This window comes from Erythrobacter sp. SN021 (assembly GCF_021864455.1).
Genome location: NZ_JAKKUW010000007.1, coordinates 1 through 54,904, shown reverse-complemented (window position 1 = coordinate 54,904; position 54,904 = coordinate 1). Strand labels below are relative to the sequence as shown.

The 54,904-nt window shown below is 63.4% G+C and carries 61 protein-coding genes (1 of these 61 cut by a window edge); 20 read left to right on the top strand and 41 right to left on the bottom strand.

Features of this window, described 5'->3' with window-relative positions; genetic code table 11:
* A protein-coding gene (locus tag L5849_RS14275; RefSeq protein WP_236926111.1) for a nitronate monooxygenase family protein crosses the window boundary here: on the bottom strand, positions 1-152 show its 5' portion. The gene continues 853 nt to the left of window position 1, outside the view; the window shows 152 of its 1,005 coding nt (coding positions 1-152); it begins with the start codon at positions 150-152; its stop codon lies off the left edge, out of view.
* A gap of 58 nt (positions 153-210) precedes the next feature.
* A complete protein-coding gene (locus L5849_RS14270) occupies positions 211-801 on the bottom strand; it encodes a flavin reductase family protein (RefSeq protein ID WP_236926110.1) in 591 nt (196 codons plus the stop codon).
* A gap of 214 nt (positions 802-1,015) precedes the next feature.
* On the opposite strand from L5849_RS14270, the gene L5849_RS14265 reads away from it, so the two are divergent.
* Positions 1,016-1,744 (top strand): 3'(2'),5'-bisphosphate nucleotidase CysQ, encoded by a 729-nt coding sequence (locus tag L5849_RS14265; protein WP_236926109.1) that lies wholly within the window; start codon positions 1,016-1,018, stop codon positions 1,742-1,744.
* Positions 1,745-1,746: 2 nt separating this feature from the next.
* On the opposite strand, the gene L5849_RS14260 is transcribed toward L5849_RS14265, so the two are convergent.
* Positions 1,747-2,640, bottom strand: coding sequence for a CoA ester lyase (locus L5849_RS14260; RefSeq protein ID WP_236926108.1), 894 nt, complete (start codon positions 2,638-2,640; stop codon positions 1,747-1,749).
* 106 nt (positions 2,641-2,746) lie between these two features.
* Here L5849_RS14260 and L5849_RS14255 point away from each other — a divergent pair, with 106 nt between their 5' ends.
* Genes L5849_RS14255 through L5849_RS14245 form a run of 3 tightly spaced genes read left to right on the top strand, consistent with a single transcriptional unit; the run spans position 2,747 to position 6,349 of the window.
* Positions 2,747-3,958, top strand: a complete 1,212-nt coding sequence (locus tag L5849_RS14255; protein WP_236926107.1) for an acyl-CoA dehydrogenase family protein — start codon at positions 2,747-2,749, stop codon at positions 3,956-3,958.
* 19 nt (positions 3,959-3,977) lie between these two features.
* On the top strand, positions 3,978-5,048 hold the full coding sequence (locus tag L5849_RS14250; RefSeq protein ID WP_236926106.1) for an acyl-CoA dehydrogenase family protein: 1,071 nt from the start codon (positions 3,978-3,980) through the stop codon (positions 5,046-5,048).
* Positions 5,045-6,349, top strand: coding sequence for an MFS transporter (locus L5849_RS14245; RefSeq protein WP_236926105.1), 1,305 nt, complete (start codon positions 5,045-5,047; stop codon positions 6,347-6,349). The genes L5849_RS14250 and L5849_RS14245 overlap by 4 nt, the downstream gene beginning before the upstream one ends.
* Here L5849_RS14245 and L5849_RS16175 read toward each other — a convergent pair.
* Both L5849_RS16175 and L5849_RS14235 read right to left on the bottom strand, forming a co-directional pair.
* On the bottom strand, positions 6,338-7,564 hold the full coding sequence (locus tag L5849_RS16175) for a TetR/AcrR family transcriptional regulator (protein ID WP_115417456.1): 1,227 nt from the start codon (positions 7,562-7,564) through the stop codon (positions 6,338-6,340). The two genes, L5849_RS14245 and L5849_RS16175, sit on opposite strands and share 12 nt — an antisense overlap.
* Positions 7,561-9,297 (bottom strand): class I adenylate-forming enzyme family protein, encoded by a 1,737-nt coding sequence (locus tag L5849_RS14235; RefSeq protein WP_370459235.1) that lies wholly within the window; start codon positions 9,295-9,297, stop codon positions 7,561-7,563. The genes L5849_RS16175 and L5849_RS14235 overlap by 4 nt, the downstream gene beginning before the upstream one ends.
* Positions 9,298-9,473: 176 nt before the next feature.
* Between L5849_RS14235 and L5849_RS14230 the strand changes: the two genes are divergently transcribed.
* The 4 genes from L5849_RS14230 (at position 9,474) to L5849_RS14215 (ending at position 16,581) form a co-directional block, all read left to right on the top strand.
* The gene (locus L5849_RS14230) at positions 9,474-10,709 is read left to right on the top strand and encodes a serine hydrolase (protein ID WP_236926104.1); all 1,236 of its coding nucleotides are present in this window, start codon (positions 9,474-9,476) and stop codon (positions 10,707-10,709) included.
* Positions 10,710-10,719: 10 nt separating this feature from the next.
* Complete coding sequence (locus L5849_RS14225) at positions 10,720-12,759, top strand: 3-hydroxyacyl-CoA dehydrogenase NAD-binding domain-containing protein (protein ID WP_236926103.1); 2,040 nt, start codon at positions 10,720-10,722, stop codon at positions 12,757-12,759.
* Between the two features lie 157 nt (positions 12,760-12,916).
* Positions 12,917-15,739 (top strand): TonB-dependent receptor, encoded by a 2,823-nt coding sequence (locus L5849_RS14220; protein WP_236926102.1) that lies wholly within the window; start codon positions 12,917-12,919, stop codon positions 15,737-15,739.
* 77 nt (positions 15,740-15,816) lie between these two features.
* Positions 15,817-16,581 carry an SDR family NAD(P)-dependent oxidoreductase gene (locus tag L5849_RS14215; protein ID WP_115417461.1) on the top strand — a complete coding sequence of 255 codons (765 nt, stop codon included), beginning with the start codon at positions 15,817-15,819 and terminating at the stop codon, positions 16,579-16,581.
* Here the strand turns inward: L5849_RS14215 and L5849_RS14210 are convergent.
* Genes L5849_RS14210 through L5849_RS14195 form a run of 4 tightly spaced genes read right to left on the bottom strand, consistent with a single transcriptional unit; the run spans position 16,578 to position 20,845 of the window.
* Positions 16,578-17,987 carry an efflux transporter outer membrane subunit gene (locus tag L5849_RS14210; protein WP_236926101.1) on the bottom strand — a complete coding sequence of 470 codons (1,410 nt, stop codon included), beginning with the start codon at positions 17,985-17,987 and terminating at the stop codon, positions 16,578-16,580. The genes L5849_RS14215 and L5849_RS14210 overlap by 4 nt on opposite strands.
* The gene (locus L5849_RS14205) at positions 17,984-18,967 is read right to left on the bottom strand and encodes an efflux RND transporter periplasmic adaptor subunit (protein ID WP_236926100.1); all 984 of its coding nucleotides are present in this window, start codon (positions 18,965-18,967) and stop codon (positions 17,984-17,986) included. The genes L5849_RS14210 and L5849_RS14205 overlap by 4 nt, the downstream gene beginning before the upstream one ends.
* A gap of 1 nt (position 18,968) precedes the next feature.
* Positions 18,969-19,712, bottom strand: a complete 744-nt coding sequence (locus L5849_RS14200) for an ABC transporter ATP-binding protein (protein WP_174223755.1) — start codon at positions 19,710-19,712, stop codon at positions 18,969-18,971.
* Entirely contained in the window at positions 19,712-20,845 is a 1,134-nt protein-coding gene (locus L5849_RS14195; RefSeq protein ID WP_236926099.1) for an ABC transporter permease, read from the bottom strand. Before L5849_RS14195 ends, L5849_RS14200 begins: the two co-directional genes overlap by 1 nt.
* Positions 20,846-20,916: 71 nt before the next feature.
* Here L5849_RS14195 and L5849_RS14190 point away from each other — a divergent pair, with 71 nt between their 5' ends.
* Positions 20,917-21,543, top strand: coding sequence for a TetR/AcrR family transcriptional regulator (locus L5849_RS14190; RefSeq protein ID WP_236926098.1), 627 nt, complete (start codon positions 20,917-20,919; stop codon positions 21,541-21,543).
* A gap of 27 nt (positions 21,544-21,570) precedes the next feature.
* Here L5849_RS14190 and L5849_RS14185 read toward each other — a convergent pair whose 3' ends face one another.
* Genes L5849_RS14185 through flgB form a run of 13 tightly spaced genes read right to left on the bottom strand, consistent with a single transcriptional unit; the run spans position 21,571 to position 31,033 of the window.
* A complete protein-coding gene (locus L5849_RS14185; protein ID WP_236926097.1) occupies positions 21,571-22,398 on the bottom strand; it encodes a flagellar motor protein MotB in 828 nt (275 codons plus the stop codon).
* A gap of 1 nt (position 22,399) precedes the next feature.
* Complete coding sequence (motA, locus tag L5849_RS14180) at positions 22,400-23,263, bottom strand: flagellar motor stator protein MotA (protein ID WP_115417470.1); 864 nt, start codon at positions 23,261-23,263, stop codon at positions 22,400-22,402.
* A 28-nt stretch (positions 23,264-23,291) separates the two neighbouring features.
* Positions 23,292-24,203: a flagellin gene (locus tag L5849_RS14175; RefSeq protein WP_115417471.1), complete on the bottom strand. Its 912-nt coding sequence runs from the start codon at positions 24,201-24,203 to the stop codon at positions 23,292-23,294.
* Entirely contained in the window at positions 24,200-25,540 is a 1,341-nt protein-coding gene (gene flgK / locus L5849_RS14170; protein WP_115417473.1) for a flagellar hook-associated protein FlgK, read from the bottom strand. Before flgK ends, L5849_RS14175 begins: the two co-directional genes overlap by 4 nt.
* Positions 25,540-25,845, bottom strand: a complete 306-nt coding sequence (locus L5849_RS14165) for a rod-binding protein (RefSeq protein ID WP_115417474.1) — start codon at positions 25,843-25,845, stop codon at positions 25,540-25,542. The genes flgK and L5849_RS14165 overlap by 1 nt, the downstream gene beginning before the upstream one ends.
* Positions 25,842-26,939, bottom strand: a complete 1,098-nt coding sequence (locus tag L5849_RS14160) for a flagellar basal body P-ring protein FlgI (protein WP_115417476.1) — start codon at positions 26,937-26,939, stop codon at positions 25,842-25,844. The genes L5849_RS14165 and L5849_RS14160 overlap by 4 nt, the downstream gene beginning before the upstream one ends.
* An 11-nt stretch (positions 26,940-26,950) precedes the next feature.
* Positions 26,951-27,604, bottom strand: coding sequence for a flagellar basal body L-ring protein FlgH (locus tag L5849_RS14155; RefSeq protein ID WP_115417478.1), 654 nt, complete (start codon positions 27,602-27,604; stop codon positions 26,951-26,953).
* Between the two features lie 11 nt (positions 27,605-27,615).
* Positions 27,616-28,404: a flagellar basal-body rod protein FlgG gene (gene flgG, locus L5849_RS14150; RefSeq protein ID WP_115417480.1), complete on the bottom strand. Its 789-nt coding sequence runs from the start codon at positions 28,402-28,404 to the stop codon at positions 27,616-27,618.
* A gap of 19 nt (positions 28,405-28,423) precedes the next feature.
* Positions 28,424-29,164, bottom strand: coding sequence for a flagellar basal body rod protein FlgF (locus L5849_RS14145; protein ID WP_115417481.1), 741 nt, complete (start codon positions 29,162-29,164; stop codon positions 28,424-28,426).
* Between the two features lie 5 nt (positions 29,165-29,169).
* Positions 29,170-29,982, bottom strand: coding sequence for a flagellar hook-basal body complex protein (locus L5849_RS14140; protein ID WP_236926096.1), 813 nt, complete (start codon positions 29,980-29,982; stop codon positions 29,170-29,172).
* A 15-nt stretch (positions 29,983-29,997) separates the two neighbouring features.
* On the bottom strand, positions 29,998-30,282 hold the full coding sequence (locus L5849_RS14135; protein ID WP_115417484.1) for a flagellar hook assembly protein FlgD: 285 nt from the start codon (positions 30,280-30,282) through the stop codon (positions 29,998-30,000).
* Positions 30,279-30,683: a flagellar basal body rod protein FlgC gene (flgC, locus tag L5849_RS14130; RefSeq protein ID WP_115417486.1), complete on the bottom strand. Its 405-nt coding sequence runs from the start codon at positions 30,681-30,683 to the stop codon at positions 30,279-30,281. Before flgC ends, L5849_RS14135 begins: the two co-directional genes overlap by 4 nt.
* 2 nt (positions 30,684-30,685) lie before the next feature.
* A complete protein-coding gene (gene flgB, locus L5849_RS14125; protein WP_115417487.1) occupies positions 30,686-31,033 on the bottom strand; it encodes a flagellar basal body rod protein FlgB in 348 nt (115 codons plus the stop codon).
* Positions 31,034-31,215: 182 nt separating this feature from the next.
* Here flgB and L5849_RS14120 point away from each other — a divergent pair, with 182 nt between their 5' ends.
* The 9 genes from L5849_RS14120 to L5849_RS14080 all read left to right on the top strand — a co-directional run bounded on the left by L5849_RS14120 (position 31,216) and on the right by L5849_RS14080 (position 37,854).
* Complete coding sequence (locus L5849_RS14120; RefSeq protein ID WP_236926095.1) at positions 31,216-31,872, top strand: MotA/TolQ/ExbB proton channel family protein; 657 nt, start codon at positions 31,216-31,218, stop codon at positions 31,870-31,872.
* A complete protein-coding gene (locus L5849_RS14115; protein ID WP_236926094.1) occupies positions 31,869-32,288 on the top strand; it encodes a hypothetical protein in 420 nt (139 codons plus the stop codon). Before L5849_RS14120 ends, L5849_RS14115 begins: the two co-directional genes overlap by 4 nt.
* 126 nt (positions 32,289-32,414) lie before the next feature.
* A complete protein-coding gene (locus tag L5849_RS14110) occupies positions 32,415-32,858 on the top strand; it encodes a flagella basal body P-ring formation protein FlgA (RefSeq protein ID WP_234041462.1) in 444 nt (147 codons plus the stop codon).
* A gap of 80 nt (positions 32,859-32,938) precedes the next feature.
* On the top strand, positions 32,939-33,226 hold the full coding sequence (locus L5849_RS14105) for a flagellar biosynthesis anti-sigma factor FlgM (protein ID WP_234041463.1): 288 nt from the start codon (positions 32,939-32,941) through the stop codon (positions 33,224-33,226).
* Positions 33,223-33,558 (top strand): hypothetical protein, encoded by a 336-nt coding sequence (locus L5849_RS14100; RefSeq protein ID WP_115417494.1) that lies wholly within the window; start codon positions 33,223-33,225, stop codon positions 33,556-33,558. The genes L5849_RS14105 and L5849_RS14100 overlap by 4 nt, the downstream gene beginning before the upstream one ends.
* 76 nt (positions 33,559-33,634) lie before the next feature.
* Positions 33,635-34,489 (top strand): transglycosylase SLT domain-containing protein, encoded by an 855-nt coding sequence (locus L5849_RS14095; RefSeq protein ID WP_236926093.1) that lies wholly within the window; start codon positions 33,635-33,637, stop codon positions 34,487-34,489.
* A gap of 65 nt (positions 34,490-34,554) precedes the next feature.
* Positions 34,555-36,588, top strand: coding sequence for a flagellar biosynthesis protein FlhA (locus L5849_RS14090; RefSeq protein ID WP_234041623.1), 2,034 nt, complete (start codon positions 34,555-34,557; stop codon positions 36,586-36,588).
* A complete protein-coding gene (locus L5849_RS14085; protein ID WP_236926092.1) occupies positions 36,585-37,310 on the top strand; it encodes a sigma-70 family RNA polymerase sigma factor in 726 nt (241 codons plus the stop codon). The genes L5849_RS14090 and L5849_RS14085 overlap by 4 nt, the downstream gene beginning before the upstream one ends.
* 139 nt (positions 37,311-37,449) lie before the next feature.
* Entirely contained in the window at positions 37,450-37,854 is a 405-nt protein-coding gene (locus L5849_RS14080; RefSeq protein WP_236926091.1) for a hypothetical protein, read from the top strand.
* On the opposite strand, the gene L5849_RS14075 is transcribed toward L5849_RS14080, so the two are convergent.
* Genes L5849_RS14075 through L5849_RS13985 form a run of 19 tightly spaced genes read right to left on the bottom strand, consistent with a single transcriptional unit; the run spans position 37,849 to position 52,999 of the window.
* On the bottom strand, positions 37,849-37,995 hold the full coding sequence (locus L5849_RS14075; RefSeq protein WP_236926090.1) for a LuxR C-terminal-related transcriptional regulator: 147 nt from the start codon (positions 37,993-37,995) through the stop codon (positions 37,849-37,851). The two genes, L5849_RS14080 and L5849_RS14075, sit on opposite strands and share 6 nt — an antisense overlap.
* Positions 37,992-38,372 (bottom strand): flagellar export chaperone FliS, encoded by a 381-nt coding sequence (gene fliS, locus L5849_RS14070; protein ID WP_236926089.1) that lies wholly within the window; start codon positions 38,370-38,372, stop codon positions 37,992-37,994. The genes L5849_RS14075 and fliS overlap by 4 nt, the downstream gene beginning before the upstream one ends.
* 1 nt (position 38,373) lies before the next feature.
* On the bottom strand, positions 38,374-39,792 hold the full coding sequence (gene fliD, locus L5849_RS14065) for a flagellar filament capping protein FliD (protein WP_236926088.1): 1,419 nt from the start codon (positions 39,790-39,792) through the stop codon (positions 38,374-38,376).
* A gap of 2 nt (positions 39,793-39,794) precedes the next feature.
* Positions 39,795-40,952: a flagellar biosynthesis protein FlhB gene (locus tag L5849_RS14060; RefSeq protein WP_236926087.1), complete on the bottom strand. Its 1,158-nt coding sequence runs from the start codon at positions 40,950-40,952 to the stop codon at positions 39,795-39,797.
* A complete protein-coding gene (fliR, locus tag L5849_RS14055; RefSeq protein ID WP_115417508.1) occupies positions 40,949-41,734 on the bottom strand; it encodes a flagellar biosynthetic protein FliR in 786 nt (261 codons plus the stop codon). The genes L5849_RS14060 and fliR overlap by 4 nt, the downstream gene beginning before the upstream one ends.
* Positions 41,735-41,744: 10 nt before the next feature.
* Positions 41,745-42,017, bottom strand: coding sequence for a flagellar biosynthetic protein FliQ (locus tag L5849_RS14050; protein WP_115417510.1), 273 nt, complete (start codon positions 42,015-42,017; stop codon positions 41,745-41,747).
* A gap of 5 nt (positions 42,018-42,022) precedes the next feature.
* Positions 42,023-42,790: a flagellar type III secretion system pore protein FliP gene (gene fliP / locus L5849_RS14045; protein ID WP_236926086.1), complete on the bottom strand. Its 768-nt coding sequence runs from the start codon at positions 42,788-42,790 to the stop codon at positions 42,023-42,025.
* Positions 42,787-43,068, bottom strand: coding sequence for a flagellar biosynthetic protein FliO (locus tag L5849_RS14040; RefSeq protein WP_115417513.1), 282 nt, complete (start codon positions 43,066-43,068; stop codon positions 42,787-42,789). Before L5849_RS14040 ends, fliP begins: the two co-directional genes overlap by 4 nt.
* Positions 43,068-43,358, bottom strand: a complete 291-nt coding sequence (gene fliN, locus L5849_RS14035; RefSeq protein WP_115417514.1) for a flagellar motor switch protein FliN — start codon at positions 43,356-43,358, stop codon at positions 43,068-43,070. The genes L5849_RS14040 and fliN overlap by 1 nt, the downstream gene beginning before the upstream one ends.
* 5 nt (positions 43,359-43,363) lie before the next feature.
* Positions 43,364-44,260, bottom strand: a complete 897-nt coding sequence (locus tag L5849_RS14030) for a FliM/FliN family flagellar motor C-terminal domain-containing protein (protein WP_236926085.1) — start codon at positions 44,258-44,260, stop codon at positions 43,364-43,366.
* Entirely contained in the window at positions 44,257-44,844 is a 588-nt protein-coding gene (fliL, locus tag L5849_RS14025; RefSeq protein WP_115417518.1) for a flagellar basal body-associated protein FliL, read from the bottom strand. The genes L5849_RS14030 and fliL overlap by 4 nt, the downstream gene beginning before the upstream one ends.
* Before the next feature lie 32 nt (positions 44,845-44,876).
* Positions 44,877-46,427, bottom strand: a complete 1,551-nt coding sequence (locus tag L5849_RS14020; RefSeq protein WP_236926084.1) for a hypothetical protein — start codon at positions 46,425-46,427, stop codon at positions 44,877-44,879.
* 60 nt (positions 46,428-46,487) lie between these two features.
* The gene (locus tag L5849_RS14015; protein WP_115417522.1) at positions 46,488-46,874 is read right to left on the bottom strand and encodes a hypothetical protein; all 387 of its coding nucleotides are present in this window, start codon (positions 46,872-46,874) and stop codon (positions 46,488-46,490) included.
* Positions 46,864-48,195 carry a FliI/YscN family ATPase gene (locus L5849_RS14010; RefSeq protein ID WP_236926083.1) on the bottom strand — a complete coding sequence of 444 codons (1,332 nt, stop codon included), beginning with the start codon at positions 48,193-48,195 and terminating at the stop codon, positions 46,864-46,866. Before L5849_RS14010 ends, L5849_RS14015 begins: the two co-directional genes overlap by 11 nt.
* Entirely contained in the window at positions 48,183-48,764 is a 582-nt protein-coding gene (locus L5849_RS14005; RefSeq protein WP_236926082.1) for a FliH/SctL family protein, read from the bottom strand. The genes L5849_RS14010 and L5849_RS14005 overlap by 13 nt, the downstream gene beginning before the upstream one ends.
* Complete coding sequence (fliG, locus tag L5849_RS14000) at positions 48,757-49,776, bottom strand: flagellar motor switch protein FliG (RefSeq protein ID WP_115417527.1); 1,020 nt, start codon at positions 49,774-49,776, stop codon at positions 48,757-48,759. Before fliG ends, L5849_RS14005 begins: the two co-directional genes overlap by 8 nt.
* Complete coding sequence (gene fliF, locus L5849_RS13995) at positions 49,773-51,380, bottom strand: flagellar basal-body MS-ring/collar protein FliF (RefSeq protein ID WP_236926081.1); 1,608 nt, start codon at positions 51,378-51,380, stop codon at positions 49,773-49,775. Before fliF ends, fliG begins: the two co-directional genes overlap by 4 nt.
* Positions 51,381-51,383: 3 nt before the next feature.
* Entirely contained in the window at positions 51,384-51,746 is a 363-nt protein-coding gene (gene fliE, locus L5849_RS13990) for a flagellar hook-basal body complex protein FliE (protein WP_236926080.1), read from the bottom strand.
* A complete protein-coding gene (locus tag L5849_RS13985) occupies positions 51,743-52,999 on the bottom strand; it encodes a sigma-54-dependent Fis family transcriptional regulator (RefSeq protein ID WP_236926079.1) in 1,257 nt (418 codons plus the stop codon). The genes fliE and L5849_RS13985 overlap by 4 nt, the downstream gene beginning before the upstream one ends.
* A gap of 221 nt (positions 53,000-53,220) precedes the next feature.
* Here L5849_RS13985 and L5849_RS13980 point away from each other — a divergent pair, with 221 nt between their 5' ends.
* Both L5849_RS13980 and L5849_RS13975 read left to right on the top strand, forming a co-directional pair.
* On the top strand, positions 53,221-54,045 hold the full coding sequence (locus L5849_RS13980; RefSeq protein WP_115417532.1) for a flagellin: 825 nt from the start codon (positions 53,221-53,223) through the stop codon (positions 54,043-54,045).
* Between the two features lie 183 nt (positions 54,046-54,228).
* The gene (locus L5849_RS13975; RefSeq protein ID WP_236926078.1) at positions 54,229-54,792 is read left to right on the top strand and encodes a PilZ domain-containing protein; all 564 of its coding nucleotides are present in this window, start codon (positions 54,229-54,231) and stop codon (positions 54,790-54,792) included.
* Positions 54,793-54,904 lie beyond the last annotated feature (112 nt).

Here is a 54,904-nt window from a genome sequence, read left to right as displayed (position 1 = left end):
TTTTCGGGCGTGCCCTGCGTGAGGCCGGTGATGATGCCGAGACCGCCCGCATTGGACACCGCCGCCGCCATTTCCGCAAAGCCGACATAGTGCATGCCGCCCTGGATGATCGGGTGCTCGATGCCGAACATTTCGGTGATGCGGGTCTTCATAATGCTGCTCTTCCCTTGGTTGCTTTTCGCAACGGGTATCGGCGCGGAGGCCCGGTGTCTAGCGCTTCGCCAAACTCTCGAGCGCCGCCAGCAGCTCGGCACCGCTCGCCGTAAGGGAAAGCTCTCCGCCAACCGTTTCGGCAAGGCCTTCGCGCTCCAGGTCCTCGCCCGTGGGCGCGCGCATGACCCGCCCGTATCGGCCGCCGTGATAGATCAGCGGCGCAGCTTCGCGACGGTCGAAATCGACCACCTCGCCGAGGAAAATCGCATGATCGCCGCCTTCGTATTCGAAGCGGGCGCGACAGCCGAAGCGGGCCGCATAGCCTTCGATCAGAGGCGCCCCTTCAGGCCCGTCCATCACCGCCAGCCCGGCGAACTTGTCCTCGCCCGGTCGTGCGAAGCGATCGGACATAGGCTGCTGGTCCGCGGCAAGAACATGGACGGCCCAACTCGTCGCGTCGCGAAACACGGGCAGCGTCCGCGACCGCAAGGAAAGGCTCCACAGTACCATTGGCGGATCGAGGCTGACCGAATTGAAGCTGTTGGCGGTCAGGCCGAAGGGCCGCCCTTCCCCATCGCGCGCGGTCACGATCGTGACGCCGGTAACGAAACTGCCGAGCGCATCGCGGAAAGCCTGGGGATCGAACATCCCCGGCTGGCTAGGCGCGCGCGCGGGCAAGGGCAAGTGTCAGGCAGCCACGGAACAGCATTTCGAACGATGTCATGCCCGGCCGTGCGATCGACGAGGACCGCTAGGGCTTCCTGTCGCCCCATTTCGCACTCGCAACAAATCGGGGGTTCGCAAGGCGGCCCGTCTCTGTCATGCGGGCCGCAAGCATTGTGAATAGGGGACATACTCCAGCATGACCGACGCCGAACTGGCCGCTCACCTCGCCCAAGTGGCAGGCACGATTCTGATCGAAGTCCGCGAAAGCGGCATGTTCGAAGGCAAGGCGCTGGGCCAGGCGGGCGACCAGACCGCCAACCAGTTTCTCGTTCACGCGCTGCGCGAACAGCGGCCCGAGGACGGCCTGCTGTCCGAAGAAAGCAAGGATACCGCCGAGCGCCTTTCCAAAGAGCGCGTGTGGATCGTCGACCCGGTGGACGGCACGCGCGAATATGGCGAAGCGCGTACCGACTGGGCGGTTCATGTCGCGCTGTGCGTGAATGGCAAGCCCGAGATCGGTGCGGTCGCCCTGCCCGGCCTCGGCACCGTGCTGCGGAGCGACGCGCCGATCGCGGTGCCCGCCGCCGCCGAAAAGCCGCGCATGGTCGTCAGCCGGACGCGGCCCGCAGCGGAAGCCGTGGCCGTGTCCGAAGCCATCGGTGCGGAACTGGTCGGCATGGGATCGGCCGGTGCGAAAGCCATGGCGGTGGTGCGCGGCGAAGCGGAAATCTACCTCCACACCGGCGGGCAGTACGAATGGGACAGCGCCGCCCCGGCGGCCGTGGCCCTGGCGCACGGCCTTCACGCCAGCCGTGTCGACGGCAGCCCGCTGATCTACAACAATTCCGATACCTACATGCCGGATCTGTTGATTTGCCGCCCCGAATGGGCCGAGCGGGTGCTGGCCGAGGTCGCGAAGCTCTAGGCCTAGGTTTCGACCTGCGCCAGAAGCTGGCGCGCACGGGAGAGATGCGGGCGGTCGAGCATGCCGCCCTTCCAGCCGATCGTGCCCGCGCCCGGATTTGCTTCGAACAGCGCGATGATTTCCCGCGCTTCGGCGATCTCTTCCTCGCTCGGAGAAAAGGCCTCGTTGATTACCGGCACCTGCGCCGGATGGATGGCCAGCATTCCGCGATAGCCCTGACGGCGAACCTCGATGGCACGCTTGCGCAATCCTTCCAGATCGCGGAAATTGGTGTCGATCGTCTCGATCGGCATGACATCCGCCGCCACCGCGCCGAGCAGGCACAGGCTGCGCGCCAGCTTGTAGGTGAAAGCGAAATCGCCATCGAAGTCGCGATTGCTCTGCGCGCCCAGTGAATCGGCCAGGTCCTCGGCACCCCAGGTCATCGCCGCCAGTCGCGGTGCGCCGCCATAATCGCCGGTGGTAAACATGGCCGCCGCCGTTTCCGTGACCAGCGCGATAACCGGCGTCGTACCCGGCTCGATCCCGTTCTCCGCCTCCAGCGCGGTCATCTGCCGGTCGAGTTCCTCGACATCGTGCCGCCCGCGCGACTTGGGCAGCATGATCCCGCCGGGACGCGCGGGCATGATCGCCGCGAGATCATCGGCCGTCCATTCCCCATCGAGCGGATTGACCCTTACCCACAGCCGGGCGCGTTCCTGCTCGTTCTTGGAGCCGAGGAATTCCGCGATCGCAGCGCGCGCCGCCGGTTTCCCGCTTTCGATCACCGCATCCTCGAGATCGAAGATCACGATATCGGCCTCGCCCTCGGCGGCTTTGGCCATTTTCTTGTCGCTGTCGCCTGGGGCGAACAGCCAGCTGCGCATCCGCAATTTCGGTTCTGTTTTTTCGCTCATGCGCGTGCTTGAGACGCAAAGGCCGGTATTCGTCAAGCATGCCCTAGCGTATTTCCGTGCACGTAAACTTTGCGGTATGCCTGTCGCCGAGATTCAGGAGAGACTCATGGCAACCCAGTTAGAACCCGACATCCATGCCGACGAGGATGCCTTCCGCACCGAGGTGCAGCAATTCCTCGCCGCCAACTTCCCCGACGAGCTCAAGAACAAGGGCAATGCGCTGGCCGGTGTCGACGGTCCGACCGACGAAACGCCTGCCCAGAAGGCCTGGCGAGAAGCGGTTGGCGAACGCGGCTGGGGCACGCCCACCTGGCCCAAGCAATATGGCGGCGGCGGCCTGACCAAGGCGCAGGCCAAGATCATCGACCAGGAATTCGCCAAGGCCGGGGCCTACAACCCGATTGGCGGCATGGGCGTGATGATGTTCGGCCCAACCCTGCTCGAATATGGCAGCGAGGCGCAGAAGATGGAACACATCCCGCCGATCTGCCGCGGCGAAATCCGCTGGTGCCAGGGCTATTCGGAGCCCAATGCCGGTTCCGACCTTGCGAACCTGCAGACCTTCGCCGAGGACAAGGGCGATCATTACATCGTCAATGGCCAGAAGACCTGGACCAGCGGCGGCCAGTGGGCCGACAAGTGTTTCGCCATCGTGCGGACCGACAAGAGCGACAAGCACCGGGGCATCAGCTTCATGCTGATCGACATGGACGCACCGGGCGTCGAGGTCCGCCCGATCACCATGATCAGCGGCACCAGCCCGTTCTGCGAAACCTTCTTCGACAATGTGAAGGTGCCCAAGGAAAACCTCGTCGGCGAAGAAGGCCAGGGCTGGACCATCGGCAAGCGCCTGCTCCAGCACGAGCGTACTAACATTTCGGGCGGTGGGCGCCTGGCCAGCATGATGGGCCAGAGCCTGGGCGATATCGCCAAGAAATATGGCGACACCGATGCGGCAGGCGAACTCGCCGACAAGGTTCTGCGCGACAAGATCGCCGATTTCGAAATCCGCTGGAACAGCTTTCTGCTCACCGCCCGCCGCGCGGTCGAGGAAAGCAAGGCGCAGGGCGGTGTGTCCGAAATCAGCTCGGTGCTGAAAAAGCTCGGCACCAAATTGAGCCAGGAGCGCAGCGAACTGCTGATCGAAATCCGCGGCCTGCAGGGCCTCGGCTGGGAAGGCGAAGAGTTCACCGACGGCGAACTCGAGTCCGTGCGCGGCTGGCTCTTCGGCAAGGCCACCACGATTTATGGCGGCTCCACCGAAATCCAGAACAACATCATCGCCAAGCGCGTGCTCGGCATGCTCGACCACCAGTAAGAGAGGGGAGCACGGAAAAATGGCAGTTCTCAACGAAGAACAGGAAATGCTGCGCGACATGGCGCGCGACTGGGCGACCAATGAAAGCCCGGTGACCGAATTTCGCAAGGTCCGCGCCAGCGGCGAGCCGCATGCTTATAACAAGAGCGCCTACGCCACGATGGCCGAAATGGGTTGGGCCGGGGTCATCATCCCCGAAGACCACGGCGGATCGGACTTCGGCTTCCTATCGGCCGGCCTCGTGGTCGAGGAACTGGGCAAGACGCTGACCGCCAGCCCGCTGGTCGCCACGACCATCGCGGCCAGCGCGATCGTGCTCGGCGGCAGCGACGAGCAGAAGGCCAAGTGGTTGCCACGGCTCGCCAGCGGTGAAACCGTGGCCACGCTCGCGGTCGACGAAAGCGCGCATCACGATCCTTCGGCGATCGAGACCAGCGTTGCGGACGGCAAGCTGACGGGCAAGAAGGCCTTCGTCCACGAAGCGCATGGCGCGGATCTGTTCGTGGTCGCGGCGAAGGACGGGCTTTACCTCGTCGAAAAGGGTGACGGCGTGTCGCTCACCACGCGCAAGCTCACCGACCAGCGCAGCCACGCCGACGTGAATTTCGACGGCGCTGCGGCGGAGAAGCTCGAAGGTGGCGGCGACAGCCTGCTCGACGATGTACTCGATCGCGCGCGCGTGCTGACGGCCGCCGAAATGCTCGGCATGGCGCAGCAGGTCTTCGATACCACGCTCGATTATCTGAAGCAGCGCGTGCAGTTCAACCAGGTGCTGGCCACCTTCCAGGCACTGCAGCACCGCATGGCCGATCTGTTCGCCGACCTCGCGCAGATGCGCAGCGCGGTCGAGGCGGGCCTGCAGGCGGTCGATGGCGGATTCGGCGTCGCGCGCGCCGCGACTATCGCCAAGGCGGAGGCCAACCGCGTGCTGCACACCATCAGCAATCAGGGCATCCAGCTGCATGGCGGCATCGGCATGACCGACGAATACGACGTCGGCTTCTATCTGAAGCGCGCCCGTGTGCTTGAATCGGCCTGGGGCTCCTCGAGTTATCTCAAGGATCGATACGCCAAGCTCGCCAGCTATTGAGCGAAGTATTCGCCTCAGCGGGCGAAGATAAGGAGGCGCTCCCGGACACCGATGTCTGGGGGCGCCATCGCGCCTTTATGGAGGCGAACCTCAAGCGCAATTACGCGACCAATCTGACGCATGGCGTCTTCGGCATGACGGGGTTTCGCCTGATCTATGCCCCCACCATCATTCCCGCCTATCTCTATCTGCTGACCGGCAGCGCGGCGGCGGTCGGGCTCGGCACCGCGCTGCTGCAACTGGGCGGGACCATATCGCCCATCCTGTCGGGCGCGCAGGTCGAAAGCCGCAAGCGCATCCTGCCCTATGCCATCACTGTCGGTTCGATGATGAGGGTGATGGTGCTGGCGCTGGCCCTTGCCGCCTGGGCGCTGGAAGGCACGGCGCTGCTGGTGGTGACGCTCGCCAGCTTCCTGCTGCTGGGCTTTTTCAGCGGCGCGCAGCGGGTGGCCTTCCAGATGCTCATGGCCAAGCTGATCCCCATCGACCGGCGCGGGCGCCTGCAGGGCATCCGCAACATGGTGGGCGGGTTGATCGCCGCCGGTCTCGCCTGGATCGCGGGGCATTACTTCATCGAGCAGCAATGGCTCGGGAATGGCTATGCCACGACCTTCCTCCTCGCCTTCGTCCTGACATCGATCGGTCTCGTGGTCCTCAAGACCGGCATCCGCGAACCCGACGCGCCGCGCCTGCGCCCGGTCACGCCCCTGCGCGAGCGGATCGGCCAGTTCGGCGAATTGCTGCAGCACCGCGATTTCCGCGCCTTTCTGATGGCCCACGGCCTTGCCGCGATCGCGCGGGTGGGGCTGCCGTTCTGGACGCTCTATGTCGGCGACCGGCTGGGACTGGATGGCGCGCTGATCGGTAGCTTGAGCCTGGCCTTCCTTGCCGGGGACACGATGTCCAATCTCGTCTGGGGCTCACTCGGTGACCGGATCGGCTTCCGCGCTGTCTATCTCGGCGCGCTGGCAAGCAGCCTGGCGGGAGTGCTGCTGCTGGTCTTCGGCGATGGCTGGCTGCTCTATGCCAGTTTCGCCTTCCTCGGCTTCGGCTTTTCGGGCTGGATGATGGCGGCAGTCACGCTGGTGCTCGAATTCGGCGAGCACGAGGACATTCCCATGCGTCTGGCGCTGACCACTTCGGTCGAAGGCGGCGTGTCTTCCATCGGCCCCGTCCTGGTGGGGCTAAGTATCGCCGCGCTGGGCTATGCTCCGCTGATTGTCGCGGCCTTCGCCTCGCTCATTGCCAGCCTGGCACTGATGATCTGGCGCGTGCGCGAGCCGCGCGCCTCAATCCGATGAGGCGAGCATCCCTTCGGACATGACCGAAAGATAAGTCCGGATCGCCTGGTCGGGCCGTTCGAAGCGGGCCGCCCAATGGCGCGCCTCATAGGCGGAATTGACCGTCGACATGATGACCTGCCCCGCCACCAGCGGATCGATCGCGCGCACCGAACCGTCGGCGATGCCGTCGATCAGCATCCCGGCAAAGCGCCGCGCCAGCCGGTTGGACCGGGTGACGACGTCGATCTTGTGTTCCGCATCGAGCGCTTGCAACGCGGTGGTCCGGAGCAGGGGCGTGGCATCGAAGAATTGCACATCGACCAGTTCCGCCAGCACGCTCGACAAACGGATCCAGTAATCCGTTTCGATATCGCGCCCCGCGATCTGCACTGCGGAAAGGCGATCGTAGCTCTGCTGAAAACAGGCAAGCACCAGATCGTCCTTGGCTTGGTGGTGATGGTAGAAACTGCCCTTGGTCACGTTGAGGCTTTCGGCGATGCGGTTGACCGATGCGCCGCGATAGCCGCGTTCGTTGATCGTCACCGTCGCGGCGCGCAGAAAGGCCTCGTTCTGCCCGGCCTCCTCCTCTTCCGGCGTGCGCCAATTGCCCACCAGTTGTTGCGGATCGAAGGCCCCCCGCCGGGCGGGCAGACCATGCGCGAGCACATCGAACAGCCGCTCTTCGATGCGCGGGAAATCGAGAACGGAGTAGCGTATCGACCATACCGGCCACCACATCATCGCCTCGAGCAGGATATGCGCCCGGGCCGAGAACAACGCCCGCTCGTCCTTGTCGCGCCATTCGCCGAAGAAGCGCCGCACGAGGTCGACGATGCGCAAGTAGTGCGCCATCAGCGGGTCCTGCACCTCGGGTTCGAGCGTGCGGATTTCCGACAGCGCGGTGACAAGGCCACGCTCGCCAGCCCTGATGCGTTTTCTCAGCGCGACATGGGCGGCGATGAAATGCCGCAACCGCGCGGCGGGCTCCGCCTGTTCGAGCGCCTCGCGCGCCATGCGCTCCATCAGGGTCAGCGTCTCGTCATAGACCGCGACGACCAATTGTTCCTTGCGCGGGAAATAATAGGTGACGCTGGTCGCATTCAGCCCGATTGCGCGCGCGACCTCGGCCAGCGTGGTCGCCTGCACGCCGACTTCATTGATCAGCACAGCGGCTGCGTGGACGATCGCCTCGCGCTTTTCGCCGAATTTGCGGGTGGCGGCGGGACCGTTCACGCGAAGAAAGCCCCCAGATCCTTCTTCAGGATCTTGCCATTGGCATTGCGCGGCAGGGTGTCCTCGACGAAGGCGATGCGCACCGGCACCTTGAATTTCGCCAGCCGCGCGGCAACCCACTCGCGCAGCTCCTCCTCGCTCGCCGAAGTGCCGGGCGCGAGATGGACCACGGCGGCGGGTTCTTCGCCCAAGGTCGGGTGGTGGATGCCTACCAGCGCGGCATCGGTCACTGCGGGATGATCGTAGAGCACATTTTCGACCTCGGAGGAGTAGATGTTTTCGCCGCCCCGGATGACCATATCCTTCGCCCGGTCGACGATAAAGCACCACCCCTCCTCGTCGAGCCGGGCCAGATCGCCGGTCCGGACCCAACCGTCGACGAAGGTTTCCGCCGTCGCTTCCGGCCGGTTCCAATAGCCTTTGACGATCATCGGCCCGCGCGCCCACAACTCGCCGACTTCGCCCGTGGGCAGCTCTGTCTCGCCATCCTCGGACATGATCTTGAGATCGGCCACGGCAACCGGCGGCCCGCAACTGTCGGGGCGGTTGAGATAATCCTCGGAGGAATGCCCCGTCACCGTCGCCATGGTTTCGGTCATGCCCCAGCCATTGGCGGGCAGCGCGCCGAATTCCTCGTGGATTTTGCGTACCAGTTCGGGCGCTGCGGGCGCCCCGCCATAGGCGATCGCCTCGAGGCTGGAGAGATCGTAGTTCTTGCGCTCGGGATGTTCGAGCAATTGCCAGGCGATGGTAGGTACGCCGCCGGTCAGATTGACCCTCTCGCGCTCGATCAGCTGGAACGCCTTCACCGGGTCCCATTTGTGCATGAACACCAGCGTGTGCCCGGCGACGACATAGCCCATCAGCCCGGCCGAGCATGCGGTGACATGGAACAGCGGAATGACCGTCAGCCCCACCTTCTGCACCGGCTGGGGCGGCACTTCGCCCCGTCGCAACGCGGCATAGGCAGCGTTGAACCCGCTCGACAGAATGTTGGTGCACAGATTGCGATGGGTGCCTAGCGCGCCCTTGGGCTGGCCCGTCGTGCCGCTAGTGTAGAAGATAGTCGCCTCGTCATCGGGGGCGATCTCCTCGGGCGGCAATTCACCTTGCGGCAGCGCGGCGTAATCATTGGGTGTGCCGATGAGGTCCTCGAGCCGCTCGGTCCCATTGGCCGGTCTTTCGCCGCGCGCAACGAACACCGTTTCCAATCCGGGGAACTCGGCGCGGTGGCCGGCCAGCCGCTCCCACCGCTCGGCATCGCAAACGAGCAGTTTCGAGCCCGAATTGGCGAGCCCGAAGGCCAGTTCCGGCCCTGTCCACCAGGCATTGAGCGGAACACAGATCGCGCCGATTGCGGTCGCGGCGAAGAAGGCGACCGGCCATTCGGGCAGATTGCGCATCGCCAAGGCCACCCGGTCGCCCTTGGCGATGCCGCGCGCGCGGAATTCGGCGGCCAGCCGCGCGACCGCGCGGAACCAGGCATCGTAAGTGATCCGCTCGTCCTCGTAGATGGCGAAAAGGCGGTCGCCATGCGCGCGCCCGGCCATGGCGACCTGACGCAAATTGGCTGGCGCGTTTTTCCATACACGCGTGGGCACCCCGCGAATGTCGATCGTCTCCATCTCGAAGCGCTGCCCCGGTGCAGTCAGGCGCTCGACGCACTCCTGCCGCGACATGGCCGGCCAATTCGCCGGTGGCACGAAATCGATCGCTTGCGCGAGGTCGTTCATGGGTATCCCCTCATCTGCCGCCACTTCCGGGGCGACTCTCTCCACCCGCGATCTAACCCTGCTTGTCATGGATGTGCAAGCCGCCTTCGAAGGAAAGGTATGAGGGTGGCAAGAACAGATGAATCCGCTATTCGTGCAAAACCGAAGCATAGGTATGTATGGAAACGGAGAACGGAATGGTCGAACTGGCAGACGCCGGAGCACTGGGTTTCGATGCCGGGAGGCTATCGCGAATCGCTCCATTCCTGGCAGAGGCGTATGTCGACAATGGCCGCCTGCCCAACGCGCAATTGCTGATCGCGCGCGACGGGCAACCGGTCCATTACACCAAGCTCGGCAAGATGGGCGACGATGGCCGCGAGCTTCGCGACGACGCTCTGTTCCGCATCGCCAGCATGACCAAGCCGGTGACCTCGGTCGCCTTCATGCAGCTCGTCGAACAGTGCAAGGTCGCACTGGAAGAGCCGGTGACCAAAGTGTTTCCCGAATTCGCCAATTTGCATGTCTATGCGGGCGGCGGCGGCTCGATCCCCTTCGCGCCGGGCGCGCCCGCGCATCCGATGCGCTTCGTCGATCTGCTCACCCATATGTCGGGCTTCACCTACGGCTTGCAGAACCGCAACAATATCGACGCGGTCTATCGCGAGCACAATTTCGATTTCGCCCGCGACAATCTCGACAGCGACGGGTTCGTCGACAAGTTGGCCCAGCTCCCGCTCGAATTCGCGCCAGGGCAGGGATGGAACTATTCGGTCTCGACCGATGTGCTGGGCATTGCAGTCGAACGGATCAGCGGGATGCGGCTGGGCGACTATTTCGAGCAGCACATCTTCGCCCCGCTCGGCATGACCGATACGCGCTTCGGCGTCCGGGAGAGTGATCTCGAACGGCTGGTCGATGCCTACGCCTATCGTCCGGGCCAGTCGCCGCGCATGATCAGCGCCGGCGCGACGAGCAAGCTTGCCAAGCCCGCGAGTTTCGACAGCGGCGGCGGAGGGCTGGTCGGCACCATCGCCGACTATCACCGCTTCGCGACCATGCTGCTGAACGGCGGCGAGCTGGACGGCGCGCGCATCATCAGCCCCAAGACCCTGCGCCTGATGCGCACCAACCATTTGCCGAACAATGCCGATCTCACCGAGATGTCGAGCAGCCTGTTTTCCGAAGCGAACAATGCCGGGACGGGTTTCGGCCTGGGATTCGCGATGGTGATCGATCCGGCAAAAACGCTGATCCCGTCGAGCCTGGGCGAGTTTTACTGGGGCGGCGCCTATTCGACCGCCTTCTTCGTCGACCCGGTCGAACGCATCACCATGGTTTTCATGACGCAGGTCTATCCCTCGTCGACCTATCCCATCCGCCGTCAGCTCAAGACGCTGATCTATTCCGCCCTCACCGAAACCTACGTCTGAGGAGACACCGATGACCTCCCCTATCCGCACGCAGCGCCACGACGATGTCCTTGTCGTCATTTCCGACAATCCGCCGGTCAATGCCCTGGGACAGGCCGTGCGCGCCGGGCTGAAGGACGCAATCGAAGAAGCGATCGGCGATGACGCGGTCAAGGCGGTGGTCATTCGCTGCGACGGGCGGACTTTCTTTGCCGGTGCGGACATCACCGAATTCGGCAAGCCGCCGGTCGGCCCGAGCCTGCCCGAAACGCTCGACGCAATGGAAGCGAGCGACAAGCCGGTGATCGCCGCGATCCACGGCACCGCGCTTGGCGGCGGCTGCGAGGTGGCGCTGGCCTGCCATTACCGCGTCGCGGTGCCCAGTGCCAAACTCGGCCTGCCCGAAGTAAAGCTCGGCCTGATCCCCGGCGCCGCGGGCACGCAGCGCCTGCCGCGCCTCGTCGGGGCGGAAGCTGCCTTGCCCCTAGTCGTCGGCGGCAATCCGATCCCGGCCAAGAAAGCCAAGGCCATCGGTCTACTCGACGAACTCGTAGGTGAAGACAGCCTCGAGGCCGATGCCATCGCTTTCGCCAGGTCGAAGATCGGCCAGCCGGTCCCGCGTGCGTCGGAAGGCAATGCCAATGAAGATGGGGTGCGCGATCCCGACCTGTTCGACCGCTTCCGCGCCAGCCAAGCCCGCCGGATTCGCGGTTTCGATGCCCCCAATGCGGCGATCGAAGCGGTCAAGGCTGCGGGCGAGTTGCCCTATGCCGAAGGCGTGCAAAAGGAACGCGAGCTGTTCATGAAACTGATGAGCGGCACGCAAAGCGCGGCGATGCGCCACTATTTCTTCGCCGAACGCGCCGCCAACAAGATCGACGACGTGCCCAAGGATACGCCGCTGATCCCGATCAAGAAAGTCGGCGTGATCGGGGCCGGAACCATGGGCGGCGGGATCGCGATGAATTTCCTCTCCGCCGGTATTCCGGTGACGATCCTCGAAATGGCGCAGGACGCGCTCGACCGGGGCGCGGGAGTAATGCGCAAGAACTATGAAAACACGGCCAAGAAAGGCCGCATGACGGCCGAGCAGGTCGAACAGGCCATGGGCCTGCTGACGCCCACGCTGTCCTATGGCGACCTCGCCGATTGCGATCTCGTGATCGAGGCGGTCTACGAAAACATGGACGTCAAGAAAGAGGTCTTCGCCAAGCTCGACGAAGTGGTGAAGCAGGGCGCGATCCTTGCCTCCAACACCAGCTATCTCGATGTGGACGAGATCGCCACGGCGACCAAGCGCCCCGGCTATGTCGTGGGCATGCACTTCTTCTCGCCCGCCAACATCATGAAGCTGCTCGAAGTCGTGCGTGGCAAGGAAACCCGTCACGACGTGCTGGCAACGGTGATGAAGCTGTCGAAGACCATCGGCAAGGTGGCCGCCGTTTCGGGCGTATGCCCGGGCTTCATCGGCAACCGCATGCTCTCCAAGCGTCAGGAGCAGGCGAACGAGCTGATCATGGAAGGCGCGAATTATTGGGAAGTCGACGACGTACTACTCGAATTCGGTTTCCCCATGGGGCCGTTCCAGATGGGCGACCTGGCCGGGATCGACATCGGCTGGCACCGCGACCCGACCAAGGTCACCACGATCCGCGAGGCGCTCTGCGCCAAGGAACGCTTCGGCCAGAAGAACGGCAAGGGCTTCTATGACTACGACGAAGCGCGCAATCGCACGCCCTCGGACGAAGTGAAGGCGATCATCGCCGATTTCGCCGCCAAGGAAGGCAGGCAGCAGCGCGAAATTTCCAAGGACGAGATCCGCGAGCGCCTGCTCTATCCCATGGTCAACGAAGGCGCGAAGATCCTCGAGGAAGGCATGGCGCAGCGCGCGAGCGACATCGATGTCGTATGGATCAACGGCTATGGCTGGCCGCTCTACACCGGCGGCCCGATGTTCTGGGCCGATACGATCGGGCTCGACACGGTCGTCGCAGGACTGGAGCGCCATGGCCTGCCCGTGAGCGAATTTCTGCGTGAGAAAGCCGAAACAGGTAAGCGCTTCAATCAGTAAGCGCGAAACTGCGGCATTTTCGAAACATCGGTACGCAATTCGACGATTGGAATGACACGTTTGACCGTTGTCTCTTGACATAATCGGGCAATGCGCATTCAAATTCGATGCGAGGGTATGCACCCAGAGCGTGCGGCCCACAGGAGAGGAGAAACCCATGCAGAGATTCGGACTACGTCATCAATGTGCGCTGGGAGCACTGGCAGGGGCGCTGGCCTTCGTGCCCGTTGCGGCGCAGGCGCAGGACCAGGCGGAAACCGATCAGGAAACCGGTCTTGTCGATGCCGCGGATGTCGATGACAGCAATGTCATCATCGTGCGCGCCCAGGGCCGCGAACAGGCACTGGCCGACGTACCGGTAGCTGTGTCGGCCGTTTCGGGCGAATTGCTGGAGAAATCCGGTGTTTCCGATATTCGCGACCTCAATCAGGTTGCCCCGTCCCTGCTCGTCTCCTCGAGCGGTAACGAAGCCAATGGCTCTGCGCGTATCCGCGGTATCGGTACGGTCGGCGACAATCCGGGCCTCGAAAGCTCGGTCGCGGTCTTCGTCGATGGCGTGTACCGTTCGCGTTCGGGCAATGCCCTGTCCGAACTCGGCCCGATCGATCGGGTGGAAATCCTGCGCGGCCCGCAAGGTACGCTGGGCGGGCGCAACTCCTCCGCAGGCTTGATCAACATCTACACCGCCCCGCCCGAATTCGAATTCTCCGGCTACGGCGCTTTCACCTATGGCAATTACGATGCGATCAAGGTCGAAGGGGGTATCAATGCCCCTCTCGGCGAAACGGTGGCGGCGCGTATCGACGGCGTGTATTTCAAGCGTGACGGCTTTTACAACGATGTGACCAACAACACCGACGTCAACAATCGCGACCGCTATCTGGTCCGCGCGCAGGTGCTGTTCGAACCGACCGAAGATGTCAGCTTCCGCCTGGTCGGCGACTATTCGAAGAAGGACGAAGCCTGCTGCGCGGCGACCTTCGTCCAGCCCGACTTCGCTCCGCTTGCGCGCATTGATACGAGCATAAATCCGCTTACGGGCCGCCCCAATCTCGATCCTTTCAATCGCCCCAACGGCGGCCCGGCGCTGACCAGCACGTCGAACCCGATCGTTCCGATCCTGCTCGGCCTCGGGCAGGATCCGCGCGCGCTTTCGCAATCGACGTTCAACCGCGATATCTATCCCACGGCAGGACGCAGCTATGAGGGTGAAACCGAGGATTACGGTATCTCGGGCGAGCTCAACTGGACGTTCGGCGATGTCACGCTGACCTCGATCACGGGGTATCGCGAATATTCGAACAACCAGGCATCGGATACCGACTATACGACGGTCGACCTGCTGTACCGTGCCCCCGGCCCCAATGCCGGCGCGCGCGAGTTCAAGACCTTCACGCAGGAATTCCGCCTCAACGGCACGGCCTTCAACGACCGGCTGGACTGGTTGGTGGGCGCCTATTACGCCAACGAAAAGCTCGAAACGCGAGACAATCTGCGGTTCGGCAACGATTACGGCACCTTCGCCAGTTGCCGCGTGGCGCTTGCCTTGGCTGGCCTTCTGGGTCCAACCGCCGTTAATCCTGGCAATGCCAATTGCCTAAGCGCTGGCGGACAAGGAGCCCTGATTGGCGATCCCGCCAACCCGCTGGACGGCGCCCTTGGCCCGGCTGGTGACGTCGTCGTCAATGGCCTCAACATCTTGTCGCAGGTCAAGGACGTCGGTGGAACCGGCGACATCTACAATCAGAAGAGCGAAAACTTCGCGGTTTTCACGCACAACATCGTCCATCTGACCGATACGGTCGATTTGACCCTGGGTGTGCGTTACACCAGCGAAACCAAGGATTTTGATGCGACCTTCGGGAACGACAATGTCTTCTGCCCTCAGCAGCGGGCCTTGCAGGGTGCAACGCTACTGAACCCTGCTTTCCTGGCCAATTTCCCTGCCACAAGTCGCGGTACGCTTCAGGCGCTGGGCGGTGGTCTGCTGGCGCTGTCCTGCCAGGGCAACTCGACTGCCGAACTCAACGGTGTGTCGATTTCCGATACGCGGGACGAAGACGAGTTCACCGGCACGGCGATCCTGAGCTGGAAGCCCGATCCGGACTGGCTGGTCTACGGCTCCTATTCGAAGGGCTACAAGGCGGGTGGTTTCAACCTCGACCGTTCGGCGCTGTCGAACCCGCTGTTCCTCGATGTGACCAACCTCAACACGGCGAACCTTCAGTTCGACGCGGAAACGGTCGACGCCTTCGAGGTCGGGGTGAAGTATTCGAGCCGCAAATTCGGCTTCAGCATCGCGGCCTTCCGCCAGGAATTCAGCAACTTCCAGCTGAACACCTTCAACGGTTCGGTCTTCCTGGTGCAGAATGTCAATGGCTGCGGCTCCGATCTTGGCGGCGGTGATCGCGATGGCGATCCGGCGACCGGGGCCTGCGCGGTCGACGACGTGGCACCCGGCGTGATCGCGCAGGGTTTCGAGTTCGAAACCTCGCTCAGTCCGATCCGCGATCTGACCATGACGATGGGGATCACCTATTCGGACACCAGCTACGAAGACAACCTGATCGGCAACGATACGGGCGCCCCGCTCGATCCGGCGCTGCGTCTGTTGCCGGGCGACAACCTGTCGAATGCGCCCGAATGGGTCGGCACGGCCTCGCTTAGCTGGACTCCGCCGATCGGCAATTCCGGCCTGTCGGGCCTGTTCTTCATCAATGCCCGCGCGACCGACGATTTCAACACCGGTTCCGACCTGCTCTTCGGCAAGGAACAGGATGCCTATGTCATCGTCAACGGCCGCATCGGCATCACCGGTCCCGACCGGCGCTGGGGTCTGGAGTTCTGGGCGAACAATTTGTTCGACAAGGACTACACTCAGGTGGCGTTCAACACGCCATTCGTGGCTCCGCAGCAGACCTATTCGGCCTTCCTTGCCGAACCGCGGACCTATGGCGTGACCGTTCGCGCCGGCTTCTGATACATATCGGTTGAGCCACAGAAGGGTTCGGCGTCTCGCGATGCCGGACCCTTTTTCTTGAGCCAAGGGGAATAGCCATGTCGTCATTCGATCTGACCGGAAAGGTCGCTGTCATAACCGGATCGAGCCGTGGGATCGGCCGTGCCATTGCCGAAGGCCTTGCGGCGCAGGGCGCGCGTGTCGTGATCTCCAGCCGCAAGCAGGATGCCTGCGAGGACGTCGCTGCGGCAATCAATGCCGAGCATGGCCAAGGCAGCGCGGTGGCGATCGCCGCTTCCATTTCCGAGAAAGCCCAGCTCGAGGACCTGTTCGCACAGACCAGGGAGAGACTCGGCCCGGTCGACATCCTCGTCTGCAATGCGGCGAGCAATCCCCATTACGGGTCGATGGACGGGATCTCCGACGAGCAGTTCCGCAAGGTCCTCGATAACAATATCATGTCGAACCACTGGCTGATCCAGTTGGCCCTGCCCGCCATGCGCGAGAAAGGCGATGGAGCGATCCTCGTCATCAGTTCGATCGGGGGCCTGCGCGCCTCGACCACGATCGGGGCCTATTGCGTTTCGAAGGCCGCCGATTTCCAGCTCGTGCGCAATTATGCCGCCGAGAACGGCAAGCACGGCATCCGCGTCAACGGAATCGCTCCGGGGCTGGTGAAGACCGATTTTGCCAAAGCGCTATGGGACGATCCGCAAGCACTCGCCGCGACCGAGAAGAGGCTTGCCATGCGCCGGATCGGCAAGCCGGAGGATATCGCCGGGGCGGCCATCTATCTCTCCTCACCCGCAGCGAAATGGACCACCGGTCAGACCATCGTGGTCGATGGCGGAGCGATGATCTAGGGGAGATCGTTCCCGCCCAGCGCCTGCCACAGCAGGACACGCGCACGGCGGGCGCGGCCAAGCGCGGCCGCCGCGCGTTCTCCGCTGGCATCGGCCGCCCGCCGCGCTTCGAGAACGGTCAGGAAATCCGCCAACCCGGCTTCATATCGCGTATTGGCGAGCCGCGCCGCGCGTTGCAGGTTCGCAGCCTCCGCCGCTGCGGCCCGTGCTTCGACATCGGCGGCGGCAACCAGGCCATAACCCGCCTCGGCATCGCCCAAAGCCGTATAGACCGTGCCCCGATAGGCCTCGAAAGCAGCCTTCTTTTCCGCTGCGGCTCCATCGATTTCGGCTTGTATCCGTCCGAAATCGAGCAGTGGACCGGCAATCGTCGCGGCAAGCGAGCCGACCACCGATTCACTGTCGAACACATCGCCGATCCCGAAGGCAAGCAGGCCGATCGCACCCGACAGGTCGAAGGTCGGAAACCGCCTGCGCGCCGTTGCGGCAAGCTCTGCATCCTCCGCCGCCAGGGTAGCGGCCGCGGCAAGCACGTCCGGTCGGTTGGCGAGCAGCGCGGAAGGAAGCGTTTCGGGCGGAGCGGGCAGATGCGCATCGGCTTCGCCTTGCGCCAGCGCGGCGCGAACCTGCGCCCCGCTTTGGGCCGTCAGCGTTACGAGCCGTCCCAGAAGGCGAGTCCGTTCGCTCTCGAGGGCCGCCAGGCGGCTGCGCGAACTGGCTGCCGAGCCTTCCGCGCGCACGCGATCGAAGCCGGGCGCGATCCCGGCGCGTTCGCGCACGTCGGCAAGCCGCGCAAGTTCCCGGGCCGAAGCCAGATCGCTGCGCACTTCGGCATCGCGTGCCTCGACGGTCCGCCAGTCGATCACGCTCGCCGCGATCTCCGCGAGCAGCGCGTTGCGCACTGCCCGCCGGCTGGCATTCGCGGAATCGATCCGGGCCAGTGCGGCGCGTTCCTGCGCGCGCAGGCGACCGAACAAGTCGAGGTCCCAGCGCGCCGTGAGATTGGCCGCATAGGATACGCGCTCGGTGTCGAATGTCACCCCCGGCGGCAGATCGCCGCCGAAAGAGGCCGGGTTGGTGCGCGTGCCGGTTACCGAGGCGTTCGCGCCGATATCGGGCAGACGTTCGGCCCCCGCGCGAGCGGCTCCGGCACGGGCCTGTTCAACCCGCGCCGCGGCTTCTGCCAAAGTGGGCGAGGAAGCGAGTGCCTGAGCGGCAAGCGTATCGAACGCGGGATCGTCGACCGGCAGCAATTCGGCCAGGGTCGTTTCCTGCTGCGTATCGGGCGCGAAAAGGAAGCTTTCGGGCAGGACCGGCACCGGTGTCGCGATCTCGGGCGGCGGACCTGCCGCGCAGGACGCAAGCGCCAGCGCGCTAGCGGCCAGGAAGAATGCGCGCGGCATCATTCCCCATCCCCCTTCGCGGCGATATAGGCATCGACCTGCTGGCCGACGCGGAACAGGCCGTTGGTTTCGGGCAGTTCATAGATAAGCTGCAGCACGCGCACATCGACACGTTCCGCGGCGCTGTTGGTAAGCGAGCGTTTGGGCACCACGAGCGGCTCGGCCCGGACGAACCTGGCCTTGACCCGCCGGTCGGATGCACCGCGCGGGCTGACTGTTGCCGGGGCTCCAAGCGCAACGCGCGGCGCCTGCTCTTCGTCGATATCGATGCGGACATGTAGCGGCTGCGTTTGCCCCATCTCGATGAAGGGTTGCGATCCGCCGCCGCCCATCGTGCTGACATATTCGCCCTTGCGAATGTTCACCGCCAGAATTTCGCCCGCGATCGGCGCGCGCACGGTCAGACGGCCGATCTCGGTCTGCGCCGAACCTGCGCGAGCCTGTGCGGCCTGCAGGCGAGCCTGCGCCAGTCTCAGTCGCTCGCGGGCGGTGGACGCGTCACCCTCCGCGCGGATCACTTCGGCCCGGCTGACCGCTGCCGGGTCGTCGACATTGCGATAAAGCGCGAGTTGCTGCTCTGCGGTGGCCCGCGCAGTACGGGCTTCCGCAATCGCGGCGCGCGCCTCTGCGATCGCCGCATTGGCCTCGCGTAGCTGTGCCCGCACGGCGCGGTCATCGACGGTGAACAGCACCTGCCCCTCGCTCACGCGGTCACCCGGCTGAACGGACAGGCCTGTGATGAGCCCGGACAGCGCCGAGCCGATCTGAATCGTCTCGCTCGAGGGTTCGACCACGCCCGCGCCCGCGACACGCGCCTGCGCCGCCAGCTCCGCCGGAGCACGTGGCGGCTCGCGCTCGGGCTCGCTGAGTTCCCGGTCGGGCAGGCCGACGAAAATGAACAGCACCGCCGCGAGCAAACCGAGCAGGGCAATCACCGGGAGAATTTGGCGCGAAAAGCTTAGGTTTTTCCAGTTGAGTGCCATGTCAGTGTCCTTCGGGCACGTCCGTGCCGTCGTGGGTGATCCGCCCGTCCTCGAGCACGAGGATACGGTCGGCGAGGTCGAAAATCCGGTTATCGTGGGTCACGATTATGCATGCGCGGTCTTCCGCGACCGCGACATCGCGCAGGAGATCCATCACCCGACGGCCCGAAGACGCGTCGAGCGCCGCCGTCGGTTCGTCGCACACCACCAGGCGCGGCTCGTGAACCAAGGCGCGGGCAATGGCGACGCGCTGTTGCTGTCCGCCCGATAGCTGGCGCGGCAGCTTGTCGGCCTGATCGCCGATATTGAGCTTTTCCAGCATGGCGACCGCCTTTTCGCGCGCTTCGAGCCGGTCCATCCCCTGGGCGATCAGCGGCACCGCCGCGTTGTTTGCAGCGTCGATCGAGGGGATCAGATTATACTGCTGGAAGATGAAGCCGATGTTCTGCAGGCGGAATTCCACCAGGTCGGTATCGCCCAGCTCGTAGATGTCGGTCCCGAATACCTTCACTTCGCCCAGCGTCGGCCACAAAATGCCGCACATGATCGAAATAAGAGTCGTCTTGCCCGAACCGCTTTCTCCGACGAGGAAGGTCAGCTCGCCCGCGCGGATATCGAGATCGATCCCGTGAAGCACGGTGATCGTCTGCTGTCCCGCCTGGAAATCGCGCGTCACGCCGCGTGTGCAGATCGCCGCTTCGGGCTTGCATCCGCCGATGGCGCTGGTGTCGATCGGCGTGCCCATCAGCGGAACACCGATGCCGGCTCGGTCTTGAGCACGTTGCGCAGCGCCAGCCAGCCGGTCAGCGCAAGGATGAGGAATACCGCAACCAGGCTGACCAGCGGGATCTGCCACGGAATGTAAAATCCCTTGAAGGTCGGATTGCTCGAGAAACCCCAGATGAAGAACACCGTCCCGATCACGCCGAGTCCGTAGCCGATCAGCCCCACCAGCCCGGCTTGTACCGCGACCATCCGGCGGATTTTCCGATTGGTGACGCCGATCGCCTTCAGCGCGCCGAACTGCTTGATGTTGTCGCGGATGAACAGGCTGAAGGTCAGCCCCACGATTGCCACGCCGACAATGAAGCCGAGCGCGACGGTAATCCCGAAATTCAGCGGAATACCCGTGTTCTCGATAATGAAATCGATCCCGTCCTGCGCGAATTCGTCGCGTGTCCGGGCCTTGAGGCCGGTTTCGCGTTCGATCCGTTCCGACAGGGCCTTGGCCTGCATCGGATCTTCGGCACCCACCAGCACGAAAGACAGGCGATTGCGCGTGCCCGGCACGTAATTCAGCGCCTGACTGTATTTGGTATAGAGCACGACGGTGCTGGTGAAGCTGGGGATCGCATCGGCAATTCCCCTTATCACCGCGCGCTGATCGTTCAGCTCCAGCCGTTCGCCGATCGGGGACTGGCCGGGAAACATGCGCGTGGTGCCGACATCGTCGATGATCACGCTGTCAGGTCGCGAAAGAACGTCCGAAGACCCTTCGAGCATGCGCTTGGGCAGGCCGATCAGCGTCGCATCGTCGACCCCGATGACCGCCACCCCTTCGAGATCGCCATCCTTGGTACGAACGCTGGCCTGCGCACGGATATGCGGCACCGCCCATTCCACGCCCGGTACGCTGCGCACCTTGTCGAGCGCGGTGGACGGCAGGGCGTAAGCGACATCGCTTGTCCGGCTGACCGGGTCCATCACCCACACATCCGCGCTGGAGACATTGTAAACGCCGCTCGCCCCGCGCTCGATCAGATTGACGAAAATGGTCAATTGTTGCGTAATGAGCAGAGTGGAGAACGCAATGCCGAACACCAGTCCGTAAAATTTCTGGGCGTCCCCGGTAAGCATTCTGATCGCAATCCAGAGCATGCTTGCTTGCCTTCGCCTTCCGACTCGTCCATTAGTGAACGATAGCGTTCAACTGAACGGGACCGTTCAATTTGTCAAGCGAGAGCTCGAAAAAACCAGGTCGGCCGATAATCACGGCAAAGCGCGACGCGATCATCGCGGCGGCGGCGGAGTCTTTCTTCACCAAAGGTTTCGCGGCGACGTCAATCGAACAGGTCGCGGCGGATGCGGGTGTTTCGAAGGTCACGATATATAATCATTTCGGCGACAAACGGGCGTTGTTCGCGGCGTCGGTCGACGATCAATGCGCTGCCATGCGGGCGAGTTTCGCGCTCGAGCCCGCGCCTACCGGTACGCTGCGCGAGCGCCTTACGGCAATCGCGGAGGCGATGGTCGCCTTCCTGTCGCGCGAGGAACTGGTGCGCTTCGACCGCCGGATTGCCGCGGAAACCGAGACCGAACCCGAAATCGGCGAGGCGTTTCTTGCCGCAGGGCCGCACCGCATGCGCTCTGCCTTCGCCGCATTGCTCGACACCATGGTTGCAGGTGGCGAACTCGATATCGCAGATACCGAACTGGCGGTCGAACAATTCGTCTCGATGTGCAAGGGCATGGGCGATCTGGAGCGCCGCTTCGGCCAACCCGCCGATCCGGCGTGTGACCGCCGCCGCATCGATGGCGCCGTCGAGGTTTTTTGCCGCGCCTATGCGCGCGGCTAGTCCAGCGCCCGCCCGCCTGCCGACGCTTCAGTCTTCGAGAGAGATCGAAATCCGGCGATTGCGCGGATCGGCGGGATCGCCGGAAATCAGCGGCTCTGTGTCCGCAACGCCTTCGATCCGACGGAAACGGCCCCGTGAAATGCCATGGCGGATCAGCGTCTGGCGGGTTGCCTCGGCGCGCCCGGCGGAAAGCGACCAATTGTTGACCCGCGTCGGATCGCGATATTGCAGGGCATCGGTGTGACCGCGCACCGTGATCTGGCCACCTTCCGGCCCGATGGCTTCGGCCACGATATCGAGCAGATCGCGTGCGTCCGTCGTCAGCACCGTGGTGCCCAGAGCGAACATCGAGAAATCCGCATCGTCGACCAGGTCGATCCTGATACCCGTGGTGGTATCGATCATCCGTACCTGGCGCATCAGCCGCTTGAGCCGTTCCTTGTCGGCGATCGCCTCGGTAACGCGGATCTGTATCCGCTTGATGGTCGCGGCGCCTTCCTTCGGACCTCCGGTGGCGTCGCGCGGCACGGTAAGCGTCTTCGTTCCGGTCTGCCCGGCGGCATGCGGGTAATTGTCAACATCGACCAGCGAGGATCCACCCAACACGCCGTCGGCGCCCGCGCTCTGTTCCTTGGTCTTGACCAGCGTCGGGGTGAAATAGTCAGCCAGCCCCTTGCGCTGGTCTTCCGTGGTCGCACCGAGCAGCCAGAGCAGCAGGAAGAAGGCCATCATCGCGGTAACGAAGTCGGCATAGGCCACCTTCCACGCTCCGCCATGATGCCCCGCCTCCACGACGGTCACCTTCTTGACGATGATCGGAACGGGATCGTTGCGGCCGTCTGCCTTGCTGGCCATGTCAACGCCCCCGCAACGCGTCGAGGAGTTCGTTCAGGCCGGGGCGGACCGTATGGCCGAGGCTCGACCGGGCGCTTTCCACCACCAGCGGCTGCGGATGGCCATAAAGCGACGCGATGATCACCTGCTTTACCGCATGGAAGATCTGCTCGTCCTGCTCGAGTACCTGTTTGAGACGCCCGGCAAGTGGGCCGACGATACCATAGGCCAGCAACACGCCGAGGAAGGTTCCGACCAGCGCCGCGCCGATCATCTTGCCGAGGATTTCGGGCGGCTGATCGATCGATCCCATTGTTTTGACAACCCCCAGAACGGCGGCGACGATACCGAGAGCCGGCAAGGCGTCGGACAGCGTCTGGAGATTGTGTTGCGGTTCGTGCTGCTCGTGGAAGTGCGTTTTCATTGCATTGTCCATCACCTCTTCGACGGCATGCGTTTCCAGCGTGCCGGAAGAGACCACCAGCAATGTCAGCGTGTCGCAGATGAGCGCGGTGAGAGCCTCGTTCTTGAGGAGGTTCGGATACTCGCTGAAAACGGTGGAATTGGCCGGGTCGTCGACGTGACTCTCAAGCGCCACCGGACCGTCGTTCTTGAGCATGCGCATCAGTTGCGTCGTCAGAGCGATCGCATCGATATGGTCCTGCTTGGTGTGTTGCGGACCCTTGAAGATTTTCTTGAAGGCCCCGCCGAGAGCCTTCAGCCCGTCGAGCGAATTGCCCGCCACCATCGCGCCGACGGCCGCCCCGCCGATGATGAGCATTTCGTACGGCATGGCCGCAAGAACCGGACCCATCGCGCCGCCGCTGAGCATAAAACCGCCGAAAACCATGATGATCAGGACGATGATGCCGATGATCGCGTACATTATGCAATTCCTCCGATTACGCGCGCGATCAGCGCAGCATTGAAAACAGCGAAAGGTTGGCGAGACGAACGAAGCTGGCCTGGCTTGCCTCGAGGACGGTCATGGTTTCCTGAAGGCGTGTCATCGTGGTGGCGATGTCCGCCCCCCCGACATTCGTTCGTTCCTCCGCGATGCGTTCGGCGTTGTTTTCCCGTCGCTCGCTCATCAGGTCGATCCAGTTGAGGCGGGCACCCACCACGGTCTGAGCGGTAGTAACCTTCTCCAGGCCTGCATCGATATCCGCAAGCGCCGCGGAACTCGCGTCGGCTGCCGCCTGACCGCCGCTGGCAAGCGCGGTCGCGAGGCCGCCCAGAACGGCGAAGAGATCGGTCGGACCGCTCGGCGCTTCGAATTCGAAGATTTCCGGTCCGGTCAGAGCCGGTTCGACAGACTGCCCCTCGCCGATTTCCAGCGGGGTAACGGTTGCGGTACCGACGAACTGTACACCCGTGCCATTGTCGACATAGGCCGATCCGCTCGCTTGTCCGCCGAGAAGCGCATGGCCCGAAATGTTGCGGCTGTTGGCCAGCAGGATCAGGTTTTCGCGCAGGCTGGCGACCTCTACTCCAATAGCCCCGCGCTGTTCGTCGCTCAGCGTACTGGAAGAGGCCTGAACCGCCAGTTCCCGTACCCGTACGACGAGATCGCCGATCGAAGTCAGCGTCTGGTCGGTAAGTGAAAGGTCGGCTTCGGCAAGTTGCGAATTGCGCGTATCGACACTGGCCATACGATCATTGCGCGACAGGGTGCGCAGGCGTGCGGCGGCCACGGGATCGTCCGAGGAGCGTTCGAGGCGCTCACCGGTACCGATCTGCTGCTGGAGCGATTCTGCTTGTGCACGCAAGGCCCCGATCTGGCGAGAGCCGCGTTCATAAAATGCACCGGTGCTGAGATTGATCATCGCCCGATCCCCAAGAGAGTGTCGAAAATTTCGCTCGCTGTCTGCATGGCCCGGCCCGAGGCCTGGAAAGCCTGCTGGAAGCGAATGAGATTGGCGGCTTCCTGGTCGAGATCGACTCCCGACTGCGCTTCGAGCGACACGCGCGCAGAAGATGCGATCGTTTCGAGCGCGCCTTGTGTCACGTCCCGCCCGGCGACCTTGCTGGAGACGTCGAACAACAGACCGCTGAGCTTTTGCGCGGGATCGAGGCCCGCCAGCGACTGGCGCAGCGCGTCGAGATTGGCATCGTCGCGGCTACCGGCGCCCGCACCGGCAGGTGCCGTCGCGATCCCTCCGCCCTCGGTCATGACAACGCGCAGAGTTCCCGCTGTCGTTCCGGCGAAGATCGGTTGCCCCTGAGCCCCGTCGAGATCGACGCCCGCCATCTGCGCATTGTTGACTGCATCGGCCAGCCCGGCAGCGATCGTATCGAGCCGGCCGCGGGTCGATGCCAGTTCCGTAAGGGCCAGCGAAGCACCGGCCAGGCTGCCCGACCCGGGCTGCATCGCCTGACCATCGACAGCGAAGCTCAGCGTTCCATCTGCTGCGACAGACGATGTGAGGGTTCCCGCGGTGCCACCTTGCACGAAGCTGCGGGGCGGGTTGGAGCCGAGCGATACGGCTACGGTGCCATCGCTGGCAAAACTGGTGGTCAACGAGCTGAACCCGGCCAACCGTTCGAGCATCTGGTCGCGCTGGTCGAGCAAGGCGGCGCGGTCGCTGCTACCGCTCCCCGCCCGCGTCAGACGCAGGTTCACCCGGGCCAGCTCGGCGCCGACGACATTGGCGTCGGAAACCTGCGCATCGGCCTCGAATCGCAGGCCATCGCCCACGGCATCGAAGCTCGACGCCGCGATGTTGAATTTGTCCGCCAGCGTCGAGGCTTCGGCGATCACCGCCGCGCGCCGGGACGGATCCACCGGATCGCTGGCGAGCTGCTGGAGCGCCGCCTCCAATTCGACTGCCGAGGAAAACACGCCCGATTGCTCGACCGCGCTTTCGATGTTGCGCAGTCCCGACAATTCGACATTGGCCCGCTGAAGGTCGCCCGATGTGCGACGAACCTCGCCCTGGAGAAAGGAATCCGCATTGCGGCGGATTTCCGCGATACGCGCGCCCGACAGCGAGATGTCGCCAATCCGTCCGGCCCCGCCCGAGGCCGAGACCTCCTCGATACGCAGGCTGCGGCGAACATAGCCATCGCTCGACGCATTGGCGATGTTCTGCGCCGTGACGTCCAGCGCGCCGCGCGCTGCACGCGCGCCGCTTGCGGCAATCGAGAGGAGGTCGGATGCCATCAGCCGTCACCCTGCGGAAGAAAGCGTGCAAGCTGGTTCTCGATCGCCGCGGCGAAACCGAGCTGGCCCGATTTTGCCGTCACGTCAGCGAATTGCGAATCGCGCATCTCGCGAAACGTTTCCTCGCCCTGCCCGCCGAACAGATCGTCGCCGCCGAAATCGGTGCTTCGCGCACTCGCCAGCATCTGACGCAGCAGGATCGCCTCGAATTGCTGCGCGGCATCGCGCAGTTCGTTGCGGGCGGGCGCGGGTTCGCGGTCCGCCAGTGGCCGGGCGCCACCGAGATTGATCGAGTCGAGGGTCATATGATTACCAGCTCCGCCGTCAGCGATCCGGCCTGCTTCAGGCCTTCGAGAATGGCGACGAGATCGGCCGGGCTCGCACCGAGTGCGTTGAGAGCGTCGACCACCTCGGCCAGCGATGCACCGGGGCCGATGCGCGAGACGACGTTATCCTGCTGGCTCGCCGATATAGTGCTGTTGGGTTCCAGCGCCGTGCGTCCGCGCGAGAAGGGCGCTGGCTGAACCACCATCGGATTCTCGTCGATCCGCACCACCAGGCTACCGTGGCTTATTGCCGCGGGGGCCAGCCGCACGGCACTGGAGATGACGATCGTGCCCGTCCGGCTGTTGATGACAACCTTCGCGGCGCGTTCGGCCGGATTGATTTCCAGCATTTCGATCCGCGCCATGATTTCCGCGCGGGTATTGGCGCCCGGCGGCAGCATCAGCGCCAGCGTCACCCCGTCCTCGACCTGCGCCATGCCGGGATAGGCACCGTTGATCGCATCGCGCACGCGCGAGATGGTCAGGAAATCGGCATAATAGAGGTTCCAGCGCAGGACTTCGCTGAAATCGAAATTGCTGGTCACAGCCTGTTCGACTGTTGCGCCATCGGCAATCCGGCCCACAGTCGGCACATTGACTGTCAGCTTCGAACCGTCCTTGCCCGATACGCCGAGCCCGCCCACGGCGAGGTTGCCCTGCGCCATGGCGTATATCTGACCGTCGGCGCCATAAAGCGGGGTCATGACCAGCGCGCCGCCGCGCAGCGACTTGGCCTTGCCCATGGTCGAGACCGTGACGTCGATCCGCTGGCCGGGCTTTGCAAAGGCCGGCAGTTCGGCGGTAATAATTACCGCTGCGGCATTCTTGAGCGCCGGGTTGACGCCAGGCGGCAGTTGCAGCCCGAGACGGCCCGATACGCCGCGCATGGCCTGGGTCAGATAGGCGAAATTGTCGTCGCCCGACCCGTCCAGACCGACGACGATGCCATAGCCGGTCAGTTGGTTGGAGCGGACGGACTGGAACTGGCCGAGATCGCGGACCCGTTCGGCCGCTGCCGGTACCGGTAGCGACGCGAGCAGCGCGACGAAGAAAATAGCGAGGCGGCGGATCATGATCGATATCCTCAAAACGGCGAAATCGCGCCGAAGAAACGCGACAGCCAGCCTTCGCGGCTTGCACGCTGGACCGAGCCGGCGCCCGAATAGGAAATGCGCGCATCGGCCACCCGGATCGACGGGATGCGATTGTCCTGATCGATATCGGCCAGGCGGATGATGCCGGAAAGCTGAACCCATTCTTCGCCCTGGCTGAGTTGCATGACCTTTTCTCCGCGCACCAGTGCCGTCCCGTTTGGACGAACTTCGGCAATGGTCACGGTCAGGTCGGCCCGGATCGAACTGGCCTGCGAGGCGTCACCCGATCCTTTGAACGACGAACCGCCGGAAGCATTAAGATCGCTGTCGTCGATGCCGACAAATTGCGGAAGAGAGAGCCCGATATTACCGTCGCGCTTGGTCGATCCGCTGGTGGATTTCGATGTCTGTGTGCGTTCGACCAGTACGATCGTCACGATATCGCCGACCCGCGCCGCGCGATTGCCGTAATAAAGCGGCGCATAACCGTGACTGGCCTGATAGATCGCGCCGTCCCGATGCTGCGTAGGCGCCGCCTGCGGGGCTGGCGGGAGCGCTGCAGAAAAGCCTTCGGGCCGCGCGGAGCCCCCACCGCACGCCGCAAGGGCGAGCGTCATCGGGACAAGATAGAGTGCGGGTTTCATAGGACTGGTCCTCACAGCGTCTGGTTGGCGTTGCGCAGCATCTCGTCGACGGCGGAAACCATCTTCGAGCTGATCTCGTAGGCGCGCTGGGCTTCGATCATGTCGACCAGTTCCTGGACGATGTTGACGTTCGAAGCCTCGAGCATGCCCTGGCGAATGTTGCCCCGGCCATTCTCGCCGCCGATTCCCAATTCGGCCGCGCCGCTGGCTGCGGTTTCGACCAGGAAGTTGTCGCCGATCGCCTGGAGGCCCGAAGGATTGGTGAAGCGGGCAACCTGAATCTGCCCCAGCTCGGCCGGTTCGGACTCCCCGGCCAGCGTGGCCGACACGATGCCGTCGGGCGATACCGCAATCGCGGTGGCGCCTTCGGGGACGGTGATCGCGGGCTGCACGGCATAACCCTGCTGGGTCACCAACTGCCCTTCTGCGGAAAGGGTGAAATTGCCCGCGCGGGTGTAGCCGATCTGGCCGCCAGGCATCTCGATCTGGAAGTATCCATCGCCGTCGAGCGCCAGATCGAAGGCGTTGTCGGTGTTGTTGAGCGCGCCCTGCGTCATGATCTGGCTGGTCGACTGGACCGCCACGCCGGTGCCGAGGTTGAGCCCCGTGGCATAAGCGGTTTCGCCCGAGGATCGCTGTCCGGCAACGCGCGCGTCCTGATAGGCGAGCGTGGCGAAATTGGCGCGGTCGCGCTTGAAGCCGGTGGTGCCGACATTGGCCAGGTTGTTGGCGATGACGCGCATGCGCGCATCCTGTGCCTCGAGCCCGGTGCGGGCGACCTGAAGGGCTGAAGTGGGCATGGGCTATCCTTTCCCCTGATTAGCCGAGGCGCATAAGCTGCGCGCCGCTTTCGTCGATTTCGCGTGCGGTGGAGATGACCTTGCTGCGCATGGCGAAGAGCCGCTGCGCATCGATCATGTCGACCAGGACTTCGGTGGTTTTGACATTGGACTGTTCGAGCGCGCCGGATTTGACGGTGGCCGCTTCGTCGGTCGGCAGGATGCCGCCGCCTTCGACGCGGAACAGACCGTCCAGCCCCTTGCTGACCGGCGAGCCTTCCCAGGCCGCCAGCTTGATACGCCCGATCTCGGCCGGGGCCTGCTCGGGAGTTGCCGGGTCGGCGATGGTGATCGTGCCATCGGGCGCGATCGCCGGGATGCCGACCGGCGGAATGGTGATGGGGCCGCCATCTCCCAATACCGGCCGTCCTTCGCCATTGACGAGCAGGCCGGTAGCCGAGACCGAAAGATCCCCCCGGCGGGTATAGGCTTCCGTACCATCGGCCGCCTGCACTGCCATCAGCGCATCGGTCTCGATCGCGATATCGAGATCGCGGCCGGTATCGACGACTTCGCCCGCGACCATGTTCGCACCGCGCACGCTGGCGGTCTGCATCGCGCGCGCCTCGTTGGGTTGCCCCTCGATGGTGACGGCGCGCTGATCGAGCATTTCCGCGCGAAACCCGAGCGTATTGGCATTGGCCATATTGCTCGCGATGACGCGCTGGCTGTCCATCGACGCCCGCATGCCCGATAGCGCGGTATGGATGAGGCGGTCCATGGCAATCAGCTCCGCAGGTTGATGACCGTCTGCGAGATCTGGGTGGCGGTATCGATAGCCTTGGCATTGGCCTGGAAATTACGCTGCGCGGTAATCAGTCCGACCAGTTCCTCGGCGATATCGACATTCGAGCGTTCGAGTGCGCCCGAAAGCAGCGATCCATAGGCACCCGATCCCGGGGAACCATAGCTCGCAGCACCAGACAGTCCGGTGCTTTCCCAATTGGCGGAACCGACCTTCTTGAGCCCGTTTGGCGAAATGAAGCTGGCGAGCGCTACCGCACCGATCGGTTCGACCGATCCATCGGCATAGGACGCCTGAACAAGGCCCGTCTCCGTAATGGTAACGCCCGCGAATTCCGAACCGGCTGCATTGACCGCAGGCACCTGCGCATCGGAAATACCGTTGCCGGTCACCTGGCCATTCGCATCGACCGGAAACACTTGCAGCCGATTGCCGGCGCTGTCGGTGATATGGCCGGTATCGCTCATCGAAAACGAACCCGCACGGGTGTAAAGAGTCGTTCCATCCACCGCAGAGCGCGTGGTGAAGAACCCGTCGCCGGTAATCGCAAGATCCAGTGCCGAACCGGTCTGCTCGACCGGGCCAAGGGCGAAGTTCTGCGTGATCGATTCCACCGATGCGCCGATGCCCTTGATCATCCGGGGGTTGGTCAGCGCAGATCCGGCAACGATTTCCGAAAATTCGGTCCGGCTGCGCTTGAAACCGTAGGTTTCCGAATTCGAGATGTTATGCGCGATGACGCCGAGCGATGTCTGCGCGTTTTTCATGCCGTTGAGCGAGGTGTAGAAGGACATGGAAAGTCTCCTTGGTCAGGTATCGGACGCGGACTGGGAAGTGACGATCAACTGGTCGAGCTTGTCCGCGATCCGCTCGAGCATGGCATTTGTTTCGGTGACACCGGCGAGCGAGGAAAACTGCGCCATCTGCGCCAGCATTTCCTTGTTATCGACCGGGTTGAAGGGGTCCTGCTGCTGCATCTGGACAGTCAGCAGGCGCAGGAAGTCACCCTGCCCCAGCGAACCCATTCCACGACCGGCAACGGGCGCGTTCGATGTGGCGGGGTTGGCCGCCTGATTGGTGGTCGAAGTAATCATTTCATTCTCATCGTTTCGAGCATGAGCTGCTTGGCGGTGGACATGGCCTCGACCATGTTGCGGTACTGACGGGATGCTTCGAGCATCTCGACCATTTCGGCGTTCTCATCGACAGGAGCCTCCCACACATCGCCGTTCTCGTCGGCGAGTGGGTGGCCCGGATCGTGACGGCGGATCGGCGCGACATCTTCGCGCACCACTCCGCCCACACGGACCGAGGAAAGGCCGCTCGCACGGTCGAGCTCCTGCTCGAAGACAGTGCGCATCGGGCGGTAGGCCTCTTCCTCGCTACCCGACACCGAACCGGCATTGGCGAGATTGGAGGCGGCGGTGTTCATCCGCACGAGCTGCGCGGACATGGCGCGATGGCCGATGTCGAAGAAGGAAGTCGGACCGGCCATCGTCATTCGCCCCTGATCGCACGGGTGACGGTTTCGACCCGCCCGCGCAGGAAGTTGAGAGTGGCCGTGTACGCGACTGCGTTTTCGGCGAATGCCGCCTGTTCGGTGGACATTTCGACGGTGTTCCCGTCGAGACTCGCCATGGTCGGCACGCGATACTGGATCGCGCTATCGGCGGCGCGCGCGCTCTCGGCGCCCCCCAGACGGGCCTGCAACGCGGCGGAAAAATCCACGTCGCGTGCTTTGTAGCCAGGCGTTGCCGCATTGGCGATGTTCGAGCCGAGCACACCCATGCGCTGCGACCGGATTTCCAGTGCCGCCCCGTGAATGCCGAACAATCTGTCGCTCATCTGAGCCTCCGCAAGAATTACGGGAGATGTAAAGCAAGGGGCGTGCCAAAATCGATCTGGAGGGCGGAAACAGGGCAAACCGGCAGAATGTGGCAAGCCCTTGCCGGTATGCGGCAAAGTTCGTCCGCCGGATAAATCTGGCCCCATGCCGGTCGTTCTTGGCGGCAAGGAGTAGCAAATTCATGCTGGACACCTGGTACGATCCGACGGCCATTGCCATCGTCCTTGTCGGCACGATCGCCGCGACGATCCTGCGCTGCGGGTTCGCGGACAGCCGTGTTGCCGCCGGCGCCCTGCGCGGGCTGCTTGGCGCGCCTTTCAATGTGGCGAAGGCCAAGGCCAGCCTCGCCATCCAGATACGCGAAATCGCCGATGACGGTTTCATCCGCGCGGAGCCGCGCCACTTCGGCGATAATGAGTTCGACAGCCTTTCCGATCTCATGATCAGCCAGCGATCGATCCAGTCGCTGCATGGCGAACATTCCAAGTTCAAGGAAGCCCGGCTTGCCAATGCGAAGACCGCGATACGCGTGCTCGATTGCGCTGCCGATCTCGCCCCGGTCCTGGGCCTGGCAGGCACTCTTGTCGCGCTGGGGCATGCGCGGGGCGCCGCCCCCGAAGACGCCGGTATCGTCGGAGCGATTTCCATGGCCGTCGTGACGACGCTCTATGGTCTCGTCGCGGCCAACTTTCTTTTCTCGCCCCTGGGGGGCGCGATCGCGCGGAGATCGCGCCGCGAGGAAATCGACCGCGACGAAGTGCTGGAATGGCTCGCTCATGGTATTCGGCGCGCGGGCGTGCCCGACATGGTAGCGGAACCCGAAAAGGAAGCGGCATGATTTTGCGCGCCGCTTCGGGGTGGCAGACGATTACCGCCGATCTCGCCCTCATCCTGTTTCTCATTACCGCTCAGGCTGCGAACGAAACGCCGGAAAAACCCGCGCCACCCGAACCGCGACAATCTGTGCCGCAAGGCTCCTCGGCCCTCGCCCTGCACAGGCCGGGGTCGGGCGAAAGCACTCGCGAGTGGCTGCTTGCCGCCGCCAGCGACGATCGGCAGGTTGCGACCATATCGGTGGGCTATGCGCCCAACCGGCGGGCCGAGGCGCTGGCCGAAGGCGAAAGGCTGTTGAAAGACGCGGAGGATGCGGGCGTTGCCGCCCGGCTCATCGCCATGCCGAATGTCAGGGACGAAATCGTGATTTCGGTCGATTACCTCCGCACCCCGATGAATGGCACGGATTTTGCTGAATAACGGGGACGGGCCTCTCTTTCGGGAGGCGATTATCGTGAACCGGAGCCAGTACCAACCATGCGCCAACAGTTTCTAGGATCGATTGCAGCCGCGTTTTTCGCGACATCCGCGATGGCGGCGTCTCCCATGGACCTGTCGATCATCGATCGTGCCGTCGCCGATTTCACCGGAGCCGGCATCGGCCAGCCGGGCGGCGCGAAACTGCCGGTGGATCGGCGCCTGCGCCTGGACGATTGTCAGACTCCTCTCGATCTCCAGTGGTTCGGGCGCGACCAGCGATCGGTGCAGATTGCCTGCCCGACTGCCGGCTGGCGCATCTATGTCGCTGTAGACAGCCGGATGGGCGCGGCCAGCCGTTTCGGTCAGAGCCACGGGGAAGCGATCGTCAAGCGCGGGGAAAACGTCAGTATCCTGGTGCGCGGCAACGGCTTCACCCTGACCCGGCAAGGTTCGGCCGTGGAAGACGGCGCGCAAGGCGAGTGGATCAAGGTTCGTGTCAATGGGAAAAGGGCCGAAGCCCTGCGCGCAATGGTAATCCGGCCGGGGCAGGTCGGCATCGATTTGCCGTAACCGGCAAAAAACATTGCCGGGGAGTTAAACCCGCGCATGTTTCGCCGTTCTGTTGGATAACCAGCTTATGGAGCGAAACGATGCGTATTGTCGGATTGCCGGAATTTCAGGGGTCGATCGTGCGCCCAAGCGCCGATGTGACGCCTGCGGGGGAAATCACCCCCACGCAGAAGGTTGCGACCGGCCCCCGCGAAGCGGAGGCACCGATGTCGGCCATGCGTGTATCGGCAGGCCGGGACGTCCCCGTCGATCACGACCGCGTGGCCGAGATTCGCAAGGCCATTGAAACAAACTCCTACCCGCTGATCCCCACCGAGATCGCCGATGCGATCATTGCGGCGGGCCTGTACGGAAAGGTCGGGAAATGACCCGCAAACAGGACACTCTTTCTACCCTGCAACAATTGCTCGCACTTTTGCAGGGTGAGCGGCAGGCCCTTGCCGCCCTCGATCTCGATCGGATCGTCACCTGCACGACCGGCAAAATCGATCTGTGCAGCAAGCTGGAAGCCGTCGATCAGGCAAGCCTGGACGAAGAGTGCCTCGGTATTCTCGACGCGGTGCGCCGACTGAACGAAATCAATCGCCGCCTGCGGAACCTTATCGCCAGTAACGTGCAGAACCGGCTCGGAACACTGAGCGGGAATACCTCCCCCTATTCCGCTCTCCCCCGACATAAGATGAGTTTAGCCCTCGCCTGAACCCTCGGGTCGCATTACCTTTCAGATTTGGCACGCCTCTTGCTGAAACACCGGGACAACCAATCCCGGAGGTTTCGTGCCTACAATCAGTCCCGTCCAGACCGCCGAAGTGCAGGGCGCCATTGCCCGCGCTGCAACGCGGACAGGTGTCGACTTCGATTACCTGCTGGCCCAGGCGCGGCTTGAATCCGGCCTGGACCCCAGCGCCAAGGCGCGGACGTCGAGCGCCACCGGCCTCTATCAGTTCATCGATTCCACCTGGCTGCGCACGCTCGACAGGCACGGAGCGAAACACGGGATGGACTGGGCCGACGCCGCCATCGCGCCCAATGGTCGCGTTGCCGATGCAGCGACCCGCGACCAGTTGCTCTCGCTGCGCTATGATGCCGATGCATCCTCCTTGATGGCGGCCGAGCTCACGCGCGACAATGCCGATGGGCTGCGCACGACACTGGGCCGCGAACCGGAACCCGCCGAACTCTATCTCGCCCATTTTCTCGGTCTTGGCGGAGCCCGGAAGTTCCTCGGCGCGCTTGCCAGCAATCCCGATCAATCGGCTGCTGCCCTGATGCCGCAAGCCGCAAGGGCCAACCGCCCGATCTTCTACGCCGATGGCGCGCCCCGTTCGGTCGGCGAAGTGATGTCCTTGATGCGCGGCAAGGTCGATGCGGCCTATGGCGCACCATCGATACCTGGCAGCACGCCCGATGTCGTTGCCGAACTCGCCAACGTTGCAGCGCGACCGGAATTCCAGCCTGCCAGCCCCAATCGCAGGAGGCTTTCTCCCCAACCGCTGCCACCCGATGTCGTCCAGCGTCCCTCCATGGCCGATACTCTGCGCTCTACCTTCGGTGATGCGAACGTGGCCGACAGCCGGGCGAACCGGCACATCGCTTCCGCCTATGGCAAGTTCAAGGCGCTCGGCCTGTGAGCGCGCGTCAGTTTTTCAACCCCGGGCTGGCCCTGCCGATCGGTATTTTGACCATCATCCTGCTGATGGTCATGCCAATCCCGGCAATGCTGCTCGATGTGTTCTTCGTCATGAACATCGCGCTGTCGGTGTCGATCCTGATGGCGGCCATGAATGCACAGAAGCCGCTGGACTTTTCATCCTTCCCCTCGGTGCTGCTGTTCGCCACGCTTTTGCGGCTTGCCCTAAACGTGGCCTCGACGCGCATAGTCTTGCTCAATGGGCATGAGGGCGGAGCGGCCGCCGGCAAGGTGATCGAAGCCTTCGGCGCCTTCCTTATCGGCGGCAATTTCGCGGTCGGTATTTTCGTCTTCCTGATCCTGATGATCATCAATCTGATGGTCGTGACGAAGGGCGCCGGGCGCGTATCCGAAGTTTCTGCCCGCTTCACGCTCGACGCCCTGCCCGGCAAGCAGATGGCGATCGATGCCGATCTCGCCGCTGGGCTGTTAACGGCCGACGAGGCCAAGGCGCGGCGCCGCGAGATTGCCACGGAAGCCGATTTCTACGGGTCGATGGACGGTGCCAGCAAATTCGTGAAAGGCGATGCCGTCGCTGCCCTGCTGATCCTGCTGATCAATGTGATCGCGGGTCTGGTACTCGGCGTCTCGACCCACGACCTTTCCGCGGGTGAAGCGGCCGAATTCTACGTTACGCTCGCAGTCGGCGATGCGCTTGTCGCCTCGGTGCCTGCGCTGCTGTTGTCGATAGCGGCCGCCGTCATCGTCACCCGCGTATCCGATGCGCGCGACCTGACCGGCCAGATCGGGGGGCAGCTCGCCGATCCCAAGATCTGGTTGCCGGTCGCCTGCATCCTGTTCGTGATCGGCTGTATTCCGGCGATGCCACAATCGATCATCCTGCCGCTGTCCGCTGGCGCGTTCTGGCTGTGGTTCAATCTGCGCAAGCGCCAGGAAGCGGCCGCCAATATTCCCGAACCCGTCGTCACGCCCGATCCGGCGCATATCGCGATCGACGAGGTTTCCGACCAGACGCTGGTGACGATCCAGCTCGGCTACGGCCTGATCCATCTGACCGACGAGAAACGCGGCGCGACGCTGGTTGCCCGGCTCACCGGTCTGCGCAAGCAGATGTGCCAGACCTTCGGCTTCATCGTTCCCCAGTTCCGCATCGAGGACAGCTTCGAGGTGGAACCCGACGCCTATCGCATCACGCTGGGCGGTGCGACGATCGGGGGCGGCAAGATCAAGCCGGATCACCTGCTGGCGATCGACACCGGCGAAGTCATGCACTCGCAGGCCGTCCCCGGCGAAGCGACGGTCGATCCGAGCTTCGGCTGCCCGGCGCTGTGGATCGATCCGGGCACCCGGGACCTGGCAGTGGCCGAGGGTTACCTCGCGGTCGATCCGGAAAGCGTCATTGCCACGCAGATCCACCAATTGCTGGCAGCGCGGGCTCAGGACCTGCTCGGCCCCGACCAGGTCCGCGACCTGCTCGACCATCTGCGTGCGCGCCACGGCCAGCTGATCGAATCCTTCACCCCGCAGCCGCTGACGCTTGCCGCCGTGACCCGCCTGCTCAAGGCGCTGCTCGCCGACGGCATCTCGCTGCGCCATTCGCTGCGTGTCTTTTCGAGCATCTCGCTCGCCGCGCAGCAAACCGCCGAGCATGATCGCCTGATCGACATCGTCCGCGCCGACCTTGGCGCGATGATCGTGGGCGAAGCCTGCCCGCCCGACGCAAAACTGCCGGTAATCACCTTGGCGGCAGGGCTCGAGGACATGGTTGTCGGCGGTCTGCAAGACCCTGCATCGGGCGAGATCGTGATCGAACCCGATCTGGCGCGATCCATTGGAGAGCGTATCGCGGCCATCGTCGCGCAGCGCGATCCGGCAGCGACACGCCCCGCCCTCATCGTCCAGCCGCGCGCACGGCGTGCGCTGACAGCTCTGCTGCGGCTGCGCGCGCCGCAATGCCTCGTGCTGTCGATCAACGAACTACCCGCCGCCCAACCGATCGAGGTCATCGCGGTGGTGGGCGACGAATCTTCCGAACAATCTGCACAACTCGGCCATGAAACGGAGGCCCTTGCGGCATGAGATACGATCACTCCCATTTCAATGCGCAGCGCGCCTATACGAGCGAAATCAACCAGCGCATCGGCAATTTCCTTCCCATGGTGCGCAAGCTGGCATGGTATTACGAAACCAGTTGCGGGGCCTCGGTCGATGTCGACGATCTGCTTCAAGCCGGGATGATCGCGCTGACGGAATGCGCGCAGCGGCACGACCGGCCGGGGGAAGACGGCTTTGCCGCATATGCGAAGATGCGCGTGCGTGGGGCCATGATCGACCTGTTGCGGTCGCAATCGCCACATGCCCGTGGAGCCGCGGCCCAGCGCCGCCGCATGGATAACACGATGGACCGGCTGCGCGGCGAACTGGGGCGCGATCCCTCCGCGCAGGACATGGCCCGGGCCATGCAAATGTCCCTCGAGGAATACCACGAAATGCGTGCACAACTGGCCACACGGGTCGTCGACCTGGAAGACTGCTACTCGGATTCCAATCCCGCGTTCGGAACCGAAGAACCCGATGCCGAAACGAGATTGCTCGAACAAGGCGATCGCGCCATGCTGGCCGAGGCCATTGCCAGCCTTCCCGAACGGTTGCAGCTGATCACCAAGCTGCATTTCATCGAGGAACTCAATCTCACCGAGATTGCCGCAGTTCTCGATGTCAGCGTTCCACGGGTCCACCAGCTCAAATCGGCGGCCCTTGCGAAACTGCGTATTGCCATAGTCGAAAGCGAGGGCGATTAGGCCCCGAGCGCCCAGGCGAGGGGTTTCACGCGGAAAACCTCGCAGTGTACGCGTCGATACGGATGACATTCATCGTGTATACTGTGTAATCGCACCATAACGTGTGCCACGGCTCGCGTGCTTCGTGAGGACCGACCAGATGTCCCTTTGGGAAACCAAAATACTGACTTTCGTCGATTCTTGCTCTGCAGGAAGTTTCGAGACTTCCGATGATGCAATCTGGGCACTGGCCGCCATTCTCGACGAGGCTCCGCCGGAAGTCGCGCCTATCGTTTCGCAAAGGGCCGACAACGACCGCCTGACCGAGTTGCTGGATGTCGATGCCCAGATCAACGCGGCCATCGAGCTGGTCGGGCCGACATGCGGTATTCTGCTTACCTCGTCGCCGATCGGTTCTTCGTCGGGACTGGTCAAGATTATCGACGAGGTCGAAGAGGGAAATTTCTTCGCTTCGGACCCCGCAATAGCTCTGTTGGGCGCTTATGGCCGGGCACTGGTCGCCATTCTCGCCACGGTCAGGATCACAGGGGGGACGACCCTATAGCGCCGCTTCCACGGCGACACGCACGGCCCCGATGCGGCTTTCCACCTCGAGTTTGGCGATCACGTTGCGTAGATGGATCTCGATGGCGCGTGGGCTGATCGACAATTGCCCCAGGGTCGAGCGCGCACTTCCAATAATCACGCGATCCGCGCTGCCCGGAACGCATTGGCTATTTCCCGCATGTCGGCCCGCAATTGCGCGATTTTTTCCAGATCGACATTGCGAACGGAATCGAGCAGCAGGCCCTTGGCCGCGCCATAAAACTGCATCAGGCTGGACGCCATTTCCGCCTCGCGGTCGATGCCGATCTCAAGGGCGGTCAAGGCGGTCACGCATCGCGTCAGCGATCGGCTGCGCGCAGCACGGTCGCCGCGCGCTTCGGCGATTTCCAAGACACCGAGGTTTTCGACCAGATCGTCCAAACAGAACAGCACGAGGTCGTCGCGTTCGCTCACCATCAAGCGCGCGTCGAAATTGCTTTGCCGATAGGCTTCGCCGGGTTGCGCACGCGCCAGCATATCAGTCTCCCTGCGAATTCCAGATGTCGATCTGGGACTGGAGGAAGGACAGAGTCGATTTGGAAGCGGCAACCTGGCTATCGGCCTTGGCGAAGCGGGCAACCATGCTCGCCCGCAGATCTTCCTGCTGGTCGGCGAGCTTCTCTAGGTCGCGCGTGATCTGGAGCGATTGCTTCTTGTAGCGGGCTATCGACCCCGCGAGCGAGCCCGGATCGCTCGATATACTGTTCGAGCGAGCCATGCGATCGATCGTCGAGTAAATCCCGTTGAGCCCCGTCGTAAACATGGCCGCGACAGCCGACGGATCGCGGTTCATGACCTCCGTCAGCTTCTTATTGTCGAGGCGGAAGCTGCCATCGGGTTCGATTGCGAGCCCGAGTTCGGCCAGCGTTCGCGGCGCCCCTTCGGGTGCATCCGGCATGATGACCACGGAACCCAGGCCCGAAAGCGTACGGCTGAGAGCCCGCGCCCCGCTATCTCGCGCAAGATCCCCGGTTTTCGGATCGGTCGCTGTGCGCAGTTCGTTTACGATCTCGTTCAGCGCCCCGGTGATGTCCTGCATGACACTCGAAATCGCACTGGACGGATTGGCGAAGGTGATAGTCGCAGGCGATCCCGCATTGGTGGCCGTGAGCGTCAGCGAAAGGCCTGGCGCGAGATTGTCTATCTTGTTCGTCTCGCTGGTACGGGCAAGACCATCGAGCGTGAATGCCGCATCGGCCGAGGTTTTGATAAGGCGTGACGGATCGCCACCGGGTTGCCACGCGAGCGCGGCGAGACCCGGATCACCGGCATCTTCGGTTGCTTCGATCGTAAAACCGTTCTGCAGGCCCTCGCTCCCCTTGATGACGAGCTGAGCCCCGGTGCCGGTCTGCGCGACATAGGCATTGAACCCCGCATTCTTCCCGTTGATCGCGGCAGCGACATCGTTGAGCGTCGCCCCGGCAGCGACATCGATCGTCAACGGGGTCTTGCCGGTATCCTCGGTGAAACTCGCATTGGAGGTTTCGCCGAAGCGGATCGTCAGGGTTCCCGTACCGACCGTATCTTCGGCACTGGCAAAAGTCGGCCCGGCCAGTGTCTGGTAGCTGGCCAACTGAGTAACTTCGAGCGAGTAACTTCCCTTGCCGATCGAACCGAGAGGGCTGGAGACGGCAGCCACTGCCGCATTGCTGATCGAAGGCAATGGCGCAAGATCGCCGCTGCGCAGGCGATCGCCCAATGCACTGGCGAATGTCGAAAAGCTGCTACGGATCGACCCCGCCAGCGAAATCCGACGCTCGAGCGTTTCCGACTGGTTGGTCAGGCGCTGATTGCGCCCCTCGAACTGGGCTTCGGCGAGCTGTGTGGCCAGCCCCGCCATATCGATGCCGCTGCCGATCCCGAGGGTGGTGGCGATGGAGGTGGTCGAAATACTCATCGCTATGATAACGACTGAAGAGGGCCGGAATTAACAGCCAGTCGGCCTTCGGCGTCGAAACGCAGAGCTGCGGGGACTTCGATATCGGGCAGCAGCGGGGTCTCGCCGCGCTTGAGCGAAAATACGTAAGCGAGCACGGAAGCCACTGCGCCATAGAGGTCCTCGCAGATTATCTGCCGCTCGCGCGTGGTGTAATAGACCGAACGGGCAAGCTGCGGAATTTCAAGCGTCGGCAGGTCGAGCTCGCGGGCCAGATCCTTCATTGCCAGAGCCTTGTCGCCGCGGCCCTTGGCCAGCACGATCGGTGCGGAAGCCTTGGCCGGATCGTAGGTCATCGCCACCGCGAAATGAGTCGGGTTGGTGATGACGAACTGGGCTTCGCGCATGGCGCCCGCAACCGAACCCGTGGCAATATCGCGCTGGCGCTGACGGCGGGCGGCACGCATTTCGGGCGAGCCCTCGGTTTCCTTGTTTTCGTCGCGCATTTCCTGATGGCTCATCTTCAGGCGCTTTTGCTGGCGCAGCCACTGGATCGGGAGATCGACGAAAGCGATCACTACCAGTCCCGCGCTCAGGGCGAAGATCAGCGAAACGATGGCATGCCAGGCCGCCGTGAGCTGAGCGGACAGGTTGCCGCGGCCCAGACCGATGACCGTTTCCATGCTGGTCCACCACCAGGCAGCCGCAATACCGCCGAGCAAAATGATCTTTAGGATGCCCTTGCCCATTTCGATCAGCCCCTGCGGACCGAACATGCGTTTGAAACCCTGAAGCGGATTGATCCGCTGGCCCTTGGCCTTGAGGTTGTCGGCGACCCATCTGCCACGACCGAAACCGAGCTGGGTTATCAACGTGACGATGATAACCGGCACTGCAAGAGTGAGGATCGCCGGGACGCCGAGCAACAGCCCTTGCATGAACAGGTCTTCGACCCCGAAATCGCGAATGTCGCGCGCATCGAACAGGAACGCCTCGCGCGTTAGCCGTGCCAGGCCATCGAGCAGCCATGGTCCGCCAAGCGCCAGCCAGGCGCCCCCAAACAGCATGACCGCTGCCGTCCCGGCATCTTTCGAGCGGAGGACATCGCCCTTCTTCGCGGCATCGGCGAGCCGCTTCTCTGTCGGGGCAAAGGTTTTTTCGCCGGCGGTCTCTTCGCTCATCGGACCAACACGCTTTCGGTCTGGTCAAGCGCCTCGCTGACGAGGCCCGTGAACTGGTCGAAGATCAGCGGCGCTGAAATGATCAGCGCGGCCATGCCCGCCAGCACGCCGGCCGGAAGGCCCAGCGCGAAAAGATTGAGCGACGGGGCCGAGCGACTCAAAATACCGGTCAACACCTGCACCAGCAGCAGAATCAAAGTGACCGGAAGGGCAATCCGCAAGGCAGTTTCGAACATGAAGCTGGCAAACCCGGCGATAGCCGCGAAACGCTCCGCGCCGAGCCAGGTCTGCCCCGGCGGAAAGGCGTTGTAGCTTTCTATCACCAGCGCGATCCAGTGCAGGTGCGCGCCGGTCGCCAGGAAAATAAGCGTCAGTACGATCACGAAATATTGGCCGAAGGATGTGGTTGTGCCGCCGCCCATCGCATCCTGGGAAACCGCCATGCTCATTCCCATTCCGCCCCCGATCAGTTCGGCGGCGACGGTCGGGGCGGCAAAGGCGAGCTGCAGGACGAAGCCCAGCGCAAGCCCGACGATCACTTCGCCCGCGATGGCGAGCATCCCCTCCAACGACAGCAAGGCCGGGGGCGTGGCGATGGCGGGCATCCAGATCGAGACGAAGATCGCAAGTGCGCCGGTAATCGACACACGCACCGATGCCGGAACCGAACTCGCCCCGAAGAAGGGCGCGGCAAGCAGCGCGGCGCCAAGACGGGTCATCAGGAAAACGACCCGCCACATATCCTGCTCAAGCGCACCAAGTCCGAGATCGAGCCCATTCACCGTGCAGGTCTCAGTCGCCGATCCGCGCGATTTCGGCAAAGATATCGTGCGTGAAATCGCCCACCAGCGCCATCATCGATGCGCCGAGGATGACCAGCACGAGAGCCACTGCGCCCAGTTTCGGGACGAAGGTGAGTGTCTGCTCGTTGACCGAGGTGGCGGCCTGCACGAGACCAATGACCAGACCGATGGCAAGGCTTGCCAGGAGGATCGGCGCGGCGACAAGGGCGGCGATCCACAACATGCGATCGGCCATGGAAAGGAGGATGGCGCTTTCGTCCATGATATCTATCCGAAGCTGGAGGCGAGCGAGCCCATCAGCAGCGCCCAGCCGTCGACGAGGACGAAGAGCAGCAGCTTGAAAGGCAGCGAGACTATCATCGGGCTCATCATCATCATGCCCAGGCTCATCAGAACGCTGGAGACGACGAGGTCGATGACCAGGAAGGGCAGGAACAGCATGAAGCCGATCTGGAAGGCGGTTTTCAGTTCGCTGGTAACGAAAGCGGGCAACAGGATCGAGAACGGCACGTCCTGCGGGCTGGCGAATTGGCCTGCCCCCGCAATATCGGAAAACATTTCGAGATCGTATTCGCGGGTCTGGCGGATCATGAAGGTGTGAAACTGATCTCCGGCGCGTTCGATCGCGACTTCGGCGCCGATCTCGCCCGACGAATAAGGGGCAATGGCCGCTTCGTTCACGCGTTCCAGCGTGGGTGCCATGATGAACAGCGAAAGGAACAGGCTGATTCCGATCAGCACCTGGTTGGGCGGCGATTGCTGCAGGCCAAGCGCCTGGCGCAGGATGGCCAGAACCACGATAATGCGCGTAAAACTGGTCATCATAAGCAGGAGCGCTGGCAGGATCGTCAGAAGACCCATCACCAGCAGCAACTGAAGCGACAGGCTCAGCGGTTCGCCTCCGGCCCCGGCCATCTGGCCGAAGGCACGGTCGAGCGCGCCCGAAACCGCCGCTTCGCCGGTCTGTGCGCGCGCCAGCGCGGGATAGGCAAGTGCCGCGATCCCGGCGGCGAATTTGGCAAAGCGAGCGATCACTGGACGATGTCCTGCGCTTGCGGCCGCGCCGGAGCCTCCGCCAGCCGCGTGAGGCCGTTGCGCGAGGTCGACACGAGGATTTCGCGTCCGTGGAATTCGATCACGGCGAGCCGCAGTGTCGGCGATAGCATGGTGGTTTCGACAACGCGCACAGCCTTGCTGCCATTCTCCGGGCCGCCAAACTGACCTTGCATCTTCTTGGCCAGCTTGAGGCTGCCCCAGATCATCGCGCCGATAAGCGGGAGCAGAATCAACAGCTTGAGAATGTACCAGAACATTACTGGGCCACCTCGATACGCGGCATTTCGGATGCGGTGCCGCTGGCGCCGACGATTTCCAAGACGCGAATGGCAAAGCGGTTACCCTGTGCAATCACTTCGCCGCGCGCGATCAGTTTGCCATTGACGAACATGTCGAGCGGTTCGTCGGTCAGGCGGTCGAGTTCGATGACGCTCGATTCGCCCAGCGCCAGCACGTCGCGCAGGCGCATCGATTTGCGTCCAAGCTCCACCGTCAGGCGGACATCGATATCCTGGATGAGGCCGAAGCCATCTGCATGCGAGGCCATGTGTTCTACTCCGAGAGAAAGGATTGGGTAAGTTCGAGGGCGACACGGTCGTCGAGTTCACCGACGCATCCCTGTGCGATTGTAAGGTTTCCGGTCAGCAGCGGGACGTTGCGATTGACGGCAACCGGGATAACGGCGCCGGGTTCGAGACTGGCCAGCCGGGCAACCGACATCGGGACATCGACCAGCACCGCGCGCAGCGGAAGATCGACATCGGCGATGGCCGAACCGTCGATCCCGCGCGCGCCGATCGTGCGCCCGGTGGCGGGAGAAACGGCGCGAGTACCGACAATTTCGGCGATCATCGATTGGCAGGCCGCGAGACGAACCTTCCATACCTGCGCGCTTTTCGCGGAGGAGATGGCCAGCGTCGCGGTCCAGATCCGTTCGTCGGCGGCGAAAGGTGCAACCTGCTCCACTTCGTCGCCATTCGTCGTTGCCGCGATGGCACGGCGATCGGTGGCGCGGCGCAGGACTTCCGTCATGCGATCTTCGAACTGCTGCGCAAACCGTTTCGACGAAGCTGGGAGCGCGGTACAGGTTTCGTCGATTTCGCCCGTACCGCCCAGAATGCGTTCGAACTGCGCGATAAGCTCGCCGATGCGGACCGAAACCAGCAGCCCACGGTGTTCCTTGCCCAGAGCGAAGAAACTGTGGCGGTGCGCGGTACCGATCTTTGCGTACCACTCGCCCACGGGGAGCAATTCCGTTTCGACCAGCTCCGCCGAAAGCCCCCTGTCGTCGCATAGCACTGCGAGCTCGGTGCTGGCCTGTTCGGTAAAGCTACGGGCAAAGCGCGCGAATTCCAGGTCGAGATCGGGCGGTGTCGCGGCCTTGCTCAGAAGCTCTTCGCAGTGGCACGCGGCCCGCGCCGCCGCTTCGGGGATGGGGCCGGTGATCATTGGACGATGAACGACCGGAAATAGACGCTGTCGACGCCGCCGAAACCTTCGCGCTCCTCCAGCACCTCGTTCAGCGCCTTGGTCAGGCGTTGCTGCAGTTCCTCCTTGCCCTTGATGCTGGCAAGGTCCTCTTCGCTGGTCGCCGCGAGTTCGGCCAGAATACGCGAGCGCAGCGCCGTCTCGTGCTCGGCGAGCCACATCAGCACGCGGCCGTCATAGTGAGTCGATGCGGCGATGCTTACCTGAACCAGGGCATTTCCGTTGGCGAGGTTCGAGGTGAACTCCTCGGTGAAATTGTAATAGGCGGTCCGATATTCACCGCCGCCCGCGCCGTGAACGACTGGTGCCTTGTCCTTCGCCTCTCCGCCGCCGGCAAAGGGATAGGGGTCTTCATCGCCCTTTCGCACCAGCTTGGGATTATTGTCCTCTTCCTGCGCCCCGTGCGCGCCCAACATTCCACTGGCGAAGGCGGCATAGGTACCCCCGCCACCTGCCGCGAGGAGCAGGACCGAGAAAAGCACCGGCTTGAGCTTGCCCCCCTTCTTCTTTGGCGGGGTTTCCGGCGGAACGTTTTCAGTCGACATGGTGGTTTCCTGGTTGAATTGGAACTGGATGTTCAGACGTACAGCGCGTCGTCGGAAGGTGTCTGCGAGGAGGGCTGATGGGGGCTCGGGCCACGTTCGCCATGGCGACCGCGCTGGTCCGAATGTGCCGATCGCTGGTCGTCGGCATTGCTCTGGCCCGGCCCCGAACCGGTGTGGCCTGTCGAGCCGCCCCGATCCGATCCGGTCGCCGACTGGTTCTGAATTGTATTTGCCTGTGTGGCCGGGTCCTGCTGACGGTGTGTCGTGCGATCGTTTGCAATCGCGGCGGCCAGGGCACGCTGCGCCTCGCTGCTCTCTGCCGCGATTTCAACATTCATACCGTTTGCCGAATGATCGAAGGTCACCGTCAGCGCGCCGAACTCACGATGCGCCACGGCGATGGCGGCAGGTTTCGCGAGATCCACCTGGCGGGCAGCCATAATGTGTTCGACCACGCGTTCGACATCGGCGAACGGGTCGCTGACGACCGGGCGCGGGGCGACGGTTATCGGACGCAGCGCGGCTGAAGTATCCTCGACCGGCGAAAGGAGTGTCTGCGGCATGGCTTTCGCCGTATCGACGGTCAGGCTTGCCCGCGATGCGAGGACAGGCTTGTCGGCTGACGTCTTGTCGTCCTGTGCGTTGCGCGCGATATCCATGCTGCCCGTCTCAACCTCTTTGGTACGCGCGGGCTGATCCATTGGCGCTGCGGGACGCATGACGGGGGTGCTGGGCTGCGCCTGGATGGTTTGCGGATCGCGCAGCTTCGAAGCGAGGTCAGGGCCGCCCGGCAGGACAGGCTTGGCAGCCGGTTTTGCTGCGCTTGGCGGCAAAGCACCAACTGCTGCACCGTCACGCACGCTCGCCAGCGGGTTTGCCGAGGTTTTCGAGCGCGTGCCTCCGTCCGCTGACGGAGCTGTAGCGGCGCCAGCAGTCGGAAGATCGATACGGGCGATTCCGCTTTGCAGCGAAGGGCTCATGGCCGCGCCACCCACCTCGCGCGGAGTTGTGGCTGCCGCGATGCTGACGGTAAGCCCCTTGGTCCGAGCTTCGCCTGTCGGCACCGCTTCGGTAGCAGCATCGCCCGGCCCGCGCGCGGTCGGTCCCGTCTGTTCCTGCTCAGCGCGCCCCATGCCAGCAGAAGTGAAGAGCCTCGAAACAGTAGGTTCGGCGGTATGGGCAATCGCCGATTTCACCGTACCGGTGACGGCGGCTTCGGCGAGCGGCACCGGTCCGGTGGCAAGCATGGGAGGGGCCAAGGGAAGCATGGACACCGGAGCGCCTTGAGGCGCATCAACGCCCTCGTCTTCCGGGTCTCCCGGCGTGGTCTGCGGCAAGTCCTGCAACCCGACCGGCAAACTCTTGCCGGTCGGCAAATTGCCGGTTTGCCGCACCCCCAGATCAACTTCCGCCTTACGCCCGACGATTTTGCCCAGGGGGACCATCATTTCGAGATCGTTCACCAAATCGGCAAAGCCGTCACCCCCTGCGGAACCTACGTTTTTCCGCCCTCTACCGCCTTCCAGTCCGGCGGTCGGCGTTTGAGCGTCGGAAGCATTCGGCAGGGCAAAGGAGAGGGTCATTGAGTGTCCGCTTTTGATTTACGGACTCTCTATCAAGAAGCGTGCCAAACTTTGCGTGGATCAGCCTTTCTCAAGGCCGGCAATGATCGTGCGCACCAGATCCCTGGTGCTTTCCTTGGCCTTGCGCAGGCGCATGTCGGACTGAGCCAGCACTTCGCGCCTGGCCTGCGATTGCGCTTCCGCTTCTTCGGCCTGCTTCGCGCTCAATTCGGTGAGCTTTTGCAACTGGTCGCGCATCGCCTTCCCGCTGCGCAAGTCGGCGCCAACCAGATCGCCTTCCCGATGGGCGTAATGCGCTGCCAGGCTGCGGGTGCGTTCGGCCACACCGAGCAATCGGGCCCGGGTGGCTTCGGCTTCACTCGCGGCGACCGCGGATTGCATGCGCTCGACGGTACGGATCCGCTGGATCAGGTGCGCACGTTTGAGTTTGCGACGTTCAGGCGTCACTGCCGACAAGCTCGGTCATCTGCGCGAACGCTGTGGCCAGATCGACGCTCTCGCTGAATCCTTGCGAGAGAAACTGGCACATTCGCGGGTGCAGGGCGATCGCCTCATCAAGCAGCGGATCGGCACCCTGCCGGTATGCCCCCATCATGACGAGGTCGCGATTGGCCTCATAGGTCGAACTCAATGCCCGAAACCGGCGCGCGGCGACCGCGTGTTCGGCAGAAACGATATCGTTCATCACGCGGCTGAGGGACGCGCCCACATCGACCGCCGGATATTGACCTCGTTGCGCAATCTCGCGCGAGAGCACGATGTGGCCGTCGAGAATGGCGCGGGCAGTATCCACCACGGGGTCGTTCTGGTCGTCGCCATCGGCCAGCACGGTATAGACCCCCGTGATCGCGCCGCCGGATTCCTCGGAATTGCCTGCCCGTTCGATCAGTTTGGTGATCGTCGCGAGGGCGGAGGGTGGATAGCCCCGTGCTGCGCCCGGTTCCCCCAGAAGAATGCCGATCTCGCGCGCGGCATGGGCCACGCGGGTGAGGCTGTCGAGGATCAGCAGCACGCGCTTGCCTTGCGACCGCAGATGCTCGGCAATCGAAGTTGCCAGCATCGCGCCGCGCAAGCGCAGATTGGCCGCGTGGTCGGCAGGCACGGCAACGATCGCGGTGCTTGCCGCACGTTCTCCCGCCATATGGCGCGTCACGAAATCGGAGACTTCTCGGGCGCGTTCGCCGATCAGACCGACGACAATCGCATCCGCCTGCGCGCCGTCCACAATCATGTCCATCAGTACCGATTTACCGACGCCCGATCCCGCCATGATTCCGATGCGCTGGCCAATGCCGAACGTCGTCAGGGCATTGAGCGAGCGAATGCCGCTGTCGAACACTTGTGTCACGCGCGAGCGGTCGAGCGCCCCCACACGATAGCCGCCGGCAGGCCAGTTGGTGGTTGCCATGATCGGGCCGCCACCATCGATCGGTTCGCCCGATCCATCGAGCGCACGCCCGAGATATTCCGTCCCGACGCTGAGCATCCCGGGTCGCCCCTCGGGGCGGACGACGGCGCCCGGTCGCAGCAGCACCGTATCGCCCAGCATCATCATCATCGTATGGCCGTTACGAAAGCCGATGGTCTCTGCACGGTGTTCGGTCGAGGCGCCCTGGGCGATGGTGCAAATCGATCCGATCGGCACGCCGAGCCCGGATACTTCGATCAAGCCACCATCGCACGCCACCACCCGGCCGAACCGGCGCGGAGCCAGATCGAGCGATGCCGTTTCAACGGCAGCGAACGTGGTATCGATCAGGGCTTGCATGTATCGAAGATTTCCGCGAGCGCGCGCCGCCATTGTTGCGGACCATCCTCCACCCCGCCATCGTCTGTCTCGACACGCAGACCGCCGCGTTCGACGCTACCGTCGGGCACGAGTTCGAGATCCTGCGACAGATTATCGCGGACAAGCTCCAGATCGTCGGGATGAATATGGATGATGCGCTGGTCCTGCTTGCGTTGGAGCATGGCGGCAGCCGCTTCCACACGCCGGGCAAGCCCTTCCGCGTCGAGCGCGAGCGGCAGGACGGCTTCTTCGCATAGCGCCTGGACAGTGGCGAGCATCCGGTCTCGCAACGCGCGGGCACTGTCGGCATCGAAACGGGCAAAGGCGAGTTCGATGGCCGATCTCTCCGCCCGTTCCGCCTTCAACTGGGCCTCGAAATCGGCGCGTGCGGACACCTGCCCGTCCTCATAGCCGGCGCGATAAGCCTTTTCAGCCGCATCCTCGGCCTCGACCGGCGCCGACAGATCTTCGACCATCGGCGTCGTATAGCGACCATTGCGCGCGAAGCTCCCGCGCTTGCCGAGCGCGGCATAGGCAATTCTAGACATAGTCTTCGTCACCCTCGCCCATCACCAACTCTCCTTCGGCAATCAGGCGTTTCGCAATGGCCACGATTTCCTTCTGCGCCGTCTCGACATCGGCCTTCTTGACGCGACCGCCCATTTCGATTTCGTCGCGAAGACCATCGGCTGCGCGCGATGACATCGCACCATAGAACTGATCGCGTTGCTCTTCTTCCAGGCCTTTCAGCGCCAGAATCAGCGTGTCGCTTTCGACCTCGCGAAGAAGCACACCGGTCATCTTCGTATCGAGCGCGAACAGATGCTCGAACTTGAACATCTCGTTTTCGAGTTCCTTGGCGAGTTTCTTGTCGATCTTGCCGATCTTCGGCAGGACCCGCTTTTCGAGGCTGCGGTGGGACCGGTTGATGATTTCCGCCGCATGTCGAATGCCGCCCATGGTGAGCGGGATCGTTCCGTGGAGCTTCTCGATCTTGGAATTCAGCGTTTGCTCGAGAATCTCGATTGCCTGACGCGATACCGGCCCCAGGCGAGCCACCCGATGCAGCACGGACGTATGCATATCCTCGGGCAGCGCGGCCAAGGCGGCTGCAGCGACATCGGTATCGAGTTGCAGCAACAGCACCGCGATCGCCTGCGGATGTTCGTCGGCGAGGATTTCCCCTATGATCTTGGGGTCCAGCCACCGCAGAAGCCCCAGTGCGGGCAGACTTTCTTCCTCCGCCTCTGGGGCGACCTGGCGCATGAGATTGTCGGTTTTCACCTCGCCCACGGCGTCGTTGAGCAGCCGGCGGACATTGTCGACTCGTCCATGGCCGGAAATGCCTCCGCTCTCGGTCGAGCGCGAAAAACCCGCAATGGCATCCGCGATCGCTTGAGGTTCCACCTCGCCTATAGCGCACATCGTACCGGCAAGCTGACGCAGTTCGTCGGGGGTGAGCTGGCCAAGGATTTTCGATGCGTCCTCTTCGGCGAGCAGCATGACCATAATGGCAGCCTTGTCGGTGCCGCCCAAGAGCTGGGGTGTCGGCGCGGTCATGCCGAAGCTCCCTGGCGCATATCTTCGGCCAGCAATCGGCGCAGCGCCAACACGGCATCATCCGGGTTTTCGCGGGCAATGCGCTGGGCAAGCTCGATCTGCCCATCGAGCGCTTGCCGATCGAAGGATGTATCCGTGCCCCTTGCCGCCGCGTCCGACACCGGGACGAGGTCCCGCCCTTGCGCGTCATCCTTCGCAGGGCGCCGCAAGGCGTTGATCGCGGGGCGTACGGCGAGCAGCAGCACGAGCAGGACCGCGAGAATGGCGACGCCGTTGCGGACGGCCATGCCGAACCAACTCGTCTCGTAGAACGGAATTTCCTCGGCTTCGGCTTTCTCGAATGCGCGCATGACGACGGTCACCCTGTCGCCGCGATCTTCGCGCGCGCCCACCGCCGCCGAAACCAGTTCCTTCACTTTGTTTATGTCGGCCGCGCTCGCCTTTTCGAGAGCTGCCTGGTCGATGGCCACCGCCACCGAAAGGTATTTGATCGAACCGGGCGACAGGTTGGAGACCGAGACTTCGCGGCCGAGTTCGTAAACCCTCGTCGCGCTGCTTTCGCCTACGCCGCCCGCAGCGGTCGCCTGCGTATCCTCTGGCGCTCCGTCTCGCGCTTCCCCATCGGCTGGCGGCGTATTGGCAAGCACGCCGGGAATACCGCCTGCCTGCGTTGCCCCACTCTGCGATTGCAGGGTCGTTTCGCGGCGGACCGTACCATCCTTGTCGTAACTCTCGCGCGCCGATGTGACCTCGTTCATATCGAGCTCGACCTGGACCTGCGAGGAAAAGGCATTGCTGCCGAACATCGGCGCAAGCAACCGATCGAGCTGCGCGTTGAGCTTGGCCTCCATCTGGGCCTGCAAATCGATCCGACCACTATTGGAATCGCGCGCCTGGCTGAGCAGTTTGCCATGTTGATCGACGACTTTCACGGCATCGATCGCAAGGCCGGGGACCGAACCCGCCACGAGGTTGGCGATCGCGGTGACCTGTCCATCGGAAAGCTGGCGACCACGGGCCATGCGGACCATTATCGATGCAGAGGGCGCGACGTCTTCACGCACGAAGACGGATCGTTCGGCCTTGGCGATATGGACCCGGACCGCTTCCACGCCGTCGATCTCCATGATCGTCAGTGTGAGTTCGCGTTCCTGCGCGGCGCGCAGCCGGTCCCCTTCGAGCGTGCGGCTGGCACCCATCGGCAGGTTTTCGATCAGTTCCGTACCGCTTTCCGGTGCGGCGAGCGAACCATCCGACGCGACGAGCATCCGCGCACGATAGACATCGTCCTCTCCGACGGTCAGCGCTCCGGTATTGTTGTCGATCGTATAGTCGATGCCCGCTTGATCCAGTGTCGCCACCACGCTCGCGCGTTCGGCATCGCCGAGCGAGGAGTAGAGCATACGCTGCGGTGCGGGGGACAATGTCGCCCAGGTCAGCGCCATCAGGCCGAGCCCGGCCGTTCCGGCAAACCAGGGCAGCACCTTCTTGGCCGCCGGCTGAGCGCTAAAAGCACGCAGACGTTCGCCAAACGAACCCGTCCCGTTTGTGAGTGGCGAGAGCATTCCGCCGCCGGAGTTATCGGCAGAAACCAGACCGTTCATGGATTAAATCCCCATCCGCATGGTTTCCTGATACGCAGCAAGCAGCTTGTTGCGCACCTGGAGGGTTGCTTCGAAGGCGACCCCGGCTTCCTGCCGGGCAAGCATTACCTTTGCGATATCGGTTTCCTCGCCGCGTTCGTATGCGGCGGTCATCCGGCCGGATTCGGCCTGGACGGCATTGACGTTATCCAGCGCGGTGCGCAGCGAATCGCCGAAACTGGGGGTCGGCGACGCTGCTTCGGTCGGAGCTTCGGTCTTGGGCTGGTGAACGTCCTGCAGGACTTTCGACCGCTCGATGATCTGCTGACGCAAGGCGATGATCTGTTCGATCGAACCGCCTCCGCCCACTGAGCCTACCGGGTTCATCGGCCTGCTCCCACTGCGATACCGGCTTCACGGAAGGAGGCCAGGCGGTAGCGCAGCGTGCGTTCGCTGATCCCCAGCGCCCGCGCCGCATTGGCGCGGTGTCCACCAACCTTGTCGAGCGCTTCCATAATCGCCCGGGCTTCGGATATCTGAACGATCTTCGAAAGCTTGGCCGGCTCCCCCCCGGTTTCGGCAACCGGTTCGGGCTGTACGGGCTTCTCGACAGCCTTGGCCGTCATATCAAAGACGATATGTTCGATTTCGATAACGTCCTTGCCCTGCGAAAGCAGCAAGGCGCGGCGCATGACGTTTTCCAGTTCGCGTACATTGCCGGGCCAGGCATAATGGGTCAGCGCGGCGATGGCGGCATCGCTGATCCACGGCATGCGTTCACCCTTGGCGACGTGACGCAGCATCATGGCGAAGGCGAGCGGCGCGATATCGGCGCGGCGCTCGCGCAGCGGCAGCATATCGATGGGAAAGACGTTCAGGCGATAATAAAGGTCGGCCCGGAACCGTCCCTCCTCGACTTCATGCGGAAGGTCGCGGTTGGCGCAGGCGATGATGCGCACGTCGACCTTGACCGGCCTTGTGGCGCCGATCGGAACCACCTCGCCCTCCTGCAGGGCGCGCAAGAGTTTCGCCTGGAGCGAAAGCGGCATTTCCGCGATCTCGTCGAGAAGCAGCGTACCGCCATCTGCGGCGCGGAAAAAACCCTCACCCGCTGCGTTGGCGCCGGTGAACGATCCCTTTTCATGGCCGAACAGCATGGCTTCGAGCATGGTTTCCGGGATCGCCGCGCAATTAACCGCGATGAACGGCTTGTCCGCACGCTGGCTACGGCGATGGATGAAGTTTGAGAGAACTTCCTTGCCCGTGCCGGTAGGGCCGTTGATCAGCACGGGAATTTCCGTGCGGGCGAGACGGTCGGCAAGGGCGATGACCGATAGCGAGGCGGGGTCCGCTGCCACGGGTCCCTGACCGGCATAGGTCATCGCCACCAGCGCCGCGATACTGCTTTCCGCTATCGGATCGGCATAGGTTAGCGTGCCCCCGGCACCTGCAAGCACGATGGAGGGCTTGTCGCCCCGCGCCAGCGTGATGCTGCGCGCATCGCGGCTGGAGGACAGGTCGCTCTCGTCTGCAAACGTCACTGGTCGTTCCATGAACAGCGACGACGCGATTCCCGCCATCCGGGCCTCGATCGTCCCGTGTGCCCGCGAAAAATTCGTTGTCTTCGTAATCCCGTCCATCAGTGCCCCCACATGGCAATCCTTATCGACGAACCGGGAAATGGCAGGCCCACGGCCAAAATTTGGATAATTTTAGGGCTGGTAGATTTACGAGTATGGTTAATGGATTCCTGCCGCTTCGTTGATCTCCCACTTAATCTCGGAAGAATTATGCCGGTCTGGTTTCGACTGCCGCATCCTGACCGGGGGGGCAGTGACCGTAGACCAAAGGGAACAATGCCATGAACGTCATCAACACCAATATCGGCGCGCTGAAGGCGTCGAACGCTTCGAACGCCGCCGGCAAGGCGCTCGGCACTGCCATGGAACGCCTGTCGACCGGCAAGCGGATCAACTCGGCCAAGGACGACGCAGCCGGCCTCGCCATCGCCACCTCGATGACCTCGCAGGTGCGCGGTATGAATCAGGGTATCCGCAATGCCAATGACGGTATTGCCATGGCGCAGACCGCCGAAGGCGCCCTGGGCGAAGTCACCAACATGATGCAGCGCGTCCGCGAACTGGCCGTCCAGTCGACCAGCGGGACTTATTCCGCGACAGACAAATCGAACCTGCAGGCAGAAGTCACGCAGCTTTCGGCTCAGATCACCTCGACGCTGTCCAACACGACCTTCAATGGCGTTAACCTGTTCGATGGTACCGCGGGCACCGCTGGCGCCGTCAGCATCCAGGCCGGCGCGAATGCATCCGACGCCATCACGCTCACCTTCGGCAACGTTGCCGGCGATGCAAACGTGACCGCCGTCACCGGGGTCGACTTGACCACCGCCGACAACACCGTCCTCGCGACGATCGACACCGGCATTCAGACGATCTCGACCGCCCGCGCCAACCTGGGTGCCGGCCAGAGCCGCCTGGAATCGGCAGTCAACAACCTCGCCAGCAAGGCGACCAACCTGTCCGACGCACGCTCGCGGATCGAAGATACCGATTACTCGGCGGAAACGACTGCGCTCGCCAAATCGCAGATCCTCAGCCAGGCCTCGAGCGCCATGCTTGCTCAGGCCAATCAGAGCCAGCAGAACGTCCTCTCGTTGCTCCGCTAAACCTCCTAAAACCCCAGCAACGGGAAGATGGCCCGCCGCTCGAAAGAGGGGCGGGCCTTTACGTTTGAGCAGGATACGCCGGGTCCTTTTCACGCCCCACCCCGCCCCGACCGTAATTCTACCTAGCAGGAAAGACAGTCAATCTTGCCGATCGCAGGCGCAAGACAGTTGCAGGAACCCGATATGTTGACAGCCGCATACGACACTCCGGAAGCTCATCCCAGTTGCGCCCGCGCGGAACCGCGAACGAATATGTTCGTCATGGCCGCGCTCGTTACCGCCACCTCGCGTGAATCGGTTAAGGTTCGCAATATGTCGGCAGGCGGCGCGCTGGTGGAAGGAGCCGGGCTGCCCTCCGCGGGAACACCCTGCCTCCTCCATCGGGGCGACATTTCGCTCGAGGCGAGCGTTGTATGGGCACGTCCTGGCCGCGCCGGGTTGCGGTTTTTGCACGGCGCTGATGTCGGGCAATGGCTGCCTTCCGGCCGCCGCACGCAATCCGAAGTCGACATCGCGGTAAAGATGACCAAGGCGGAGCTCGTCTCGGCGCCGGAAGCGAAGATCCCGGCGCCGCTCTTTTCCAGCGAGCTGCGCCGCGAGGACGTTCTCCACACGGCGGGAGCGATGGAGGCATTGTCCGATGCGCTGGCAGAGGATCCGGCTGTGGTCGCACGCTTTCTGACGAAGCTTCAAACGCTGGACATCGCGGTCCAGACCTTACGCAAGCTCGCCGATCAGCTTCGTTAGGTTTTCGGTTTTGCGGTTTGTTGTTGTGTGTTGATTTGTGTTTGGTTGCGGGGGTTGGATTTGAACCAACGACCTTCAGGTTATGAGCCTGACGAGCTACCGGACTGCTCCA

What these genes read in the sequence shown, in the direction of transcription:
- L5849_RS14145 (WP_115417481.1), bottom strand. Translation starts at nt 29,164, where the DNA reads ATGGACCGCCTCATCCATACCGCGCTATCGGGCATGCGGGCGTCGATG.
- fliE (WP_236926080.1), bottom strand. Translation starts at nt 51,746, where the DNA reads ATGAACCCGGTAGGCTCAGTGGGCGGAGGCGGTTCGATCGAACAGATC.
- flgG (WP_115417480.1), bottom strand. Translation starts at nt 28,404, where the DNA reads ATGCCCACTTCAGCCCTTCAGGTCGCCCGCACCGGGCTCGAGGCACAG.
- L5849_RS14115 (WP_236926094.1), top strand. Translation starts at nt 31,869, where the DNA reads ATGATTTTGCGCGCCGCTTCGGGGTGGCAGACGATTACCGCCGATCTC.
- L5849_RS14060 (WP_236926087.1), bottom strand. Translation starts at nt 40,952, where the DNA reads ATGAGCGAAGAGACCGCCGGCGAAAAAACCTTTGCCCCGACAGAGAAG.
- L5849_RS14140 (WP_236926096.1), bottom strand. Translation starts at nt 29,982, where the DNA reads ATGTCCTTCTACACCTCGCTCAACGGCATGAAAAACGCGCAGACATCG.
- fliL (WP_115417518.1), bottom strand. Translation starts at nt 44,844, where the DNA reads ATGTCGACTGAAAACGTTCCGCCGGAAACCCCGCCAAAGAAGAAGGGG.
- L5849_RS14200 (WP_174223755.1), bottom strand. Translation starts at nt 19,712, where the DNA reads ATGGGCACGCCGATCGACACCAGCGCCATCGGCGGATGCAAGCCCGAA.
- L5849_RS14185 (WP_236926097.1), bottom strand. Translation starts at nt 22,398, where the DNA reads ATGGCCAGCAAGGCAGACGGCCGCAACGATCCCGTTCCGATCATCGTC.
- L5849_RS14080 (WP_236926091.1), top strand. Translation starts at nt 37,450, where the DNA reads ATGTCCCTTTGGGAAACCAAAATACTGACTTTCGTCGATTCTTGCTCT.
- L5849_RS14260 (WP_236926108.1), bottom strand. Translation starts at nt 2,640, where the DNA reads ATGAGCGAAAAAACAGAACCGAAATTGCGGATGCGCAGCTGGCTGTTC.
- motA (WP_115417470.1), bottom strand. Translation starts at nt 23,263, where the DNA reads ATGTACGCGATCATCGGCATCATCGTCCTGATCATCATGGTTTTCGGC.
- L5849_RS14050 (WP_115417510.1), bottom strand. Translation starts at nt 42,017, where the DNA reads ATGGACGAAAGCGCCATCCTCCTTTCCATGGCCGATCGCATGTTGTGG.
- L5849_RS14020 (WP_236926084.1), bottom strand. Translation starts at nt 46,427, where the DNA reads ATGACCCTCTCCTTTGCCCTGCCGAATGCTTCCGACGCTCAAACGCCG.
- L5849_RS14090 (WP_234041623.1), top strand. Translation starts at nt 34,555, where the DNA reads ATGGTCATGCCAATCCCGGCAATGCTGCTCGATGTGTTCTTCGTCATG.
- L5849_RS13980 (WP_115417532.1), top strand. Translation starts at nt 53,221, where the DNA reads ATGAACGTCATCAACACCAATATCGGCGCGCTGAAGGCGTCGAACGCT.
- L5849_RS14175 (WP_115417471.1), bottom strand. Translation starts at nt 24,203, where the DNA reads ATGATCAATCTCAGCACCGGTGCATTTTATGAACGCGGCTCTCGCCAG.
- L5849_RS14210 (WP_236926101.1), bottom strand. Translation starts at nt 17,987, where the DNA reads ATGATGCCGCGCGCATTCTTCCTGGCCGCTAGCGCGCTGGCGCTTGCG.
- L5849_RS14265 (WP_236926109.1), top strand. Translation starts at nt 1,016, where the DNA reads ATGACCGACGCCGAACTGGCCGCTCACCTCGCCCAAGTGGCAGGCACG.
- L5849_RS14030 (WP_236926085.1), bottom strand. Translation starts at nt 44,260, where the DNA reads ATGATCACCGGCCCCATCCCCGAAGCGGCGGCGCGGGCCGCGTGCCAC.
- L5849_RS14235 (WP_370459235.1), bottom strand. Translation starts at nt 9,297, where the DNA reads ATGAACGACCTCGCGCAAGCGATCGATTTCGTGCCACCGGCGAATTGG.
- fliN (WP_115417514.1), bottom strand. Translation starts at nt 43,358, where the DNA reads ATGGCCTCGCATGCAGATGGCTTCGGCCTCATCCAGGATATCGATGTC.
- L5849_RS14230 (WP_236926104.1), top strand. Translation starts at nt 9,474, where the DNA reads ATGGTCGAACTGGCAGACGCCGGAGCACTGGGTTTCGATGCCGGGAGG.
- L5849_RS13985 (WP_236926079.1), bottom strand. Translation starts at nt 52,999, where the DNA reads ATGGACGGGATTACGAAGACAACGAATTTTTCGCGGGCACACGGGACG.
- L5849_RS14225 (WP_236926103.1), top strand. Translation starts at nt 10,720, where the DNA reads ATGACCTCCCCTATCCGCACGCAGCGCCACGACGATGTCCTTGTCGTC.
- fliF (WP_236926081.1), bottom strand. Translation starts at nt 51,380, where the DNA reads ATGAACGGTCTGGTTTCTGCCGATAACTCCGGCGGCGGAATGCTCTCG.
- L5849_RS14165 (WP_115417474.1), bottom strand. Translation starts at nt 25,845, where the DNA reads ATGACCCTCGACTCGATCAATCTCGGTGGCGCCCGGCCACTGGCGGAC.
- L5849_RS14220 (WP_236926102.1), top strand. Translation starts at nt 12,917, where the DNA reads ATGCAGAGATTCGGACTACGTCATCAATGTGCGCTGGGAGCACTGGCA.
- fliS (WP_236926089.1), bottom strand. Translation starts at nt 38,372, where the DNA reads ATGCTGGCGCGTGCGCAACCCGGCGAAGCCTATCGGCAAAGCAATTTC.
- L5849_RS14250 (WP_236926106.1), top strand. Translation starts at nt 3,978, where the DNA reads ATGGCAGTTCTCAACGAAGAACAGGAAATGCTGCGCGACATGGCGCGC.
- L5849_RS14010 (WP_236926083.1), bottom strand. Translation starts at nt 48,195, where the DNA reads ATGCAAGCCCTGATCGATACCACGTTCGCTGCCGTTGAAACGGCATCG.
- L5849_RS14085 (WP_236926092.1), top strand. Translation starts at nt 36,585, where the DNA reads ATGAGATACGATCACTCCCATTTCAATGCGCAGCGCGCCTATACGAGC.
- L5849_RS14040 (WP_115417513.1), bottom strand. Translation starts at nt 43,068, where the DNA reads ATGTTCTGGTACATTCTCAAGCTGTTGATTCTGCTCCCGCTTATCGGC.
- flgC (WP_115417486.1), bottom strand. Translation starts at nt 30,683, where the DNA reads ATGGCCGGTCCGACTTCCTTCTTCGACATCGGCCATCGCGCCATGTCC.
- L5849_RS14270 (WP_236926110.1), bottom strand. Translation starts at nt 801, where the DNA reads ATGTTCGATCCCCAGGCTTTCCGCGATGCGCTCGGCAGTTTCGTTACC.
- L5849_RS14110 (WP_234041462.1), top strand. Translation starts at nt 32,415, where the DNA reads ATGGACCTGTCGATCATCGATCGTGCCGTCGCCGATTTCACCGGAGCC.
- flgK (WP_115417473.1), bottom strand. Translation starts at nt 25,540, where the DNA reads ATGGCATCCGACCTCCTCTCGATTGCCGCAAGCGGCGCGCGTGCAGCG.
- L5849_RS13975 (WP_236926078.1), top strand. Translation starts at nt 54,229, where the DNA reads ATGTTGACAGCCGCATACGACACTCCGGAAGCTCATCCCAGTTGCGCC.
- L5849_RS14255 (WP_236926107.1), top strand. Translation starts at nt 2,747, where the DNA reads ATGGCAACCCAGTTAGAACCCGACATCCATGCCGACGAGGATGCCTTC.
- fliG (WP_115417527.1), bottom strand. Translation starts at nt 49,776, where the DNA reads ATGACCGCGCCGACACCCCAGCTCTTGGGCGGCACCGACAAGGCTGCC.
- L5849_RS14205 (WP_236926100.1), bottom strand. Translation starts at nt 18,967, where the DNA reads ATGGCACTCAACTGGAAAAACCTAAGCTTTTCGCGCCAAATTCTCCCG.
- L5849_RS14160 (WP_115417476.1), bottom strand. Translation starts at nt 26,939, where the DNA reads ATGATCCGCCGCCTCGCTATTTTCTTCGTCGCGCTGCTCGCGTCGCTA.
- L5849_RS14155 (WP_115417478.1), bottom strand. Translation starts at nt 27,604, where the DNA reads ATGAAACCCGCACTCTATCTTGTCCCGATGACGCTCGCCCTTGCGGCG.
- fliD (WP_236926088.1), bottom strand. Translation starts at nt 39,792, where the DNA reads ATGAGTATTTCGACCACCTCCATCGCCACCACCCTCGGGATCGGCAGC.
- L5849_RS14135 (WP_115417484.1), bottom strand. Translation starts at nt 30,282, where the DNA reads ATGATTACTTCGACCACCAATCAGGCGGCCAACCCCGCCACATCGAAC.
- L5849_RS14120 (WP_236926095.1), top strand. Translation starts at nt 31,216, where the DNA reads ATGCTGGACACCTGGTACGATCCGACGGCCATTGCCATCGTCCTTGTC.
- L5849_RS14215 (WP_115417461.1), top strand. Translation starts at nt 15,817, where the DNA reads ATGTCGTCATTCGATCTGACCGGAAAGGTCGCTGTCATAACCGGATCG.
- flgB (WP_115417487.1), bottom strand. Translation starts at nt 31,033, where the DNA reads ATGAGCGACAGATTGTTCGGCATTCACGGGGCGGCACTGGAAATCCGG.
- L5849_RS14195 (WP_236926099.1), bottom strand. Translation starts at nt 20,845, where the DNA reads ATGCTCTGGATTGCGATCAGAATGCTTACCGGGGACGCCCAGAAATTT.
- L5849_RS14005 (WP_236926082.1), bottom strand. Translation starts at nt 48,764, where the DNA reads ATGTCTAGAATTGCCTATGCCGCGCTCGGCAAGCGCGGGAGCTTCGCG.
- L5849_RS14100 (WP_115417494.1), top strand. Translation starts at nt 33,223, where the DNA reads ATGACCCGCAAACAGGACACTCTTTCTACCCTGCAACAATTGCTCGCA.
- L5849_RS14105 (WP_234041463.1), top strand. Translation starts at nt 32,939, where the DNA reads ATGCGTATTGTCGGATTGCCGGAATTTCAGGGGTCGATCGTGCGCCCA.